The 42,535-nt window shown below is 38.7% G+C and carries 30 protein-coding genes and 1 pseudogene (1 of these 31 only partly in view); 8 read left to right on the top strand and 23 right to left on the bottom strand.

All coding sequences use genetic code 11. The annotated features are described in order from the left end of the window. Positions 1–1,029, top strand: a 1,029-nt coding sequence (locus tag H589_RS0117950) for an IS481 family transposase (protein ID WP_027723308.1), incomplete at its 5' end; no start/stop codon positions are given. 143 nt (positions 1,030–1,172) lie between these two features. Here the strand turns inward: H589_RS0117950 and H589_RS20570 are convergent. Continuing rightward, positions 1,173–3,467, bottom strand: coding sequence for a PocR ligand-binding domain-containing protein (locus tag H589_RS20570; RefSeq protein WP_084147047.1), 2,295 nt, complete (start codon positions 3,465–3,467; stop codon positions 1,173–1,175). Positions 3,468–3,635: 168 nt separating this feature from the next. Here H589_RS20570 and H589_RS20095 point away from each other — a divergent pair, with 168 nt between their 5' ends. Both H589_RS20095 and H589_RS20565 read left to right on the top strand, forming a co-directional pair. Beyond that, a complete protein-coding gene (locus H589_RS20095) occupies positions 3,636–4,217 on the top strand; it encodes a VOC family protein (RefSeq protein WP_245577199.1) in 582 nt (193 codons plus the stop codon). Positions 4,218–4,480: 263 nt separating this feature from the next. Continuing rightward, on the top strand, positions 4,481–6,751 hold the full coding sequence (locus tag H589_RS20565; protein WP_051249808.1) for an ATP-binding protein: 2,271 nt from the start codon (positions 4,481–4,483) through the stop codon (positions 6,749–6,751). 62 nt (positions 6,752–6,813) lie between these two features. Here H589_RS20565 and H589_RS20560 read toward each other — a convergent pair whose 3' ends face one another. The 3 genes from H589_RS20560 to H589_RS20555 form a co-directional block, all read right to left on the bottom strand. Next, positions 6,814–7,653 (bottom strand): hypothetical protein, encoded by an 840-nt coding sequence (locus H589_RS20560; RefSeq protein WP_051249807.1) that lies wholly within the window; start codon positions 7,651–7,653, stop codon positions 6,814–6,816. Positions 7,654–7,905: 252 nt separating this feature from the next. Beyond that, complete coding sequence (locus tag H589_RS0117925) at positions 7,906–9,954, bottom strand: methyl-accepting chemotaxis protein (RefSeq protein ID WP_027723307.1); 2,049 nt, start codon at positions 9,952–9,954, stop codon at positions 7,906–7,908. A gap of 206 nt (positions 9,955–10,160) precedes the next feature. Further along, positions 10,161–11,822 (bottom strand): PAS domain-containing sensor histidine kinase, encoded by a 1,662-nt coding sequence (locus H589_RS20555; RefSeq protein ID WP_051249806.1) that lies wholly within the window; start codon positions 11,820–11,822, stop codon positions 10,161–10,163. Positions 11,823–12,083: 261 nt separating this feature from the next. Here H589_RS20555 and H589_RS0117910 point away from each other — a divergent pair, with 261 nt between their 5' ends. Then, positions 12,084–13,061, top strand: coding sequence for an ABC transporter substrate-binding protein (locus tag H589_RS0117910; protein WP_027723306.1), 978 nt, complete (start codon positions 12,084–12,086; stop codon positions 13,059–13,061). Positions 13,062–13,153: 92 nt separating this feature from the next. On the opposite strand, the gene H589_RS0117905 is transcribed toward H589_RS0117910, so the two are convergent. From H589_RS0117905 to H589_RS0117890, 4 genes and pseudogenes are all read right to left on the bottom strand, one after another. After that, positions 13,154–14,149: a DUF6976 family protein gene (locus H589_RS0117905; protein ID WP_027723305.1), complete on the bottom strand. Its 996-nt coding sequence runs from the start codon at positions 14,147–14,149 to the stop codon at positions 13,154–13,156. An 8-nt stretch (positions 14,150–14,157) separates the two neighbouring features. Further along, complete coding sequence (locus H589_RS0117900; RefSeq protein WP_027723304.1) at positions 14,158–14,391, bottom strand: hypothetical protein; 234 nt, start codon at positions 14,389–14,391, stop codon at positions 14,158–14,160. Positions 14,392–14,787: 396 nt separating this feature from the next. Then, a pseudogene (locus H589_RS20075) lies at positions 14,788–16,536 on the bottom strand (methyl-accepting chemotaxis protein); the annotation flags it as partial. Between the two features lie 181 nt (positions 16,537–16,717). Next, positions 16,718–19,138, bottom strand: coding sequence for a methyl-accepting chemotaxis protein (locus tag H589_RS0117890; RefSeq protein WP_027723303.1), 2,421 nt, complete (start codon positions 19,136–19,138; stop codon positions 16,718–16,720). Positions 19,139–19,615: 477 nt separating this feature from the next. Here H589_RS0117890 and H589_RS0117885 point away from each other — a divergent pair, with 477 nt between their 5' ends. The 3 genes from H589_RS0117885 to H589_RS0117875 are packed head-to-tail and all read left to right on the top strand — an operon-like array spanning position 19,616 to position 22,996. Beyond that, positions 19,616–20,185 (top strand): TetR/AcrR family transcriptional regulator, encoded by a 570-nt coding sequence (locus H589_RS0117885; RefSeq protein ID WP_027723302.1) that lies wholly within the window; start codon positions 19,616–19,618, stop codon positions 20,183–20,185. A gap of 32 nt (positions 20,186–20,217) precedes the next feature. Further along, on the top strand, positions 20,218–21,426 hold the full coding sequence (locus H589_RS0117880; protein ID WP_084147045.1) for an HlyD family secretion protein: 1,209 nt from the start codon (positions 20,218–20,220) through the stop codon (positions 21,424–21,426). 4 nt (positions 21,427–21,430) lie between these two features. Beyond that, a complete protein-coding gene (locus H589_RS0117875; protein ID WP_027723300.1) occupies positions 21,431–22,996 on the top strand; it encodes a DHA2 family efflux MFS transporter permease subunit in 1,566 nt (521 codons plus the stop codon). Between the two features lie 76 nt (positions 22,997–23,072). Here the strand turns inward: H589_RS0117875 and H589_RS0117870 are convergent, their stop codons facing one another. The 14 genes from H589_RS0117870 to H589_RS0117805 form a co-directional block, all read right to left on the bottom strand. Continuing rightward, on the bottom strand, positions 23,073–24,617 hold the full coding sequence (locus tag H589_RS0117870) for a methyl-accepting chemotaxis protein (protein WP_027723299.1): 1,545 nt from the start codon (positions 24,615–24,617) through the stop codon (positions 23,073–23,075). A gap of 345 nt (positions 24,618–24,962) precedes the next feature. After that, complete coding sequence (locus tag H589_RS0117865) at positions 24,963–25,790, bottom strand: substrate-binding periplasmic protein (RefSeq protein WP_027723298.1); 828 nt, start codon at positions 25,788–25,790, stop codon at positions 24,963–24,965. Between the two features lie 227 nt (positions 25,791–26,017). Then, positions 26,018–26,419: a bacteriohemerythrin gene (locus H589_RS20550; RefSeq protein WP_051249804.1), complete on the bottom strand. Its 402-nt coding sequence runs from the start codon at positions 26,417–26,419 to the stop codon at positions 26,018–26,020. Positions 26,420–26,432: 13 nt separating this feature from the next. Further along, a complete protein-coding gene (locus H589_RS0117855) occupies positions 26,433–27,668 on the bottom strand; it encodes a cyclic di-GMP phosphodiesterase (RefSeq protein ID WP_027723297.1) in 1,236 nt (411 codons plus the stop codon). Beyond that, complete coding sequence (locus H589_RS0117850) at positions 27,661–28,803, bottom strand: HD domain-containing phosphohydrolase (RefSeq protein ID WP_027723296.1); 1,143 nt, start codon at positions 28,801–28,803, stop codon at positions 27,661–27,663. Before H589_RS0117850 ends, H589_RS0117855 begins: the two co-directional genes overlap by 8 nt. 156 nt (positions 28,804–28,959) lie before the next feature. Further along, entirely contained in the window at positions 28,960–30,342 is a 1,383-nt protein-coding gene (locus H589_RS0117845; RefSeq protein WP_027723295.1) for a caspase family protein, read from the bottom strand. A 16-nt stretch (positions 30,343–30,358) separates the two neighbouring features. Further along, positions 30,359–31,351, bottom strand: coding sequence for a hypothetical protein (locus H589_RS0117840; RefSeq protein ID WP_027723294.1), 993 nt, complete (start codon positions 31,349–31,351; stop codon positions 30,359–30,361). 20 nt (positions 31,352–31,371) lie between these two features. Then, on the bottom strand, positions 31,372–31,827 hold the full coding sequence (locus tag H589_RS0117835; protein ID WP_027723293.1) for a YcfL family putative periplasmic lipoprotein: 456 nt from the start codon (positions 31,825–31,827) through the stop codon (positions 31,372–31,374). Positions 31,828–31,842: 15 nt separating this feature from the next. Next, a complete protein-coding gene (locus H589_RS0117830; RefSeq protein WP_027723292.1) occupies positions 31,843–32,298 on the bottom strand; it encodes a hypothetical protein in 456 nt (151 codons plus the stop codon). A 26-nt stretch (positions 32,299–32,324) separates the two neighbouring features. Further along, the gene (locus H589_RS0117825; RefSeq protein WP_027723291.1) at positions 32,325–34,238 is read right to left on the bottom strand and encodes a COG3014 family protein; all 1,914 of its coding nucleotides are present in this window, start codon (positions 34,236–34,238) and stop codon (positions 32,325–32,327) included. Positions 34,239–34,261: 23 nt separating this feature from the next. After that, positions 34,262–34,849 (bottom strand): penicillin-binding protein activator LpoB, encoded by a 588-nt coding sequence (locus H589_RS20065; protein WP_051249803.1) that lies wholly within the window; start codon positions 34,847–34,849, stop codon positions 34,262–34,264. Between the two features lie 353 nt (positions 34,850–35,202). Beyond that, on the bottom strand, positions 35,203–36,696 hold the full coding sequence (gene glpK, locus H589_RS0117815) for a glycerol kinase GlpK (protein ID WP_027723290.1): 1,494 nt from the start codon (positions 36,694–36,696) through the stop codon (positions 35,203–35,205). 92 nt (positions 36,697–36,788) lie between these two features. Next, positions 36,789–37,496: an MIP/aquaporin family protein gene (locus tag H589_RS0117810; RefSeq protein WP_027723289.1), complete on the bottom strand. Its 708-nt coding sequence runs from the start codon at positions 37,494–37,496 to the stop codon at positions 36,789–36,791. Positions 37,497–38,282: 786 nt separating this feature from the next. Then, positions 38,283–39,848, bottom strand: coding sequence for a glycerol-3-phosphate dehydrogenase/oxidase (locus H589_RS0117805; RefSeq protein ID WP_027723288.1), 1,566 nt, complete (start codon positions 39,846–39,848; stop codon positions 38,283–38,285). A gap of 585 nt (positions 39,849–40,433) precedes the next feature. Between H589_RS0117805 and H589_RS0117800 the strand changes: the two genes are divergently transcribed. Further along, complete coding sequence (locus tag H589_RS0117800; RefSeq protein WP_027723287.1) at positions 40,434–41,255, top strand: DeoR/GlpR family DNA-binding transcription regulator; 822 nt, start codon at positions 40,434–40,436, stop codon at positions 41,253–41,255. An 80-nt stretch (positions 41,256–41,335) separates the two neighbouring features. On the opposite strand, the gene H589_RS0117795 is transcribed toward H589_RS0117800, so the two are convergent. Next, positions 41,336–42,535 carry the 3' portion of a radical SAM/SPASM family putative metalloenzyme maturase gene (locus H589_RS0117795; protein ID WP_245577197.1) on the bottom strand. It continues 123 nt past the right edge of the window, so the window shows 1,200 of its 1,323 coding nt (coding positions 124–1,323); the start codon falls outside the window, past its right edge; its stop codon occupies positions 41,336–41,338.

The raw sequence follows: 42,535 nt of genomic DNA, 5'->3' as shown, positions 1-42,535 counted from the left end.
AATCAAAACATCATAAAACACAAGATTGGTCTGTTAAATCTGGCTGAAGAGCTTGGTAATGTTTCGAGAGCTTGCAAGTTGATGGGCTTTTCTCGTGACACTTTTTATCGGTATCAGTCAGCCAAGGAAGAAGGCGGAGTCGAAGCTCTTTTTGATAAATCACGTCGTAAGCCAAACCTAAAAAATAGAGTTGATCAGGCTATCGAAGACGCAGTCTTTGTTTACGCAACTGACTTTCCTGCTCATGGACAAACAAGAGCCAGTAACGAGCTAAGAAAATTAGGTGTTTTTGTCTCGCCGTCCGGCATTAGATCTATTTGGCTGCGGCACGGTCTTCATAATTTCAAGCTCCGCCTGAAGGCTTTGGAAAAGATTTCAGCAGAGCAAGGAATTGTCCTTACCGAAGCGCAGGTTCAAGCTCTGGAACGGAAAAAGGATGACGACATTGCTTGCGGGGAAATCGAAACAGCCCATCCTGGCTATCTTGGCAGCCAAGATACCTTTTATGTCGGTACGATAAAGGGAGTTGGTCGGATCTACCAACAAACTTTTGTAGACACCTACTCCAAGTGGGCAGCAGCAAAGCTCTACACTACCAAAACACCTATCACTGCCGCTGACATGCTTAATGATAAGGTTGTTCCCTTTTTTGCTGAACAGGATATGGGTATTTTGCGTATTCTCACCGATAGAGGCACAGAGTATTGCGGCAATTTAGAAACACATGATTACCAGTTGTTTCTTGGTGTTTGTGGCATTGAGCACACAAAAACAAAAGTACGCCATCCACAAACAAACGGGATCTGCGAACGTTTCCACAAAACAATTCTTGATGAGTTTTACAAGGTCACGTTCAGACGTAAGATTTACTCTTCACTGGAAGATTTGCAAGAAGACCTCGATATCTGGATAGATGAATACAACACGCAACGTTCTCATCAAGGGAAAATGTGTTGCGGTCGAACACCATTAGCAACTATGATGGAGGCCAAACCACTTTGGGATGAGAAGGTCCAAAGTTTAGACTAAACTGACAATTGCAGCTCCATCAAAAAGGCTGGCTGTCAGATCAAGTATGAACCACTACAAATTAGCCGCTTTTGCAGAGAAACAAAAATAGATCAATATTATCGTCGGACTTTAGTCTTCACACTTCGTACTAAGAAAAATAATCAAGACTCAAGAGACTCTTTGTCAAAAAAGGCATCGTCACCAAGTGGCAATTTAATGATAAAACGAGTCCATTTCCCCGACATTGAATCAATTTCCATGCTGCCATGATGAAGCTCTGTCACAATAAAACATGAAACAGACAGTCCAAGTCCTGTTCCATGACCTACCAGTTTAGTGGTATAAAAAGGCTCAAAAATACGTTTACGGATACCATCATCAATGCCAGGCCCATTGTCTTCGATCTCCGCGACAACATTATTCTTTTCATATTTTATTCTACAGATAAAACATGGCTGTCCATCATCGTAGTCCTTCTCCATCATGGCTTCAGCGCCGTTTTTAAGCAGATTTAAAAACACTTGCTGTATTTCATTTTTTTCACAACGGACTGGTGGAATATCTTTTTCATATTCGCGCACTATCTTTATCTGCCTAAAATCATATTTTATTTTTAAATTATAATCATTTCCAGCCAACTCCAGAGTGTTATCCAGCAGCTCAGTGATATCATGACGTTCCAGTTTCATTTCGCTTTTTCTGCTAAAACTCAACATATTACGAACAATAGTAGCAGCTCGTGTACCAGACTCATTAATCCCATCAAGCATTCTAGGGATACCTCTGTGTTCCAGATACCTACGAACATCTTCCAACGACACACCACACTCTTGAGCAACTTTTACGTTTTTTTCGACATTTCCGAAAATACGTCTCTTAATGTTGAGCGCATATCCCAAAATACCTGCTAACGGATTATTGATTTCATGCGCTATACCAGCAGCCAGCCCACCCACCGATAGCATTTTTTCAGACTGAACCATCATCTGTTCTAATTTCACTATATCCGTAACATCATCGATTCGGATAACAGCCCCATCAACTCCATTGGAGACCAGAGGGTAAACGGTTATATTTTCGTGAAGCACCTCACATCCTGAAATATTTGTTTGCAGAGTATCTGAACATGGAGTTCTAGTTCGCATTGCTTCTTCAATGCGAACCATTTTAGTTGCCATGCGCGGCAAAACTTCGACAATAGATCGTCCAAGCGCATTCCTGGCTTGAATAGCAGTGACTTTTTCTGCCTCCATGTTCCACTGTGTTACTCTACAGCTTGTATCTACGCCGATCAGTATGGATGGCATGGAATCAATTATGTTTGAAAGATAATTACGGGTCTGTGCAAGCTCAGCTTCTGTCCTCTTGAGTTCGTTGATGAAACGGGACTGCTGAACATTCTTATATGCTATCTCCGAAAGTTGAGTAGCAAGAGTATAAAGAACCTTTGAGACCCTAAGAAACTGCTCATGTGACATTGCACCAACTTTTCTAAACGCCTGAGCAATATCATCTTCATCAGCGCCAATTTCATGAGCATAAGCCCGTATATTCTCTTCGCCCTGACGCTCATCACGAACCTGACCGATAAGCCAATTAGCCACATGGCGCCCACCAACAGAAATCCCTGCACCGGCGTCCCACAATCCGCCGCTCATACAGGTGCTGATTGTCGGTCCGCTCCTCATCTGCCCAAATACCGCATCAGACTTATAGCAATTCTCGCGTCCTTTATCAGTCTTACGGATAAGTTCACACAATTCACAAAAATTGCTTGCCTGCGTTATAGGGGATCCATCTGGATGAGTAATAAGTGAAGCTACTCCCATTGCATCTGAAAATTCATCTTGAAGACGCTGCATATCTTTGATGTCAAACAGATCTGCAAAATCAACACCTTTTGAGGAGTCTAAAGTCCTGGTTAAAGCGGTTACCTGCTTTAGCAATCCCTCTTCAGCTTGTTTACGGTCAGTAATATCCCTGGCAACTCCTAAAATACCAATAAGCCCACCCGCGTCGCTCCTGACTGGAGTCTTAATGGTTTCGACTAATTTCCTTTCACCTGTCGCCACAATATTAATCCATTCTTCATTGGTACATGGCTTATCTGCCTGCATTGCCAGTTTATCCTGTGAACGGAAAAAATCTGCCAAAGATTTATCAACAAAATCATAATCAGTTTTTGTAACTATTTCTGATTCCTTTGCCCCAAAAAAACGTTCAAAAGCTTCATTGCAGGCCAAGTATATTCCATCTGGGGCCTTTATCCAGACCAAGTCAGGAATAGCGTTTAACAGACTACGGAAAAAATTCAGCTCATCTTTTGCAAGAGGCATCAACTCCTCGTAAACATTACCTGAAGTTAAAGAGAGTTGCGTCTCTAACTCTTTAACTCTACACCGCAATGCATCCAACTCGCTTAAAAGTTTATGCTTTTCAGTGTGTTCGTTTGACATATTGACCGGCACCAGTTTTGCCCCTCTTAACACAATCGTGTTGTATTATACTTTACTTCACTAAAAACAGCATAAGCATGGATACCACGAGAAAAAATAAACTGCATTATAATAAAATCCTAACATCAGGTTAATAAATTAACCTTTACTACAAATTAATGCATGTTATTGACAATAGTAAAGGGCCAAAGATTTCAAAAAGTAATAGCATCTATACCTAATATAGATGAGGTGCAGCCTATCTCAAGCAAATTCAAAAAATCTAAAAATCAAAATCTGCTTCATACAAAACCTGAGTATGAAACTATTTATATGCAAATATCAAACATAGATCACATCGTTTTAACAGTAAAAAACATTGAAAAGTCTGTTCAATTCTATGGTACAGTACTTGATATGACTATTGAATATTTTGCAGAAGGTAGAGTTTCTGCTAAATTTGGAAATCAAAAAATTAATTTTCATGAGCTCGGTGAAGAATTTGAACCAAAAGCTCAGCAACCAACTTCAGGCTCAGCAGACTTATGCTTCCTAACAGAAGCTAAAATTGAAAATGCTATAGAATTTGTAAAAACAAAGGGTGTAGAAATAATTGAAGGTCCAGTTGAAAGGACTGGTGCTACAGGTAAACTTGTCTCATTTTATTTCAGAGATCCTGACAACAACTTAATTGAGATCTCCAACTTAAAAAATAGATCTTCCTTTGAAGCAAAAACTCCAGCGTCCCCCAATAATGATGCGACAATATGAATCATCACCTAACGATCAGACTCTAAACGATAAAAGAAAATAGCTCAGGCAGATCCTCTCCATTTATTATATCAATTATGTATAGGAAACGATTTAAATGGGATAGGCATAAGCTTAAACAATCAATATTCTCATATCCTATATAGAAGTTATAATCATTACTCTGAGGATATTTCTTTTGTTCCATGAACCTGCTATAAAAATAAGCTGACAAGCTAATTTCGGAAACAAGGTATCTATCAAGACTTTAGCACGAGAAGCAAATGATTAAAAAAAAGCGTCGAATTTATGATGCCAGGGTTTATTTAAAATATTTCTTCTTATTTTCATTTTGTTTTTTAATTTCAATATCATATACTCAAGTATCCGCAGATTCGTCTTATAAGCAGCCTCTTCAAGTGGATGGCATAGCTATTCAGCCTATCAAGGACAGAATCCAACTCTCTGAAGCTGAGAAAATCTGGCTAGAAAAAAATAAACATGTACGCGTTCGTGTAGGAGACTGGCCTCCTTTTATGATTACTGGAAACAATGTATCAGGAATTGCCATAGACTACCTCAGCCTTATATCGAAAATACATGGCATAGAATTCAGCTATATAACTCAAAAGGATATTTCATGGCCTGATGCTTTACAAGCTATTCGGGATAGAAATGGCGTGGACATGGTTCCGGCTATTCAGCCTACAGCTGATCGCAGTAAATACATGATTTTCAGCGTACCATATCAGACATTACCCTGGGTAATTGTTACACGAAGCAATGCTGATTTTGTGGGTGGACTAAAAGATATACAGACAAAAAAGATTTGTGTGCAGGAACAATTCATCCTGCAAAAGGAAATTGAAAAAGATTACCCGGACTTAAATCTTAAAGTAATAAAGACCAGCACTCCGACACTGGATTCTCTCAAAGAAGTAGCTACAGGAAGATCATACGCAACCATCAACGCTCTTCCTGTCGTTGTCTACTTTATCCAACACTATGGACTCTCAAATCTTAAAGTAGCAGCCCCTGCAAAATTCACAGACCTTCAGTTGACTATGGGCATTCGTAATGATTGGCCAGAACTTGCATCAATCATTTCAAAAACAGTTAAGGCTATGTCTCAAAAGGATATTACTGCGATACAAAATACATGGCTTTCAGTTCAATATGACCAAGGTTTCAACCCCCAAAAAGTCAGACGCTGGATGCATCTTGGAGCGATAGTATTTCTGATAATTGTTGTACTGTTCATCATAGTCAACCGGACATTGAAAAGACAGGTTGAGCAACGCACTAAAGATCTGCAAAGTGAGCTTGAGAAGCGAAAAATAATTCAGCAGCATCTTAAAAATAGCGAAGAACGTTATGATATGGCTTTGCGAGCTGTCAGCGATGGACTTTGGGATTGGGATCTAAAAACAAACGATGTTTACTTTAGCCCAAGATATTTTGAAATGTTGGGATATGGACCCCATGAATTCCCCTATATATTAGATACATGGACTAAACTTTTACATCCGGATGATAAAGAAAGAGTAATAAAGCTTGTGACAGCATATTTAGAAAATTTTTCTAAACAAAATAAAAAAACAATATATTCCGTTGAGTTTAGAATGAAGACAAGCAACGGGGAATGGAAGTGGATTTTAGCCAGGGGCAATGTTCCAATTGTTGATGAAAAAGGTTCTCCTATAAGACTAATCGGTACCCACATTGATATTACCGAACGCAAAAAGACTGAAGAAATAATGGTCCAGACAGAAAAAATGATGTCAGTAGGAGGCTTAGCGGCTGGGATGGCACATGAAATTAACAATCCTCTCTCGGGTATACTGGGTGCTGTTCAAAATATTCAAAATCGTATTTTTAAAGACCATGAGAAAAATCTATCTGCAGCAAGAGAATGTGGCGCAGACATCGCACAAATAAGAAAATACGTTGATATACGTGGTATAACTCCAATGCTTGAAAATATTCAAACCGCAGGTTTCCGTGCCGCAGCGATAGTTCACAACATGCTCCAGTTCAGTCGAAAAAGTAACCAGAATTTTGAGCTTCATGATCTTGCAATACTTTTAGATAAAACTTTGGAGCTGGCTGCTAGTGATTATAATTTAAAGAGAGATTACGATTTTAGAAAAATTAAAATCAAGCGAGAATATGATCCAAAAGTGAGAAAAATCTTCTGTATTGGAAATGAAATACAGCAGGTCTTTTTGAACCTATTGAAAAATGGTGCAGAAGCAATGGCCGAGAAGAACTCTGAAAAAAAGGAATGCCAATTTATACTTAGAGTTAAAAATATAAAGGATGAAGTGATCGTTGAGATAGAAGATAACGGCCCAGGAATGAATGAAGAAACCAAAAAAAGAGCCTTTGACCCGTTTTATACGACAAAAAGCGTTGGTAAAGGAACAGGACTGGGCCTGTCTGTTTCATATTTTATTATCACCGAAGAGCATAATGGTAGTATGGAAGTTGAGTCAACGATAGGTGAAAAGACGCTATTTATCATCAGATTTCCTGCTGATAGTTCATGCCAATAACCAACCTCGACCATTGGCTATATACGAGCCGCTACGATCATAGAAAAGGAACCGGAAACTATTTAGGGCTTTGCAAAATATTCTTCCAGATCATCGGTGCTTACAGTCCTTTCTATCACAATTGTAGCCCCTCCTTGAACGATAAATTCAGACAACCCTACATGATTATGGTTGTGACTATCATCAGCCCAGTCATACGTGTATCCAAGTCTCGTCCACGGATAAGGGACAGAAGAACTGTAGCTGGTCGCATTCAGGTTCTCAAACCATTCCTTATAATTATATTCATGATTCTGGTCAGTAGAATTTACATATTCATGGATTTTCTTAACCGCTGACAAAGACTGAAAATGTGACCTTTTCCATGGATACTCCAACTGAGCTTCATGATCTGAAGGATCTGGATCAGCTGAAGGTCTGAAAATATCAGATGGCTTGACCCAAAATTCAATGAAAATAATTTTACCACTATTCTGGGGAAGCCCAAGAAGCTGTTCAATCCGCAGGATTCTATCTGCGTGGCTGCTCGGCCAAAATCCATTATCGAAGAAAAAATTTTTAAGCTGAGGATCAGCTGTAATCCATATATTATCAGTTAGTTCTAAAGAATGAGTCTCACCGGAGGCCCAACCCTTGCCTGCTATACGGCTGCCTGCCCACGTGCAGACAAGTACATGAGGTGCGTTTGATATAGTTTTCCATGACAGACAAGCCGGTATATTTTTGTTGCCAGGTGCGGATATACCTATAAGAGACCTTGAAATTTCTTCTGCTTTTGCAATTTTTGCATCAGTAATGGCTGAGTCATACAACTCACTGACTGTTGCGGCGCTTGCAAGTGTTACACATGAAAACAATACAATTGTTCCAAATAGATATATGACTTTATTCATTTGTTTCATAATGTGACTTGCTCCAATAACTTTCTATTATAGTGAACTCGTTTGCGCTAATTCCTTCATATCGTTTTTTACTTAATACATATAATAAATAACAAGGCCAATATCTACTATGATTTTAATAAAGAGTACCAGTTCTCAATCTGATCCACAAAAAATACCCCACACAAAAATGTATGAGGTATTAATTTAGCCAATTGCAACTCTAATTATAAATAGCCAATTTGATCTTTAGCAATATAATAAGAAAAACGACTAACTGCTTTTTAAACCATCAATAACCTGATTGAGACGTTCAGTCATCTCAGACAGAGAATTCATCGCTTCAGAAGCCTGATTCATAGACTCAGCCGTTTCGCCGGCTATTTCATTCACTTCACTGGTGCTTCTATTAATTTCCTCAGATGCAGCTGACTGCTGCTCTGAAGCTGCGGCAATAGCCCTTACCATATCAGAAGTAGATTCAACAATATTCACAATCAACTCGATGGACTCACCAGCCTGACTGGCAAGTTCAGTACTGCCATCTACAACTGTTGTTGTGTCCTCCATCCTTTGTAATGATCTCCGGGCTCCAGTTTGGATTGCACTGATAGCCTTACCAACTTCATTTGTAGCGCTTACAGTCTTTTCTGCCAGCTTACGGACTTCATCGGCAACAACAGCAAATCCCCGCCCTGCGTCTCCAGCCCGGGCAGCTTCAATAGCTGCGTTTAATGCGAGGAGGTTCGTCTGGTCAGCGATATCCGTAATGACCCCCATAACCAATCCAATAGACTCAGCCTGCTCTCCGAGAGAGTTTAGCTCTTCCTGCAGCATGACTGTTTCCTTATTGAGAGTTTTAATAGACTCAACGACATCGCATACAACCTTACCGCTTTTATTCCCTTCACTCTTTGCCTTTTCTGCCATTTCAGCAGCTTGCGAAGCGTTGTGGGCAACCTCCAGCATTGAGGCATTCATTTCCTCCATTGCGGTGGCTGTTTCAGTAGTTCTTGATTTTTGTGCCTCAGCTCCACTTCTCGAATTTTCTATCTGTGAAGCAAGTTGTGATGAAGCAGCTCCAACCTGACTGGTAATTCCTTCAAGCTCTAAAGCGGCATGGTTCATACCTTCACTCTTCGCCACTTCTGCGGATGAACGCGCTTCTTCTGCATCTTGTGTTGCTTTCCTTGCCATTTCCGACTGTGCTTCAGCCTCCTGAGTTTTCTTCTCAGACATAGCAATCATATCGACCAAATTAATAACCATGGCCTGCAATGCAGCAATCAGCGTTCTAATTTCACCACGCCCTTGAACAGTGAGAGTTTTTTCTAAATGACCTTTGGCAACCTCGTCAGCATATTCAACAACAGATCCCAAAGTGATCGTAATCTTTCTCACAACCCAAAAAACTACTCCTGCTACAGCAAAAATAACCGCGGCAGCTCCCATAATTGTAAGATTACGCATTGTTTTAAGAGGAGCTAAAAGCTCTCCAATAGGTGCAATTACAGCTATGTGCCATCTTGGAACTTTAGCTTCTCCATAAGCTAAAATTTTCCAAGTCTGCTGCGGTTCATGAAAGTATTTATAAATTCCATGATCCTTTGAAAGCATATCTTTCCCATACGGCATATCGTTTATATCAATCTTCATCACAACTGAAGAGTCGGGATGGCCTACAATCATACCTTTTGAATCAACTGCAAATGCATAACCACTTTTGCCTATTTTTATTGGACTGAGAGAATTTTGATAAAGATTTTTAAATGATACAGCTGCGAACAAGACACCTATCACATCTCCACTTTCCTTTCTAATTGGAGTAGAGATGATGATAATAGGTTTTTTATCCCGCATTGAAATAATAGGATCTGAAACTGTAGTCTTCCCGTTCAAAGCATCTTTAAAATACTGACGTTGTGAAACATTAATTATTTTATCATCAGGAGAGGTTCCGGCTACAATTAACCCGGAAATATTCACGACCTCAATATCACGCAATTCTGGAAAATTTTTTACAGAAACCGCAGCACGCTTTTCTACAATAGCCCGGGCAGCTTTATCACCTTCAAGAGTCTGGATAAATTCACGTTGCTGACTCCAGTCTACCAGAGTTCCTTTCACAAAATTAAACCAGCTATCCACACTCCTGACAGCTGCTTTCTGGTCTCTAATTATTGCTTGAACAATTTCCTTTTCAAGTATTTTAGTTGATTCCAAATATGTGAAGACCTGCAAGCCGACAATGCACAAGATAACTATTCCTAGCACCGGAATCAGTATCTGCTCTCTGATATTCATTCTCTCAAAAACTTTCATCGATCTTCTCCGCTTATAAGAAATTTTCTATCTCCTAACCAATTTCCTTTTCATTTTTGTATAATATATAAAATTAATTTTCTACTTAAAAAAAATCCCATCTACCCATACCCCTTGATGTTATTGAATATTACAGAAGAACAGTACAATTAACTCACTTAATGAGTACTGTTTATATGCAGTAAAGAGAAAGTAGAATCTACATTTTAGAAAGCTTTAGGAAGGTGTATTATAAATTCAGTTCCAACGCCTTCCTCAGAATTAAAATTAACTTTTCCGTTAATCTTCTCGACAAGAGTGTGGACTATATAAAGTCCCTGCCCTGTTCCTTCCCCAACTTCTTTAGTGGTGAAAAAAGGGTCAAAAATACGATGTATTATATTGTCAGGAACTCCGCATCCATTATCTTTAATAGACATAACCACGAAGTCTGCATGATTTCTGGTATGGACAACAATCTCACCCAAATTACTCTCTTTTCCGTATTTTTCACGAACAGCATGAATGGCATTTACAATAAGGTTGAGAAATATCTGGTTCATTTCTCCCCTTACACCTGCAATCAGGAACAAATTATCGCTGAGTTCAGTTTTAATATCAGCCACATACTTCCATTCGTTACGCGTAACCTCAATTACATTCTCCACAACGTCATTTATATTGATTTTAGTAAATGACTGTTGATCTGGGTGTGCAAATTTCTTTAGAGCCTGTACAATAGTAGATACGCGATTTACTCCGTCTAAAGACTCCTGAATTGCCGTGGGGATTTCATTCTTGAGATACTCTATTTCATCCAATTCCGTACTATCTTCATCATATGACTTTGAGATACCTTCTTTAAAAGAAGGTAAAAGATCATCTAGTGACTCTCCAATAAATTGAATATTATGCCCTATAAATTGCAAAGGGGTATTGATTTCATGAGCAATTCCTGCTGCCAACTGCCCAAGACTTTCAAGCTTTTGAGCTTGAGATAGCTGAATTTCTAACAACTTCGTCGCAGTTATATCCTCAATGCTGACAATTCCTCCCTTAAACTTTTCGCTTACATCCTTCATTCTGGCAAAACGGACTGTATAATAAATATTTTGTCCATCAGCTTTATGGTTTATTTCAAATTTTTCAGTTGAAAACTTTCCAGCCAAAAAATCATTAACTTCTTCAGAAATCCAACAGAGAACCTCACTAATAGATTTCCCGGTCGGAACCACTTCTTTCAACTTTTCATCAACATAATAACTCGCACCTGAGTTCAAATCGATGCCGAGCATCAGCAAGGCTGCGTGATTCAAATTTTCTATCAAACCACAATCATCAATCAAAAAAGCTGGTATGCTTAAACTTTCAAAGGAGGTAAGATATTTGTTTTTTTCATTTGTTATTTCACGATTAGATTTCTGTAATTCCAGAATAGCATTATCTGAACTTATACCGGACCACTCGGAGCAAAAGGCGATCTCTATAATATCAAAGATTCTAACTACAAATTGTTCGTAATATCTCTTGTCCTTATCAGAAACGTCCATATCCGCGATAAGATCGACAAAAGTATATCTATAGTATTTATACAACCCCAGAAACATCTGAAGACTGATACCTCTTTCTCGATGAAGGCGGGCTTCTGTTACACCAAATTTAGCTACTGGGTTTACAGAAAACTGGTCATGAGGAGAGAACTGTGGCAGCTCATTATCAAGAATTTTCAAGCTTTCAATAATTGCATCTGACATGCCTACAATAGAAACCCTCCACGCTTCAAGAAGTGTTGAAGTATATTCTGTATATCCTTGCTCTTTTGCGTAGCGGAGTATCCTCTCCATCAACCATATTTCATTCTTCCTGATATACATGCCCAGTCTTTCCATTAACACCTCCTGCTATATAAATGCTTATGACTATAAAAAATAATACTTTATTTTAAAATATATACCAACTACCAGGAAGCTGGAAGACCTATGCAGTAATAGTCCATCTTCATGCCTATAAAAATACTGTTATTTCTTTTTATTCAATTTTTATTTATTATAAAAAAATGGTAATCTTAAAATCTTCAAAAACAATAGTTCCCCCAAATGTTAACATAGTGAAAATCATCATATGTATAGACCGCATCCAATGGAAAAATTATGATTAAAACTTTCCTAATGTTTATCTTAGTCGCACTTATTCCACTAAATGTATTAGCAAAGCCTAAAGTTTTGCTGATCGAAAGTTATCATTCCGATTTTTTCTGGGACATTGATATTGTCGACGGATTAAACTCTGTTCTCAAAGACAGCGTTGTAATGTTGAATTTTGCCATGGATACTAAACGTCTTCCTGAAAAAGATCATCATAAAAGAGCTGTAATGGCCTGGAACTACTACAAAAAGACTAAACCTGATATCGTCATTCTGTCTGATGACTATGCCCTTAAATCTTTAGGACCTAAATTTATACAAACAAAGACTCCGGTGGTATTTCTCGGTATCAATCAGAATCCGAGAAAATATATACCACTCCATAAAAATATTACAGGAGTCCTTGAGCTGCTCCCTTTTAAAAGAATGATAATGAGCCTTAAAGGTATCATTACCAAAAAAGACCCGAAATTTTTAGTACTTTTCGACAAAAGTTTGTCTGCACAAACTATTCTTCATAATACTTTTAATAGTGAAAAGAGTTTTAATATAGCAGGCATACATGGAGACATTACTTCGACATCCTCCTTTAACGAATGGATGGAAGCGGTACAAAATGCTCCAAAAAACGGTTATTCAGCTGTTATCATGGGACTTTTCTACCATTTATATGTTGGTAATAAACATGTTGATAGTTCGAAAGTACTTCAGTGGACCACAAAGAACAGTATGGTCCCAGTATTTTCATTTTGGGGAGTCAGTGTTGGCAAAGGCAAAGCAGTAGGAGGAATTGTCATGACAGGAAAGATTCAGGGCGAAGCCGCCGGCATGATAGTTAAGAGGATTTTAAACGGTGAAAAAGTAGAATCAATAAATCCGATAGCACCAAACCAGGGAACAATTATCTTCAGCAGGCATGAACTTAACCGGTGGAAAATCAATCTACCACCCCAAATAAAGATGAGAACATCATTTATTGACTGAGAAAAGACCTAATAAAATGCCCTGCTTCCATAGAAAGCAGGGCTGTTAATAAGCAAAAGCCTTCATATATAGTATGATTTCACTAAATCATACTAAATGTCATGAACAGTCAAATAAACCAAAGTCTGATTTAATAGTTGGTAAGCAATTTCACCGAAAGTAATCGGACCTACAAATGGGTCTGTTTTCTTACCTTCAAGCTCAGAATACAAATAATTTAGAATGCAGTTACATGAAAATGTAACGGTTTGCCCTTCTACATTATTTTCTTTCAGCTGTTTACTGAACTCAGCTGCATAATCGGCAAAAGGTTTTGCAATTTTATATCGTACTCCGGTAAAAACAGGTGCGTAAAAATGAACCTCTCCCCCGGGATCAACACTCTGAAAACTGGTATTAATTAAAGCACCATAATAATCAGCTACTAAAGGAAGCTTAGTATCCAACTTATTTTTAAGAATGTAATCCGCAAAATTTTCTTTAACCCCATTAACCATAACATCACTGCACGAAAAACCATCTGAAGCAAAGGTAAGATTATCTCCATCGCCCTGCTCAAAACTGTTTATAATACCAACATCAACAGTTTTACCAGCAATTAATTCAACATGCATAACCACAGCTTCGTTTTCATAAACTTCGCCTGTCTCGCCGTTGAAAACTTTTGGAGCTATCTTTCCAAGGTCATCCAGATGTACCCCGGAAATCCAGCCTACGAGAGGCTGACTACCGAAATCTTTATAATTCGGAGCATTAAGCGCAAATGCTACATGGGCAGGACTTGATGCAGGAATGACAATAAAACTAAACCCACTATTTCCTGCATCACTATAGACTGATCCAAGGCCATTTTGGTCATAAACTTTAAGTGATACAGATTTAGTCAGTTCTGAAATATCAGTAACAAAAACCTTATCATGTGAGACAAGCCCACCGCCACCAGGAGAAATAAAATATGGGATAGATCCACCTATCCATTGCCCTTTAGGCAATTCTTTAAGAAGTTTTTCATCCCCGGCAATGAGCAGAGTCTTACCATCAGCTATCTGTGTTTTTACATCATTGAGACTAAACAACTCCTGTTGCATACTTCCTCCTAACTAAAAAGTGTTTTCAGATCTTCTTCAACTGCTGGCTTACCGGCATTACTGGTAAACATCGCATGCAACTCATTAACGGCCGCAGTTACATTTCCCGGAGAATTATCCGCAGTCACATTTCTTATCAAACGTGCAAGCAGGATTTTTGCTGCTAGAAACTTAAGAGTACAGGTTTTCTTTCCTGTCACAATGTCTTTCCATTTAGGGTTGTTTTTAGGGGGAACATCCATAGTCCATTACCTCCTTACCTTGTTTTGCAGAACATCTTTTTATGTTCTACATGTTTTCAAAAATAATATATTTCCTACTATCCTCCTCCTCGCACTAATAAATCGTATAACCATTTGTATTCGATATAACTTTTTATATTTATTCTTATATACCAAAAAAACAAATCTATGTCCGCATTTCTTTTACTAAATATCCACTTACACCAACTATAACTATAATCACCTGCAGCAAAGTTTGTAACTGCTCCTAAATTAATATGCAGAATTGTCCTTTCAAATCAAAAGAGCCAGCCCCGAACTGGGCTGGCTCTAAATAATACCATAATTTTTAATGTATTTATGGCGTAATCATCTAATTTAGCAGCTAAAATACAGAAAGGATTATCTTTCTTTTAACTATGCTTTTTTGAGTTCAGCAGTAAGATGTCTCAACTGATCTGAGAGCTCAGCCAATTCCTCCATGGAATGTGAAGAATTGACCATAGCTTCTGCATTTTCAGAAGCAATCATATCTATTTCGGATGAAACTTTGTTAATCTCTTCAAATGTTGCAGACTGTTCTTCTGAGGCTGCTGCAATAGCTTGCACCTGATCAGCAGTATTAGTTACAAGCGCCATTATTCTTTCAAGTGAATTCCCGGCTTCTTCCGTAAGAGCAGTGCTGTTTTGTACCATGTCAGAAGTTTGTTCTACAGAATTAATGCTTTTTTGAGCACTCTGCTGAATTGAATTAATTGCATTACCTACTTCCTGAGTCGCCGTCATTGTCTTTTCAGCTAACTTACGAACCTCATCCGCAACAACAGCAAATCCGCGTCCAGCTTCTCCTGCTCTGGCGGCTTCAATGGCAGCATTGAGAGCAAGCAAGTTAGTCTGGTCAGCAATATCACTGATCACAGTCATAATCTGTCCAATTGCATCGGCATGCTGACCAAGTTCACCCATCTCTTTATTCAAATTTTCAGTTTCAGTGTTGAGTGTTTCAATTGATACCACAACTTTTTGTACAATCCCGCTACCTTCCTCTGCCATATGCTTTGCATCATCTGCATTATCAGCAGCTTTTGCAGCGTTGCTGGCAACATCAAGTACCGTTGCATTCATTTCTTCCATGGCAACAGCTGTCTCAGATGTTCTCTTCTTTTGTACCTCTGAACCATTTTTTGAGTCGTTAATCAAACCGTTTAACTGTCCTGATTCCGACGCTATTCGATTGACAATTTCTTCAAGCTGATCTGCGGCCTGATGCATTCCAAGAGCTTTAGCGTTTTCTGCTTCTCTCTGAGCCTCTTCTGCTCTAATCATTGCTTCTTCAGCAGCAACAGCTTTCTCTTCTGCTTCTTTGCTTTTTGACGCTATTTCTGCATTATTTTGCTGCAATGTTATATTCATTTGATCAAATGATGCTGATAATTGTCCAAGCTCATCTGAGCGATCCATATTCAAAGGAGCTGGATGTTTTCCGCTACCAAGCTCTTTAGAAAAGATCATTAACTTTTCAATTGGCACAGTTACACTTTTCGAAATCAAAAGAGTTAAACCAGAACCAAGTAGAACACTCAAAATTGTCAACGAAATTATTAAATATTCCATCCCTTTATAAGATGAGTATGCTTCTTCCTTAGCCGTCTCAGCCTGCTTTTGAAGATCCTCTGTCAGTATGTTTATATTATCACGCATAGTGTCAAAACGTTTTTGTCCTTCACCTAACGAGATAGCACTCAACTCTTCGGTAGGAGCTCCGTTAGCTCTTCTTTTTAAAAGATCGAGTGAAATTTCATCCCATTTCACACGGTCTGCCTTATACTTTTTAACAAGATCATGCTGCCCCGCAACAGATGAAGTTCCTGCAAATTTATCTACTCGAGTGTCTGCCTGTTTCTTGTTGCTGGTATAATCATTCATTTGTGATTTATATTCTTCAGTACCTGGAGTAGCAAAAATCATTGTTCGTTCAGCGATGAAAGCCTGATGAAGATCTCTGTCAGCTTCCAGCAAAAAGACCATCCCCTGAAGATCCCTTTCAAAAATAAGCCCTAGGCGATCATTGATTTTGGTGGCACTCTTTCCTGCGATTAGACCTATTATAACAAGTAACGCAATGTTAATTGCTAAAATTATTAGTAGTTTACTGCCTATTTTAACATTCTTAAACATACACCCTCCTTTCTGCATTGAGCATTAAAAAATTAGATACTTTGATAGTACACCAATTACTTAAGTTTGCACAATACAAAAAATTTCAGTTTAAGACTTATTAAACAAAGAGCCCCTGCCGCAAATTAATTTGCGGCAGGGGCTCTTTTATTAAATCCTAATATTTAAATTATTTTTTGGATATATCTTCAAGCTCTTCAGCGAGTACGATCAAACTCTTTAACGAACGCGCTGACTCTTTAACCCTTTCGGTAACCGAGACCGCAAGTTCATTGATCTCACCTATCACAATATTAATCTGCTCCGAGCTTGCAGACTGTTCTTCTGCAGCTGCGGCAATATTCTGGACATCCAAAACAGACTCATTAATCAGTCCTACAATACTCTGTAAATACTCTCCGGACTTAGTAGCATACTCAGCGGCTCCTACAGCCAGTTCATTAGTTTCTGAAGTAATTTGCTTCGATTTTTTAGCCTGACTCTGTATACCGGCAATAACCTCTTCCACTTCTTTAGTAGCATCAACAGTTTTCTCTGCCAGCTTCCTTACCTCATCAGCTACAACAGCAAAACCTCGACCGGCATCACCAGCTCTAGCTGCTTCAATTGCAGCATTAAGAGCTAAGAGATTAGTTTGGTCCGCTATGTCATTTATCACATGCAGTACCTTGCCAACTATATCTGCCTGTCCTTCCAGCTGTTCCATTGTATCACTCATCAACTCTGTCTTTTTCTGAACGGAAATAATTGCTTCTGAAGTACTCTTCACAATTACAGCTCCAGCTTCAGCTTTTTCCTGAGTCTCAATCGACTTACCAGAAGCACGGGAAGCATTTTCAGCAACATCTAAAATGCTTGCATTCATTTGTCCAAAAGCTACCACTGTATCAGAAAGCAACTCCTGCTGCTTATTAACAGCCTCATCTACACTATCCATTTCACGACCGAGCTCTTCAGAATTATTATGAATATCAGCTGAAGCCACCTGTGTAGACCGATTAACCTCATTGATTTTATTCAGCTGCTCATTAATATTATTTTCTTTAACAATAAGGTCCGTTACATTTCGAGCAACTTCAAGGTATCCAAGAACATTCCCTTTTGAGTCCTGTAAACTTCTGGCAACAGGCTGGACATAAACAGTCTGCCCAGACCGGTCTTCCAATTTAACAATATCAACACTGTCGCTGTTTTCATTCCCTTTAATCTTTTCAAGTGGACATTTGCCTGTAGAGCAGACTTCAGAATTAAAAATATCTTTACATTTTGATTTTTTAATTTTTTCAGGGTCAAGGCCACTAAAATCGGACACACCCTTATTCGCGAAAAGAATATTATACTCATCATCAACGACAAAAATTGGGTCTGGAACTGAGTTTACAACATCTACATATATCTCCATTTCATTTACCATAGTGGAGATCTTACCCAGCAAGCTGTTAAACTGACCCGTCATATACCCGATTTCATCTTTAAATTTAATATCTATGAGAGTACTGAGATCAGCACGGTCCTCGTTAATATCATTAATTTTTTCTGCAATTTCCTTAACAGGTGCAACAACCTGACTCCTTAATGTGAAAAAGATCATACATAAAGGGATTAGGAGCATAGCGGTAACACATGCAAAAAGTACAATATTGGCCTGCTGAGACATGGCTGCCATATTCTGTAAATCGACGACACCTACCAATACACCTATCTGGTTGCCTCGATAATCATGTATAGGCAAAGTCGCAATTGCGGCAGTATCATGCACAATAACAACTCTTTCTTTTCGGCTTTCATCAAGTAATTTTTTATTAACTGCGGAAAGATTTTCGGCTTTATCCACTCCGCTGACTAAAACATAATCTTCACCGATAATCGGATACTTTGACTCATCTCGCAGTGAAGTTGCAGTGTTGAGCATATCCTTATTCATAAACAACATTGTGGATATCCCAGCATCTTCAACACCTTTTAAAATCGGTGAAAAGCTATTCAAAACCTCAGCTGACCCCAGAATCTCACCGGAGGAGTCTTTAACTGGAACAAGTCCCCTGATAGCAAAACCACCACGACCAAGCTCAATTCCACCCAGTGGTTTTCCATGAGTGTTTACATCTAAAACGGTATTACGAAAACTTGAGAGATCATCTGAAATGTCAACCCAATTACCGTTCCTGTTTGCCTGCTTTTTTCTCCAAAGTCTTACCAGACTCCTTCCGTTAGGCATATGAAAATGCAAACGCAGTTTACTACCACTGACGGCTTCGAAATTCTTAAGCTCAGGCGACAAAACTTTCCTAATCTGCTCTCTGGCTTCCTGCGATTGAGGAGATCTTTCATCGTCGATATTCCCGGAATGTGCAATTTTAAATGCTTCGAGGACTTCGGGAGCTGCAGCAAAAAGAGCGGCTGTTTCCTGAGCAGATTTTGATGCATCAGTTACTCTCGTCAAAACAAAAGAAAAAGCACTATCTACAACCGAATGAATGTGCATTTCTTTTAATGATTTAAAGGATGCATTAATAATAAAAACGCTTACACATCCCAAAACAACAATTGTTAAAGCCTGTGGTAGTAAAATTTTTGAGCTAAGTTTCATGCATACCTCGCCATAAAATGTATTATAAAATCTGATCGAAAGATTCCACATATCCTAGCATGATAAATTTAAGCAAATAATTTAGCCTTAAAAACAAGTTGCCAATTAATTCACATGCAAATTAATTATGAGCATTGTATTTTCAAATAAAAATGCAATATATGAACTTTTTTTCACAATTAATACTTAATATTTTTAATTAATTGCAAAAAATTAGCACCTTAAGACTATATCAAGTATAAATTTATATATTAAATATTTAACTCTAGACTAGGTTTACTAGAGAACTTAGCAGATTTTATTGGTTAATTCTATGTGATTTCTCAAATTGAAACCACCCTAAATACTCAGAGTCATATTTTGACATATGCTTTTGTGAAGCTTATCTACTGATTTCAATACTGACCAGTCAGTTCTGAGAGATAGTAATCAATATACCGAACAGGTTTTGTTTTCCAAAATTGAGGATTTAAATTGATGAAACAATATTCTGAAAAAGAAACACGAATCTTAGATACCGCTGCGGAGATGTTTGCAAATCAGCCCTTCCACAAAGTCCTGCTTAGTGATGTGGCCCGAGTCGCATGTGTAGGCAAAGGAACTTTGTACCTTTACTTTAAAAGCAAGGACGATCTTTATTTTGCAGTTCTTTTCAGGGGGTTTGCCACCCTCGTAGAAAAACTGGAAAAACACGCATCTCAGATTGATTTAACTCCGACCGAACAGCTGACATATATTATAACTGATCTTGCACAACATTTGCTCAGAAAAAGTATCAATGCACAGCTCCTTGGTAAGGTTATACATTACCCTGACAGCGGAGAATGGCAGGATATGAGAGCTAAGCTATGGTCACTTATCGAATTAGTAATAATAAGAGGAATAGATGAAGGAGAATTCGAAGACTCTGCCCCCAGGCTGACCGCTCAATATATACCAAGCCTGATCAGATCTATCAGTCTTTTCCCTCCGGAAGGAATAGATATTGAGACATTCTGTAAGCATGCCTGCACTTTTGTTTTCAAGGCTCTCAAAATAGAAAAATAAGAAACATCAAACCATATATCATAACAGAAAAAATGAATAAAAAATCTATATCTCAAACCGATAAAAGCCAAAAGGCCAAAGGCCTTAAAGGGAATTTACGAGTAACCATTTTAATCAGTACAGTTATCATGCTGATCTGTATTGCCCTTGTATATCCGATTTACGTTCATGCTATCAGTCATGAATCAACAGATAATGCTTTTGTTGAAGCGCATGTTATTTCGATCAGTCCACGAGTTCCCGGTCATATATCAAAAGTTCTGGTTATAGATAATCAGCAAATAGAAAAAGGAGATGTGATCGCAGAGATTGACCCTCGCGATTATCAGGTTGCCCTTGAAGTAGCTCAGGCCCGAATTAAATCAGCCCAGGCTTCTGTTAAAGAAGCCGATGCACTCGTCGTTGCTGCGGAACAGGAATTAGCACAGAAAAAAGCAGAGTTTTCATCTCAGACGGCAGGACTTTCAAAAATTAAGGCCGATGTTGCTCAGGCAAAAGCCGGCTATCTTCGTGATGAGAATGATTTAAATCGTATCCAGAAAATAGCAAAGGCAGGCGCTGTAAGTATTCAGGAATTTGATCATGCTAAAGCGCAGGAGGCTATGGCTCGTGCGAACCTTAACTCGGTTAAGTTTCAAATCAATACACAGTCAGCTGAAATAATAAAAGCCCAAGCCGCCATTGAAGCGGCATACGGAAAAGTGCAACAGGCATATGCACAAATCGAAATGCGCAAAGCAATGTTAAGTGAAGCGGAAGCGGAAATGGAGCAGGCGAAGTTAAATCTCTCATATACCAAAATTACAGCCCCATACAGCGGATATATTACCCGAAAATCAATTGAACCCGGCAATTTCGTACTGGCAGGGCAGAAAATACTCAGCATTGTCGGCTCAGATATCTGGATCGTTGCTAATTTTAAAGAAACACAGATCATGCCTATGCGTCCGGGACAACATGTTGATATAGAGGTCGACTCATATCCTGATCATACATTTACAGGTCATATAGACTCAATCCAGCGTGGAACAGGGTCGCGCTTCACTCTTTTACCCCCGGAAAATGCGGCTGGAAACTTTATCAAAGTTGTCCAGCGGGTACCCGTGAAAATCGTTCTTGATAATTTTAATCCATCCTCTGGATATCTTCTTGCTCCCGGAATGTCAGTAATTCCAAGCGTAGATATTTCACAAAATAAATCTGAGAGCTTTAAAACAGCATCCTCGGGTCGACAGGAGTAAAAACTTGTCAAATTTTGTAGAACCAGAAGAGATGTCTCCGGCTGAACGCTGGATAATAGCATTCACTGTTATGTTCGGAGCTTTTATGGCTGTAATGGACACGAGCGTGGTTAATGTCTCAATGTCACATATGATGGGCAGTTTTGGGTCCAATCTGTCTTCGATAACGTGGGTGGCTACAAGTTACAGCATTGCAGAAATCATAATGGTCAGTATGTCGGGATGGTGGAGCTCACTAATAGGACGTAAGAATCTTTACCTTGCATCGTTTGTTCTATTTACAATCGGATCTATTCTTTGCGGGACAGCTACTACCTTTACTCAGATTATCGTTTACCGCACTATTCAGGGTATTGGAGGAGGTGCACTTATTCCAGTTTCTCAGGCCATTCTACGCGAAACATTTCCGGCAGAGCAACAAGGAATGGCCATGGCAATATACGGCATGGGCGTGGTGCTTGCTCCGGCTTTAGGTCCGATATGCGGAGGGTTTCTTACTGACCAGTGGGGATGGCCATGGATATTTTATATCAACGTACCAATTTGCATAGTGGGTATAGTCCTTACATATAAGTTTGTGCATGATCCACCATATTTACGCCGCGGCATACAATCAGTTGATTCTCTGGGAATTATACTACTAACTGTATTCCTTACAGGACTACAGGTTGTTCTTGAACGCGGGCAGGAGGAACGCTGGTTTGAATCAGATTTCATCACCATTGCGACTATAGCGACGGTGGTATCTCTAATAGCACTTATATACTGGGAACTGCGATATAAAGATCCGATAATAAACCTTCGTGTACTTAAAAACAAAAATCTGACCATAGGGTCCATTATGGGGTTGATTTTCGGAATATCTCTTTTCGGTACAACTTTTGTTTTACCCCAATTTACTCAGGAGCTGCTTGGATATCCAGCGTTTGAGGCTGGACTTGCACTAGCACCAAGAGCAATCACTTTGATGATGTTCATGCCTGTTGCAGGATATCTGTATCAGAAATTGGGAGCTAAGGCTCTAGTCTTTATGGGCATCATCATTATTGTCTGGTCCTATTATGACCTGATGCAGCTCAACACACAGGCCGGAATAAGTGACTTGATATTTCCACTTCTCATAATGGGCGTAGGTATGCCTTTCATGTTTATACCATTAAGTGCTGTATCATTAAGTACTGTGGAAAAATCAAATATGACCGACGCGTCGAGCATCTATACTCTTGCAAGAAGAATTGGAGGGAATATCGGATATGCATTAGTTGCAGTTCTATTTGACCGTAAGGTTCAGATACATACGGCATATCTTACAGAAAATGTCAGTGATTATAATCAGTTTGCTCATAATTATTTATCTGAAACGGGCAGAATGATCCAAGAACTGGGGATAAACTCAATATCAGCCTCCCAAATAGCTGTTGGAATGATACAAAAAGTTATTGTAAATCAAGCCAAAATGCTTGCATATAACGACATCTCATTTATCTTTGGCTGCCTGTTCCTGCTACTGATTCCATTAATATTCTTTATGCCAAGCAAATCAAAAATTACTGCAATGAATAAAAAGTAAGTCTTCAAATAACAAACGGCCAGAGTTTTTAACAAAACTCTGGCCGCACAACTTTCTACTTTAATAATAAATCGCTCTATGATTCTTCTTGTTTTTCCATAGCAATCATATAGTTATCTAATTCAATCGCTAAACTGGCCAATTCAGCAACAGATTGAGCTGCATTTTGCATTGAATCGGAAGTTTTTGATGCAATTTCTGTAACTTCATCAAGTGCTTTATTAATTTCTTCACTGGCGGCAGACTGTAGCTCTGAAGCTGAGGCAATGCTCTCGACCTGCTCTGCTGTTTCTTTGGAAAAACCAAGAATCTTATCCAGAGCTTCTCCGGCATCATCACAAATATCTGTAGCTTCTTCTATACTTCCCAAAGTCTTGTCTGTCGCATCAATGCTTTGGGTTGAGCTACCTTGAATTGCAGTGATATAGCCGCCAACATCCTTTGTCGCCACCATTGTTTTTTCAGCCAGCTTTCGTATTTCATCAGCAACTACGGAAAATCCACGCCCTGCTTCCCCGGCTCGTGCTGCTTCAATAGCAGCATTTAGAGCTAAAAGATTTGTCTGATCAGCGATATCTGAAATAACCTGCATAATGGAGGAAATTCCTTTACTATGCCCCTCCAGAGTTGCCATTTCACCTTTAAGATGACTGGCCTTATCATTAACCTCATGCATTACCTTTATGATATTACTTACCAACTTCCCACCGGACAGGGCCGTATCCTGCGTTTGTCTAGCGACATGAGATGTATCACTTGCACTTCGGGAAACATCCAGAATAGATAAATTCATTTGCTCCATTGCAGAAGAAACTTCTTCTGTTCTTGAACACTGATCCAGAATCCCGTTATTAGAATTGTTAACATCTGTGCTGATCTCTTCAGATGCCGTTGCAAGCTGCTCTGAAATCTTTCTCGCATCAGAAACACCCTGGGCAATCTTGTTATTTTGATTAGTTATAAAATCTTCTTTCAGCTTAATATTTGTAAAATCCATAATTGTAGTAAAACCACCGATAAGATTATCTCTGGTATCAAAGATTGGAGAAGAAGCAACTGATATATATTTGATATTGCCCTTCCGGCTTGTAACCTGAGATTTTGCGAATTTCTTTTCCCTATCTTTCAGGCAACTTTCAGAAACAGTCTCTTGCTTAACACCATAGAAAAATATTGAAAAATCTTCGCCAATCAGTTCATCTGGTGCTGAATCAATTTCGAGCAATCTCAAAATGCTTTCATTCAACCACCGAATATTTCCATCTACTCCCACAAGAACCATAGGAGTCATAATGCTTGAAAGCATAGACTCATTCATACCGACCTTTTCATTTAAAATATCGGTGAGTCTGCCAAGCTCACGTTCAAGGTCACCAAGTTCACCCATAAAATTACTACTATGAATGGATTTGAAATTACCTTCTGAAATCATTTTTATATCAGAAGTAAGGATATTAATGGGTCGAATTACATCTTTAACAACACAAAAACCGACTCCAAGCAGTATTACTGCTGCGGCAATCTGAACTGATAAAAAGAACACTGTATGCTGTCTCAAAAAAACTGCAATTGCTAAAAGTGCTAAAACGAGAAGAATACTGGAGAACAGACGTTTGGTCATACTTGGCTCCTTTATTAATTCAGCAATAATATAAAAATTGTCATATAATATTTTCAAGCATCTACTATACCAATCTTTTTATTTAATAAAAATAGTTTGTTACAAAAAAACATAATATATTTTTTAAAGGATATGTATCATTTAGAGCCACGATCGAACAAAAAACAAAAATGCAACAAATTACTATAGTAATTAAAGACAGTTACATGTGTATCAAAATTAAACACTAAATATTAGTTAATCACAATAATGCGACTTTAAAATTATCTGAACACAGAGACTATCTTTATACTCAAATACTATACAAAAATTTTTGCATATAAAGAAGTATTTATCGCTATATTCTTAGCTATTTTCCATTTCACTCTTTATAAAATCAGGTATTGTGCCTTCAGGAACTCCTGCGGTACCATAGTATTTATCTAATATTCTTAAGTAAGTTCCATTCTTTGCAATTATGCTTAAGCCTTTAATAAACTTTTGCTTAATTCTCTTTTGTTTCCGCAAAAAAATAACAGAGAGAGCTACCCGGAGTAACGGTTTATCTAGGTATGCAAACTCAGAAACATTGTCTGGAAAAAGTTTTGGAATTAAATAATTCCCTGTTACACGCAACGAAACCGCAAAATCCATACGGTCGACACTCAATTTTTGAAAATTTAATCTTATATTTCTGACTAAATCAATTTTAAGATTTGCATTCTCTAAAGTAGGCTGACTGCCACTCCCCCTGACATTTCCAAAACTGTATCCGCGTAAATCTTTCAATGACTCATATGATACGCCATCAGGAAAACGTTTTTTTTTATAATAAGCGACGAAATTAAGATTAATGATTTCTACAAAATCGACTAATGCGTCTTTATTCTCCCTTTTAAACCAGACCATACTACCGAGGCAGATCGTCCCCTTATTATGTACAACAGACCAGACATTTCTAGACATTGGCAAAATAGTAAAATTTACATCTTCCGATACAGCCTTAAAAGCCTCAGTCACAACATCTCTACACATGCCATAACCAAGACCTGGGATCTCTTGCATAGAAACGATCGGAGGATATTCCACTGATGCAATATTGATTATCTCATCAGAAGAATACGCCTGTGCACACAAAGTAAATAAAAACGTTAAATTCAGTGCAAGAAGCCCGAATATCTTATATAGCAGCATAGCACCTCTCAATATTATACATGAACTCCAGCGGATACAAGAACAGCTACAGCAATATTTTCAGTACAACGTGAAATTAATAAATAAAAAAAATATTCCAAAGCAATAACACATTAAAATCGAATCACTATTCACAAACTATTTCTTCACTGCCATATACAATCAGCACCAACAAATAAATGAGCATTTCATATTGCCCACAGTTGAATAACTATCAGAAGTCAGAACTATATACGACCATTGTTTATCCACTCGATAACATCACAATCTTTTTTAACTATATGTTGTTCAACCCATGAGAAAAGAAACTCATCTGCTGCGACATCATCAATACTATCGCCATTATAGACTTTATTAACTAAGTTCTCTACGGCAGCATAAATATTTGCATGTTCAGATTTGTGTTCTTCAAAGAATGGATAGTTAGCACTCAGCATTAGCTGCTCTTCTGTTTTAAAATGTTCCTGGCAATATCCAAGTAAGTCGATAGATAATATTAAATATTTTAAGCTGGATCTCTTTTTTTTCTCAGCAAGATATTCATTGAATATCTCAAAAAGTTGCATATGCTGTTTATCTATCTCGACATTCCCAGTTGAATATTTATCATTCCATTTAATTCTGTACATTGCGTGATCCTACCTAATTAGATTTAGAGTCAACATAGTACCCTATTTTGGATTTAGGAGATAAATATTGTAGCTGGTCTTCAGTTAAATCTTTACGTGAAACAATGCGTTCAACCTTAGAATCAATGTCTGCTCCAAGCCTGAGAATCATAGCTTCATTTTTTGGAATATTCTGGTCGTAAATAATAACATCCGGTAATAGAGGATTATCGCCGATACTGACAACCATTGCAATCTCACCGCTATCTAATTCGCATAGTGATCCGGGAGGATAAACACCAAGCATTCTTATAAAATGAGCTAAAATTTTCTCATCCAGCAACTTGGCATTACTTTTATAAAGATTCGCCAGAGCCTGATGAGGAGTAAGGACCTTCTCTACAACTCTATGGTTGATAAGGTTGTCATATAAATCGACAATGGCAACAATTTTTGGCAATAGACCAATTGATTTAAAACTGATTCCTTCCGGATATCCACTGGGGCCATTACGGACATGATGATGATAAATAATCTTCATTACATCTTTATTTACAGATTTCATTCCTGACAGAAGACCGACCCCGTATAAGGGATGTCTTTTAACCATCTCTAACTCAGGCTTAGTCAGCACAGATGGCTTATACAAAATTTTCTTAGGAATTTTCGCCTTCCCTATATCATGCATTAAAGCACCAAATGCCAGAGTATGCATATCACTGTCATTAATGCCTACCTCCCGGCCAAGCATACAAGAAAGAATTGAGACATTAAGCGAATGAAAATATAAAGCCTCATCGTCAGAAGCAGAAAGATTTATTAAATTAAGAGTGGTGTGAATATCTTTTAAAAAAAAGCTTGCAAATTCATGAGCCATTTCCTGCGCTTCTTCACAAAAGGAAATCTGCCCATTTAAAACGCCTCGCATAATTCTATTTGCCTGCTTCGCAGACGAGAGGAACTTTTTTTCTGTATTTATATATGCATCTTTGCGTTTGCGTAATTCAGAAGACTTTTTCTTCTTTATATCACGCCTATTAACCGTTTTACTGACAGGTTTGACTTTTGCATCCACCTGTAACGGTTCACAATCACTTCTTTGAGGGTCGTAGTATACATATTCACAACCGATTCCCTGTACTTCGTCTATTTCCTGTGATTTTTTAATTTTGAAATTTGAACGAAAAAAAGAATGTTTAAACCAGGGAATATCTTTTAAGTGAATATGTAACCCAACTTTGAGTCTCTTAACTGATACTTTTTTAAGCATTTTTTTTATCGCCTAAAACAACCTTTTCACGAATTAAAATAGGCTCAGTTACGTCAAGAATATCATGTCCATGTTTATGAATATAATCTATATTTTTAGCTGTTAAGGTATCCCCCTTCTTGATAACTAAAACTTTTTTACCTTTGACCGTTCCATATAAATTCTGTGCAAGTACCATTTCAGCTTCCAGCCCAAGCGGGAAAACTTCACGCTCGTAAGAACAGGCTTCTTCCCCTAAGGCCTCGTTAATTTTTATTAAAATTTCATCATCATACCATCCTGACCGTTTATTTAATATATAAACACTCTCGCCAACACTTTTTCCTTTCTCTTGCAAATAATGAAAATCAAATAATAAATGTAAAAGTCGCGCTGCGAACGGCAATTTTTTTCCAGCAACATCATCATTCGGCAAACCTTTTCCATTATATCTCTTACTAATATAAAGCATTTCTAAAATAGAAGAAGAGTCGAAATCAACGAATTGCCTATCGCCAAAATCTCTCATTTTCTCTAGCTGCTCAATAAGAAATGGAATCGCTTCTTTTTTAGTATTTGCGCCAGATAACAAATCCATCATCATATGGTCTTCCAAAGTAGTAATGACAAAAATATAATAAGCTATTAAATCATATATATACTCAAAATCTATAGAGTAAAAAGGACGTAACTTACCAGCTAAAGATATTATTCTATTATAACACCTGTATAAAACAACATTCTTTGAGCTATAAGAATTGACAATTACATGAATAATTCGCTTATCTATTTTTTTTTGTATATTTTTTTTACTTTTTTTTAATAAACTTAAGAGCTGATTACGGTTACATGGCTTTATTATTAAGTCTAAATTTAAATTAGACTCAATTTCAGACTTATCTTCTGTGCTTAAAAAAGAAGACATAACTATAATATTTGATTCATCAAAACTTTCTTTTAATTTTAACAACACATCTTTGACTTCTGCATAGTCTTTACAATCCACAATTATTTTATCAGGACATTTGTCGCCTGTAACATCTAGAATACCATCAAAATCATTCTCAGCAACACAGATACAATATTCATTATCAAATAAATTTACTAATGAACTAGTTATCTTATTGTTATTTGATACAACGAGAAGATTTTGCACGGGGACTCCTAAAATTGTGATTAAATCTTATAAAAGCATAATAGATTTTATTTATAAAAAAAATAAAAAAAAATTATAACTTGATATTTATAATAGAATAAAAAAATGGCCAGCACCCTGTCGACGCCGGCCATTTTAACAACTCTTGTTTTTTAACTATTGAACAGGAAAAATCTTAGCACTAGTTATCCCTCTAATCTCTAATTTCTGCCGGGAATCAACTGTTGTTCTTCGCAAGCGCGACTCTAACGAATCCTTAATTTCCATCAACTCGACATAACCACTTGAATCCAGATCAAAATTAGCTGTTCCAGCCCTTGCCAGTTCCCACAGCGAGTCCAAAAAAGCTGAAATGGATTTTTGTTTCGAAATATTACTTGTATTCCCTGATGATGTAGCAAAAATATATGTACTGTCACCTGCTATATCAGTATTTATCCGTCGATTCACATGAATCAATTTCCATGGAACATCTACCCGGCAAGCATCCCAAATAAAAACTTTACTCCTGACATTAAGCCTGTCTAGCTGCCCCTGCACAAATGTTAACGGGATAGTACTATCATTCAAGTCCATTTCACCTTTTAAGGATGCGTCAACAGGGACTAAATATGGATTTCCCAGCTGATCCTCAATTCCATGGCCGGTATAATATACAAAAACAATCGAATCTTTCTGCCGGACAATATTATTGAGATGAGTAAAGATGCGTTTTAGTTCTGAAAAAGTTGTGTTTCTGTTTACAACTATATTCTGCTCAGGAACTCCCAAATAACAAGTACCCAACTCTTGTAGTACGGTCACATCATTATTCACATAACTAAGGTTCCCATAATATTTATACTCAGAATTGGCGATGACAATTAAGTAGCGATTCGGATATGTGGAAACACATTGAGATTTTGGGCTAACTTCATTTACATTGACCGGAAGCGTACCAACAGTCTTTGTAAAAATATTATGTTCAACAACAATTTCCGGCTCAATTGTTACTCCGGAGACAAGCGCTTCAGCTTCATGAATTTTGCCATTTAATGCAAAAGAAGCTGATTTGGAAAATTTAGTGTCTGGATAGTCACGGATAACGTTCTTGAAAAGAGCGTCAGCCTTTCGGTTTTTTCCTATCATGTACATACTTATGCCATCCTTAATTTTAGCCTGCGGCACATAGGACGAATACGGATAGGTATGTATCAGCGAATGGTAGTAACGTGATGCCTGAATATAAACTTTAGAATTAAAAAAACATTCACCTTGAAAAAATACAGAAGCCGGAATCATTGAGCTGTACGGAAATTTATTCTTGAAAATAGCAAATTTCTTTTGCGCTTCCAGATAGTGTCCCTGTTCGTATAGGGTCATAGCATTCTGAAAAAAATCATTTTCATCAAGTTCAACTTCATCCATACCATCGGAAGCATCCATGGTACCGAATTTATCAACCATTGAATCAAAAACATCTCCTCGTTTCTGGCGGATACATCCACCAGAAACGAGGAGTGTTAACAAAACAAATAGTGAGAGAGCTTTTTCGGTCATAACTTATCTTGTATTTTTAATCCCACTCGCGAACTACAGGATGGCTGAAAACAACCAGATCACCTTTTTCAGGTTCATAGCCTTCATATTTTTCTATAATCTCAGCTTTACAACCATCAGAATTTGAATTCTGAACTTCACATAAAGCAACAATTTCCGGATTATCATCCATCTTAAGTGATTTGAGTGGACCGGAATGGCGGACTAACAGAAACTTTACTCCAGCTGTCATACCTGATTTCTGACCATGATCAATATTTATGATCCCACCAGAGACACTTCTAGCTCTCATCTCTGGATAAAACAGATATTTATGTTTCTTAAAATCTTCTACAGACCGGTCGATTGCATCCTTGATAATAACTCCGCTTCCACATGTTATGTAGACAATTTTAGATGTCTTAATATCATAGAAGCGTAACATAAGCCGATATGGCCTTTTGGGCATTTTAAGTTCATCATCATTCCCCCAGGCTTCTTCCTCAGCTGAGTCATCTTCCCGGCATGGACCTTCATTAGCTGTAAAAAATGCCTTGATAAAGAACTGCGGCATTTCAAGGCCGACTTCATTCAAGGTATCTTTCTTAACATATTTATTGTTTTCAGCGAACTCCAGTTCTCGAACAATCGAGTTCACATTATCTCGCTCAATCAACTCAATAAAAGGGAGTGAAGATAGCTTATAGGACAACATTTCCCGTAACTTAACACTTGTCCCTATATTGTCACGACTGGTATTATAACGCTCTGGATCAGTTGCAGTACCCTGCTTTGTAACAACAGTCTTTCCCCCCTCGACATGTCCGTAAGGAGTATTGACAAGCTGGTTATCATTCAAAGATTTTAATGCAATACGCAAACTTGTACTAGGGCCAAGCGCCTCAAAGTGCTGCCCCCGATCCTTGTGATCAAAACTTGTCGGATTCATCAAATCACCTGCAAATGCAATTTGACCAACCATAGTCAGCACTAAACACACTAATATAATTACCTTAATTGATTTTAACATCATCCCCTCCTTGGTTCAAACTACCATGTGGAATCACGGGGCTCTCTAACATAAATTTTGTAGTCCCTTGCATCAGGATTAAGTGAAACCTCTTTAATAGTTATATCCTGACCGGAAGGAAACATATAAGGTTGCCAGTTTGTTTTTTCCAATTCAATTCCATCTTCATCAAGAAAAACAAACTGTACATCACAATTCAAATTTTTACGTGAATCCTCGTAACGATCATTGTTAAAAACAACAACAACCTTAAATAACCCATTCTCGTCATACTTAGAAAAATTTCTTACAACTTTAAGATAACGATTTAGAGTTGCATACTGGCTTCCAATCAGACCGTCCCTTCTCAGATAAAGTATTTTATTTTCTTTTTGCGACGCAACAGAATCATAATTTCCAACAGGAGCAACAGCAGGACTACACGCAGAAACAGCTAAGACTGCAGCAAGCATAAGTAAAAGTAAAATAGATCTCATATATACACCTCCAACCTAGACTTTAGGTTTCTTGCCTACGATAACATTTTCGTAGTTTTGGGTCCCAATAGTCGGGGGGACCATACATTTACCACCAAAAACAAGATGAGGACCGGAGTCACACATATTATTACACTGCCATCCATCATCATGTTCAAGAATTATTCCCCGCTCCTCATACTCTGCAATAAGAGCGTTAACATCCATATCAAGAAGGAATCCATCAGCGTGATACTGTTCCATCAATTCAGGAGTAGGGGTGCAGCAACATGTGCCGCCATGGATAAAAGGCTTTGTACCGGGCTTATGACCTATAGTTGTAAAACAATGCTTAATCTCCGGCGGATTCAGGCTTTTTGCCACATATGGATTAACAAAATATTTAGTAGGTTTGTGGGAACAACCGGCAATAACGCTTGTTCCCGCAACTAAAGTTCCTGTTATAATTTTAAGAAAATGTCTTCTGTTCATTGGTATATTCTCCTGCGCAATGAGTACTATTTCTGGACAAAGCTATGGTTTGAAATCTCAATAATATCATCAAAAGGTAAGTTGTTCATGGTTATAAAATATACCTGATTCTCCTCAAGCTTACCATTTGTCACTTTGCATTTTGAGTATTTACCTTTTCTAAGAACTTTAGCTTCAGCGACCTTGATAACTCTGATTCCTTCAAACTGACCATCAAATCTCTGCTCCATAGCTTCGGTATTAAGCCACGGATTAATGGCACCTGTTTCTATAAACTGCTTGGTTTTAGCTGGGTCATCAAATTCTACTTTAACAACTGCGACCATTTCATCTTTATCTAGTCCTGAATCAGGGTCTAAATCATTTTTAAGCAGGTCACCTGCTATATATTCAAACACACCACTTTCTACATTAACTGAACGAGCTTCAGTACAGTAAAAACCATTCACAGCATTGCCTTTATCACGAATAGCACGGCTGACCAACACAGTTTCTTTCTCATTGGAAACAGGAACGTAATAGTGGGTCTGCTCATAATGAGGCAAAGGTTTACCATTTATATCATAAAATAAAACTGTAACCGTATGAAGCCCCGGTTCTACTCTTGCCGAAAGAACCTGCACTTCATTGGGAGCAGTTCCCCAGCGTCTCGTATCAGCTACGATGCTCCAGTTGTTTTCTATGGTGTCAGAAACAATTCCACCAATGAACGGAATAAAACGTGCTGCAACAACTGCTGCTATTTTTCCAGCAGCTTTGCCGCCCTGAACAGTATCTTTTACAGAACGGGAAGTACTTGTTGCCTGATGAAGCATGTTGAAGAGAGGGTAAGGCTCACCAATAAGTTTTCCATCCACATAAACTTCGGCCTGACGTTCAAGATATGGACGGGGGGCTATATAGTCAGTATTGCCTTCAGGCCCACCGACATACTTAGTGGGCGCATGGCCCATTGTAACAAAAACTACCAGATTATCCTTTTCAAGGCGTTCAATATCAGCAAATTCATCTTTACCGGTTGGCTGGATATCATATTGCTTAACTAAACGACTGCCAAAAGAACCACATGCATCGGAAACCATATGATCAGGGATTTTACAATAGCTGTCTATTTTATCGAGTTCAACTTTTGCATTTTCATAATCGCCAAGTTGAACGAGGGTTCTGGCCAACATGTAATGAACAACACGGTTATCATCGCCAAGAGATTGGTAAAGAGCAGTGGTTTCTTCAAGGGTCAGCCCTAATGCTGCACCATTATTCTTGATCCACTTCTGCAAAATCTCACGGTTAGGAAGACTGTCTCGGTCAACCTCTATGGCACTTAAGAACATTGCTCTGGCGTTCTGATAGTCACCGTGAATATACAAAAGCATGCCCATATAGAAACATGCCAGAGATTTTTCATAGTGTTCACCTTTAAAGATTTTCTCCTGCTCAGCCCCGAGTTCACCACCTTCCTGAAAAACAGAATCCATTACTCCCTTCGCATTCAGCAAAAGTTTGAATGCATTGTGGTAAGCTCCGACACTGATATAAAGCATACTTCTGTTTAGCAGCGGTAAAATAAAATCATTATCTCCCTTTTGCTGTGCCCTGAGAGAATATGACAGATTGCTGGCTTTCCAGAGATCCCTGAGCATCTCATTAGGAGCACGGGCGATCATTGCATCAGAGTAATAAACATCAGCCCAGACAGCTGAATCCTGATCAATCTTTGAAATTAATTTTTTGTCATAGGCAACAGCATTACTGCTGGCGGGAATTTTAGCATAATCCATTGCCTCTTCAATACCTGATGGTTTCGGCCAATCCTGTTTTTCTTTGTTAATTGTAGTTTGAATCGGTGGGCCGGCATTTCTTGAAACACAAGCCTGAACCAAAAAGGAAACAGAAATAATCACTATGACAGCAGCAATCTGCGATCTTGAAAAACGCATAATATATCCCTCCCCGGGTAAGACTACTGGTCAAGCCATGATTTTTGTGTATGTGAACGTGACTCATAATCATCTTCCCAGACAATTAAAGAATTGTCTGCATCGGTTAGACGAAAAGAGTAGCGCATATAATCTGTGCTCGCATCAGATTGGCGTGTAGTAATCGAATGAATTGACCCTGTAAGAAAATAATCTGCGCCCAGAATTTTACCGCCAGCTTTAGATGAAGCTGTAGCCTGTCCTTTTCTTTTCAGCTTACGCTCTTTTAAAATATCTTTGATAGCTGCACGATCGAGAAAATAAATCTTACCACGACAGTTCTTTAAGAGAAGTGTGCGTATTTTTTCCTGAAAGGCACGGGTATCGATATATTTGTTTGATCTATTTTCAACGTCTATAAATGCTATTGTCGGAGGTGTTTCAGCCTTATGTATAAACGGCAGTTGCAACAGCGATCTAGCCATTTTATCAGCAACAGTTCTATAATCCTGAACAGAAGTAGCCTGAGGATCGTTTATAATCTCAGCATCAAGGTCGACTCTGCGGGTCTTACCTGCGCTGCACCCCGCAAACATAAAACAAAGTAAAGCAAAACATAGTATTCTTTTCATCATATCCACCATCAATTCAAAGTTAATAAACTAACTGCCCCCACAGGGGGCCGGAAACACCATTTTTATTCTATATCTTAAACTACAATTCTCCTCCCAGATACTGTAGCTGATAGAATTCAAGTACATACTAAGTTAAATTCATAATAGTCAAGACATCTATATTTTTGTTTTAAACGAATTTATTGCCCACAATTCAGAATTGAGGATTTACTGTTAATCTTATTAAGCACTTATTTGGAAGATATTTTATACAAAGTTAAAAACATAACTTTATGAGTAAAAAAAAAGGGACCGCAAGCGGTCCCTTAACTATACATATAGTAACAGCCGAAGCTGCGTATATTTTAATGCTATTTGAAAGCCATAGTAGCTTTAACAGCTTTCTGCCAACCAGCGTAAAGCTCATTGGACTCTTTTTCTTCCATTTTAGGACCGAATTCACGATCAACACCAAAGTTCTGTTTGATGTCATTTTTATCTGCCCAGAAGCCAACTGCCAGACCAGCAAGATATGCTGCTCCGAGAGCGGTTGTTTCAATGCATAGAGGACGTTCAACAGGAGTTCCGAGAATGTCAGACTGAATCTGGAGGAGAAGGTCATTAGCTACTGCGCCACCGTCAACACGGAGTTTGGCAAGGCTAATACCGGAGTCAGCTTCCATAGCGGAAAGTACGTCTTTAGTCTGGTAGCAAAGTGATTCAAGAGTTGCACGGACAAAATGCTCTTTAGTCGTACCACGGGTAAGACCGAAAACAGCACCACGAACTTCAGAATCCCAGTAAGGAGCTCCAAGACCTACAAAAGCAGGAACCATGTAAACACCATCAGAGCTCTGTACACGTGTTGCGTAAAGTTCACTGTCTTTAGCGTCACGGAACATTCTCATACCGTCACGCAGCCACTGAACAGCTGAACCTGCAACGAAAATGGAACCTTCAAGAGCGTATTCAACTTTACCGTCAACACCCCATGCAATGGTAGTCAGCAGACCGTTTTTAGAAGGAACAGCTTTTTCACCAGTGTTCATGAGCATGAAGCAACCAGTTCCGTATGTGTTCTTAGCCATACCTTCTTCGAAGCAAGCCTGACCGAACAGAGCTGCCTGCTGGTCGCCGGCCATACCGGAGATAGGAATCTCAAGTCCCTGAAAAGCATCTTTATCAGTGTTGCCGTATACTTCAGAAGAAGGTTTAACTTCAGGAAGCATGGAAGCAGGAACGGTGAGGTGTCCAAGAATTTCTTCGTCCCATTTGAGTTCATGAATATTGTACATGAGGGTACGGGAAGCGTTGGTGTAGTCAGTAACATGAACTTTGCCGCCGGTAAGTTTCCAGACCAGCCATGTGTCGATAGTACCGAAAAGGAGATCGCCTTTTTCAGCTTTTTCGCGAGCACCTTCAACGTTGTCGAGAATCCATTTTACTTTAGTACCGGAGAAATAAGCATCAATAAGAAGACCGGTTTTTTCACGAACCATAGGATCAAGGCCTTTGGCTTTCAAGTCATCGCAGATGCCCATTGTCTGGCGAGACTGCCAAACAATTGCGTTGTAAACTGGTTTACCGGTGTTCTTATCCCAAACAACGGTTGTTTCACGCTGGTTGGTAATACCGATAGCAGCAATTTCGGAACCGGAAATTTCAGGCTGTGCGAAAGCTTCTGCAACTACAGACTGTACAGAAGACCAGATTTCCATTGCATCGTGCTCAACCCAACCGGACTGGGGGAAAATCTGAGTAAATTCTTTCTGTGTTACAGTAACGATTTCGCCTTTTTTATTGAAAACAATTGCACGAGAGCTGGTGGTTCCCTGATCAATGGCTAATACGTATTTCTTGCTCATTCTAAATTTCTCCCTGTTTTAAGTTCGGGGCGAACATGCCCGCCCCGGACCCAATAAATTACTATTTGTTCTATCTTAACTCGAACTAAAAATTATCCAACGATAACTTTATAAAGCATAGCACCTGCAACACCACCACAAATTGGTGCTACTACAGGAATCCATGCGTATCCCCAATCACTTCCGCCCTTACCTGGAATAGGAAGGAGTGCGTGTGCGATTCTGGGACCGAGGTCACGAGCAGGGTTAATAGCGTAGCCGGTAGGACCACCAAGAGAAAGACCGATAGATACAATGAAGAAACCAACGATCAGAGGATTAAGCCCCTTACTGAATTCGTTGGCACCAAGACCGAGTAGAATGAAAAGTAAACAGGCGGTACCGATAAATTCGCAAAGAAAGTTTTCAACTGTGCAGCGAATTGCAGGACCAGTGGAGAATACAGCCAGTTTGAGACCAGGATCTTCAGTAGGAGCCCAATGGCATTTATATACCAGGTAACAAATTACGGAGCCAAGGAAGCCACCGCACATCTGACCGGCAATGTAGACGGGAACGTTTGCCCAAGGAAAAGCTCCGATTGAAGCAAGACCAATGGTAACCGCTGGATTAATATGTGCACCAGAATGTTTACCCGCAACGTAAACGGCAAATGCAACTGCAAAACCCCAACCCCATGTGATGACGATCCAGCCACTGTTCTGACCTTTGGATTTTTCCAAAAGAACGTTAGCAACAACACCACAACCGAACAGTGTTAGAATCATAGTCCCAATCAACTCGCTCAAAAAGAAATTCATAATCACTCCCACATCTTTTAAAAGCAGTTAAACCAAGATTCGTTTCTCTTCGGAAACGAATAACACCTCACGCTAGATCAAAACTAACGCTTTTACCATTTCCTCTGGATCGACACTATTTTGTCACACAAAAAAAATCAAGACAATAATGTTCGAATTTGAAAATAATTTTGTAACAAAAGCTTTCACATTAGCAAAAACCACTAATTCTAAACAGTTGTGAACATCACCTCCTACCCTTTTTGTCAAAATGGATTAAAAATACTGTCAAACCCTTGTCACAAAAGAATCATAAAAATAAATACAAGACTTTTCCAAGCAAGAAACAGCCATATAATATATTAAAAATGAGCTCTGATTCTTAATAAAATTGTTTCGTAAACGAAAACAAAAGAAGTGAAGACGCTCACAAATAATATTTCCACCTATTTTGTGATCAATAATATAATTTTTGGCAAGATAAATTTGAAACAAAAAAAAGCCGCCGGTCCAGGTAACCGACGGCAAAGGGAAGGGGTGACGGAGGAAAATCCCCCGTCTTCTTTGGAGAATATGGTGCATCCGCAGATGCAAATCTATCAACCTAAGTGTCATAATCGGGACGACGAAAGCACTGCACAAAACAGTAACACTTTCAAATACCATTCTTCACAATATTTAAAATAGAAAGGGAAGATTCTATTTTAAACATGAAGAAGGTCAATAATCGCCCTAAAAGAAGTTAATCAGTCCAGGAATACCGATCATAAAACTTCTGCAATCAGAACAGCAAAGGGTTAATACTACTTAATCTACTATGTAATTCTTGGACAAAGTCACAAATTCTTCAATCTGTGCTTTGATCCACTCTTCATCTTTACCAAGCTCAATGGCCATGATCTCAGCAGCTTTAGGAGCCACTTCTGCTGCTGCTTTGGCGTTAAGAATCAAAGCTCTGGTTCTGCGTGCAAGTGCATCAGAAACAGTCTGAGCCCATTCATTTCGGGCAGCCCATACCACTTCCAGCCAGGAATAAGGAAGATTTTCGTGCATGCGAGTATCAAGTTCGGGATACTCAGCAGCAAGAGCCATAATATCCGCGGCTTCACTACCATAGACATGCATATGGTCGTTGTGGTCAAACTCTTCAGTATAACCGTGAAGTTTAACATTCTGGGTAGGAGAAGGACGGAAAGCGTGGCCACCCATTTTAATTGCATTATCAATACAATCTTCAGCCATATGTCTGTAGGTAGTCCATTTACCACCTGCAATGGTCAACAGTTTGTTGGGTGAAATTGTCAGATAATGGTCTCTGGAAAGAGCTGAAGTTTTACCGTTTTCATCTCCGGCAGCGATAAGAGGTCTGATTCCTGTGAAGACACTCAACACGTCAGCACGGGTGGGTGCTTTAGCGAGATATCTTGCAGAGTGCTCAACCAGAAAGTTAATTTCCTCTTCCAAAGGTTTTGGCTCCATACATACACCTGAAAGAGGTGTATCAGTTGTTCCCACAACAACTTTGCCATGCCATGGCACAAAGAAAATTACACGGCCATCATCAGTCTTAGGAACCATAATTCCGGTATCACCGCCAAGAAATTCACGGTCAATAACAATATGGATACCCTGACTAGGAGCAATCAATTTTTTATGATCGCTGTTGTCCATATTCATAATATCATCAGTGAAGATACCAGTAGCATTGATAACAGCTTTAGCCTTCAATTCGTATGACTTACCACTGAGTTTATCTTCAGCCTGAACACCACAGACATATCCGCTAGGATTCTTAACAAGACCAGTTACTTTGGTGTAGTTAAGAGGTGTACCGCCCAAGTCAGACATTGTACGGGCAAGAGTAAGAGCAAGTCTGGCATCGTCAAACTGACCGTCATGATAAGTTACGCCGCCTTTGAGCTTTTTGGTAAGCACGCCGGGAACTTCCTGCATAACTTTTCTTTTAGAAAAGATCTGGGAAGGACCGAAGCTATATTTTCTAGCCAGCATATCATAACATTTGAGTCCGATTCCATAATAAGGCAGACCGAACCATTTATAATCAGGAACGATAAATTTCTGATTGTAACACATATGAGGAGCATTCTGCTTTAGGATACCGCGCTCGTGCAGTGCTTCCATAACCAGAGAAATATTACCCTGAGCGAGATATCTTACACCGCCGTGAACCATTTTAGTACTACGACTGGAGGTTGCTTCGGCGAAGTCGCCCTGCTCAAGAAGAAGTACCGAATACCCACGAGCTGCGGCATCCAGGCCAGAACCAAGACCCGTAGCTCCTCCACCGATTATGATGAAATCCCAGACCTTTGCGCTGTCTTCCATTTGCTGGATAAAATCTGAACGTTTCATGGCAACACCCACTCTCTGTTCGGCTTGATACGCCGATAAAATTTTGAAATTTTTATAAGTTCAAACAGTTATAAGACCCACATCTCGACTGAATCGAACTTTCCCCAATCACTCAATAAAAAAACATACCAAGACAGATACGTTTGCATTGTGTTTCGCTTTTGATCAAAATGTGACATATTGAAAACATTTTTACAAGAAAATATTTTCGAATTTGAATATTTCTTATAAAAACAAACAAAAACGAACCTTTATGCGTGACAAAATAATCTCTCAAAAAAAGTAATTTAAAAAATAATATAATTACATAACCTTATAGACTATAACACATAAAACATACCTTGGTATAGTCTCAATTATTTGCTAATGGATGAAGCATTAATACTCCTTGAGACCTTAATATGTGTAAATATAATGACTTTACCTTGCCTGTTAAAGATTCAACTGCTAGGTAATCATTATCAAGTGAAATATATTTTTCTTTTTTTCCCAAAATTCTGATATAATCAGTAAAATATTAGAACAAAAAAACGCGCATACGCGAAAAAGTTGTTCATTATAGAAAGTAAGGAGATGGTCATTTTGATTGATAAAGCTAAAACCAAAAAGCCAAAAGGGTCTAAGATTAGCTTAGATTCACTCTCCAAACGGCAACGCGAAATATTTGATATTGTCAGCGATAGAGGATTCGCTCCTATTGAGACACTAGCTCATCACTTTGAAGTCACACCACAGACTATCAGACGCGATATCAATAAACTTTGTACTCATAAACTGTTGCAGCGTTTTCACGGTGGGGCCGGTCGATCCTCAAGTGTGGAAAATGTTGATTACAGCGCACGCAGAAATATTCTCCATCAAGAAAAGAAGCTGATCGCAGAGATGGTAGCAAAACTTATTCCTGACCGTGCTTCTTTATTTATAAACCTGGGCACAACTACCGAAGAGGTCGCCAAGGCTCTTTCAGGGCACAAATCACTCAGAGTTATCACCAACAATCTTAACGTAGCTCTGACCATGAGCGATAATGAATGTGAAGTAATCGTTGCAGGTGGCATGGTTCGCCAAAGAGATAAGGGAGTGACCGGCGAAGCTACTGTTGAATTTATCAAGCAATTCAAAGTAGATTACGGAATCATTGGAGTTTCCGGCATAGATGAAGATGGGACTCTTCTCGACTATGATTACCATGAAGTCAGGGTTGCCCGTGAAATCATCAACAATGCCAGAAATATTTTTCTTGTAACTGACCATACAAAATTCAATCGCAACGCAATGGTCCGTATTGCGGATCTGGGTGAAATTGATGCAATTTTCACAGACAAAAGACCTCCGCAAGTTTTTCAGGATCTAATGAAAAGCAAAGAAGTTGACCTATATGTTACTGAAGCAGAGATAATAGAATGAAACTAAGAAACTTTATAAAAGAAAGGGTTGGCAATTTTGCCAGCCCTTTTTTTTTACAATCTCATAACTCAAACAACACTTTATAATAAGCACTGCAAACCACCCATTGCCCATGGGCAATGGCCACAGGGGACCTTTACCCCTAAACAATCATATTCAAAGTCGTTTGCTCTACCTATGATATCATCACATGGTACTAAAGAGCAGTTGGAGCAGTACGGATATTCATATTTTAAAACATCATCACGAAACTGAACATATTTTACAGAATTCCATACGTCGCTGAAATCTCCATCATCAAGATTTCCAAATACCGTCGGCTTAACAACCTTTTCACTTCCATCCATATAGCAGGAGAACCCGTGCCACAAGAACTGGCAAGGACTGATATCCCCCATAGATGTTATAAACACAGCTCCCTCTTCCAGGAATCGGCAAGAAAGGTTATCCGAAGCCATCAAAGGAGGCATACGCAGTGCAATTCCAGACCTTTCTGCCAGTTCCACGGACTCTGCATATATCCTATTGATATCATTAAATGTATTACTTTGCATACGTTTATCCCACTCGATCAGACTTCGGAAATTAATCCATATATCCTGACTCTTGGCATCCGCAAACATATCTTTGACAATGTCTACAAGTTTTTTATCAGTATCACTCTTTATAAATTTGAAAACCACATCAAAATAATTATAAAAGTCCACCCCATGTTCTGTAGCTAGATTCTGCCATTTTTTAAAAAGAGAATATGCCTTTGAGGTATTCGTATTGAATAAGGATTGATCCTGCATTGATTTATTATATGCAAACACATGTGAGCAGACAACGAACTCCGCACCATGACTTGACGCCCAGCTTATGACCTGCGGCAACTGCTTATAAGTCTCAGCCATAAGTACGAACTCTACCCCAAGTCGAACTTTCCGGCCGTACTTCTCCCCTGCACTTGAAAGTTTAGAAAAAGTACGTGCAAGCCGATCGATACAAGTCTGCCCATGCAACTCGCCTACGTTGCAATCACCGGATTCAAGAGAATCAATGGAAATACAAAACGTATCCACTCCTGATTCAACCAGACTTTCAGCCTTCTGATCTGTAATTAACAAACCATTTGTCTGAAAACCGATAGAACTCCCCTTTGGCATGCGCTCCTTTGCAAATGCGGCCATTTCAGCCAACTCAGGATGTAGTAAAGGCTCACCTATACCGTTTAGAATCAGCACTTCACAATGTTCTAAAGCAGAGCTTAATTTTTTAAAACTTTCAAACTTTAAATC

This window comes from Maridesulfovibrio zosterae DSM 11974 (genome assembly GCF_000425265.1).
Lineage (GTDB): Bacteria > Desulfobacterota > Desulfovibrionia > Desulfovibrionales > Desulfovibrionaceae > Maridesulfovibrio > Maridesulfovibrio zosterae.
Note: the sequence above shows the minus strand (reverse complement) of the source record. Positions and strands in the feature narration are given on the sequence as shown.

What these genes read in the sequence shown, in the direction of transcription:
- H589_RS20570 (WP_084147047.1), bottom strand. Translation starts at nt 3,467, where the DNA reads ATGTCAAACGAACACACTGAAAAGCATAAACTTTTAAGCGAGTTGGAT.
- H589_RS20565 (WP_051249808.1), top strand. Translation starts at nt 4,481, where the DNA reads ATGATTAAAAAAAAGCGTCGAATTTATGATGCCAGGGTTTATTTAAAA.
- H589_RS20560 (WP_051249807.1), bottom strand. Translation starts at nt 7,653, where the DNA reads ATGAAACAAATGAATAAAGTCATATATCTATTTGGAACAATTGTATTG.
- H589_RS0117925 (WP_027723307.1), bottom strand. Translation starts at nt 9,954, where the DNA reads ATGAAAGTTTTTGAGAGAATGAATATCAGAGAGCAGATACTGATTCCG.
- H589_RS20555 (WP_051249806.1), bottom strand. Translation starts at nt 11,822, where the DNA reads ATGGAAAGACTGGGCATGTATATCAGGAAGAATGAAATATGGTTGATG.
- H589_RS0117910 (WP_027723306.1), top strand. Translation starts at nt 12,084, where the DNA reads ATGATTAAAACTTTCCTAATGTTTATCTTAGTCGCACTTATTCCACTA.
- H589_RS0117905 (WP_027723305.1), bottom strand. Translation starts at nt 14,149, where the DNA reads ATGCAACAGGAGTTGTTTAGTCTCAATGATGTAAAAACACAGATAGCT.
- H589_RS0117900 (WP_027723304.1), bottom strand. Translation starts at nt 14,391, where the DNA reads ATGGATGTTCCCCCTAAAAACAACCCTAAATGGAAAGACATTGTGACA.
- H589_RS0117890 (WP_027723303.1), bottom strand. Translation starts at nt 19,138, where the DNA reads ATGAAACTTAGCTCAAAAATTTTACTACCACAGGCTTTAACAATTGTT.
- H589_RS0117885 (WP_027723302.1), top strand. Translation starts at nt 19,616, where the DNA reads ATGAAACAATATTCTGAAAAAGAAACACGAATCTTAGATACCGCTGCG.
- H589_RS0117880 (WP_084147045.1), top strand. Translation starts at nt 20,218, where the DNA reads ATGAATAAAAAATCTATATCTCAAACCGATAAAAGCCAAAAGGCCAAA.
- H589_RS0117870 (WP_027723299.1), bottom strand. Translation starts at nt 24,617, where the DNA reads ATGACCAAACGTCTGTTCTCCAGTATTCTTCTCGTTTTAGCACTTTTA.
- H589_RS0117865 (WP_027723298.1), bottom strand. Translation starts at nt 25,790, where the DNA reads ATGCTGCTATATAAGATATTCGGGCTTCTTGCACTGAATTTAACGTTT.
- H589_RS20550 (WP_051249804.1), bottom strand. Translation starts at nt 26,419, where the DNA reads ATGTACAGAATTAAATGGAATGATAAATATTCAACTGGGAATGTCGAG.
- H589_RS0117855 (WP_027723297.1), bottom strand. Translation starts at nt 27,668, where the DNA reads ATGCTTAAAAAAGTATCAGTTAAGAGACTCAAAGTTGGGTTACATATT.
- H589_RS0117845 (WP_027723295.1), bottom strand. Translation starts at nt 30,342, where the DNA reads ATGACCGAAAAAGCTCTCTCACTATTTGTTTTGTTAACACTCCTCGTT.
- H589_RS0117840 (WP_027723294.1), bottom strand. Translation starts at nt 31,351, where the DNA reads ATGTTAAAATCAATTAAGGTAATTATATTAGTGTGTTTAGTGCTGACT.
- H589_RS0117835 (WP_027723293.1), bottom strand. Translation starts at nt 31,827, where the DNA reads ATGAGATCTATTTTACTTTTACTTATGCTTGCTGCAGTCTTAGCTGTT.
- H589_RS0117830 (WP_027723292.1), bottom strand. Translation starts at nt 32,298, where the DNA reads ATGAACAGAAGACATTTTCTTAAAATTATAACAGGAACTTTAGTTGCG.
- H589_RS0117825 (WP_027723291.1), bottom strand. Translation starts at nt 34,238, where the DNA reads ATGCGTTTTTCAAGATCGCAGATTGCTGCTGTCATAGTGATTATTTCT.
- H589_RS20065 (WP_051249803.1), bottom strand. Translation starts at nt 34,849, where the DNA reads ATGAAAAGAATACTATGTTTTGCTTTACTTTGTTTTATGTTTGCGGGG.
- glpK (WP_027723290.1), bottom strand. Translation starts at nt 36,696, where the DNA reads ATGAGCAAGAAATACGTATTAGCCATTGATCAGGGAACCACCAGCTCT.
- H589_RS0117810 (WP_027723289.1), bottom strand. Translation starts at nt 37,496, where the DNA reads ATGAATTTCTTTTTGAGCGAGTTGATTGGGACTATGATTCTAACACTG.
- H589_RS0117805 (WP_027723288.1), bottom strand. Translation starts at nt 39,848, where the DNA reads ATGAAACGTTCAGATTTTATCCAGCAAATGGAAGACAGCGCAAAGGTC.